The organism is Streptomyces sp. NPDC057694 (assembly GCF_042799415.1).
Classification (GTDB): domain Bacteria; phylum Actinomycetota; class Actinomycetes; order Streptomycetales; family Streptomycetaceae; genus Streptomyces.
In genome coordinates, this window is record NZ_JBHVIX010000032.1 from 6,024 (window position 1) to 47,221 (window position 41,198).

The following is a 41,198-nucleotide window of genomic DNA, read 5'->3' on the forward strand; positions in this document are numbered from 1 at the left end:
CCTGGCGTTACCACCAACACCCCTACTCCTCCACTCCCGTTCCTCCCCCGTTCCTCCGTACGGCCCCAACCGGCCCCCCTGTCGACCATGTTTCCCCTCCCCCGTCCCCCCCCCCCCCCCCCCCCGCGGTGCCGGTCGCTCGGGCGGCGCGGGCCGCTCGGGCCGTTCAGGCGGCCGCGCGGCCCGCCTTGAGCGCCGCCGCCGTCTCGACGACGCGCCGGGCCTGGTGACGGGCCGACTCCAGGGTGTCCTCGCCGGGCGCGCCCAGCGCGGCGACGTGCGAAGTCCCGTACGGATTGCCCGTCTTGAACTGGATCGGGTCGGTGTAGCCGGGGGGCACGATGATTCCGCCCCAGTGGTAGAACGTGTTGGACAGCGCCAGGATCGTCGACTCCTGTCCGCCGTGGGCGGTGTTGGAGGCGGTGAAGGCCGAGCACACCTTGCCCGCGAGCTGGCCCTGCGCCCACAGCGGACCGGTCGTCTCCAGGAACGCCCGCAGCTGGCTGGCGGGGTTGCCGAAGCGGGTCGGCGTGCCGAGCAGGACCGCGTCGGCCCAGCCGAGGTCATCCAGGGCGGCCTCGGCGATGTCGGCGCTGTCCTGGATGTGCTGCGCCCAGGCCGGGTTGGAGTTGATCGCCTCGGGCGGGGCCAGTTCACGGACCTTGCGCAGCCGCACGGTGGCGCCGGCCTTCTCCGCGCCCTCGGCGGCGGCCTGCGCCAGGGCGTGCACGCTGCCGGTCGCGCTGTAGTAGATGACGGCGACGTTCACGGGTGACATATTCCGTTTACCTCTTCCCTCTTCAGCTGTTGTCGGAGACCAGCAGGATGTTCTCCACCCGCGACTGCCACTTGTAGTACGACTGGAGCTTGTGGTACTCGCCCTTGGGCGACGACGTGATCGCGTAGACGAACTGACGGTCGTCGGTGCTGTAGGGCGCCTCGTTCACGAAATGCTCGATCTTGGGCTCGATGCGCACCGGCAGCGTCGTCGGATCGGGCGTCATGGCCGCGATGGTGATCCGCTCGACGTTGGGCGAGTCCCAGGTCAAGGTGGCGTAGATGCCGAACGCCTGCTCGCCGAGGCGCAGCAGCCGCTCGCTCGGCTCGGCGAGTCCCGCGTCCCGCAGGATCGAGCGGATCCCGTCGGCCTGGAAGGTCTCCTCGGGGGCCGCGCCGAAGTACAGGTTCACCGACCTGTTCGGGTAGTCGATCCCCACCAGACTGACCCGGTCGGCCAGTCGGTAGCTGGTGAAGAACTCGAGGTTGCCCGCCACGCTGGGCGGCAGCGACTCCAGGCGGACCAGGTCGGACAGCGACTGGAGGTCGTCGGTCGGGAAGAAGGACCAGGTCTTCTTGAAGCCGCCGACGACCCCGAAGTCGATTCCGCTGCTGGTGACGGGGAATTCGCGGTGCAGCTCCCCGAGCAGACTCCCGACGGGATGGTCGGTCTTCGGGCTCAGGCCGCTCTCCAGAGCGACCGCGTACGGGTCCATGTCCATGGGCAGCATGGTGAAACGGCAGTCGAAGTCACCGTCGTTGCGCTCCCCGGTCGCCACCCGGAAGGCCACCACGGCCTGCGCCAGGGTGTCCCCGTAGGCGGTCAGGATCGGCCAGACCGTCTCGCGCGAGCAGGTCACGTCCACCAGCCGGGCGGATTCCTCGATGACCGAGTAGAGCCCTGTCAGCTCATGGTTGTTCGACATACATCCCCACGTTCGGTTGACGGGCGCGGTTGTGACGGCCCGTGAGGGCGGTTACGCGTGGTCCGGTGCGCCGAACCAGCGGTCGAGCGCGGCCGTCAGACCGGCCGCGTCGTCGCCCACCCAGGCGATGTATCCGTCGGGGCGGACCAGCAGCGCGGGGACCTTGTCGAAGGCCCCGTCCGCGGGCAGCGTGCCGGTGACCGTGGTGACCCGGTCCTTGTGACCGGCCGCGGCGTACCGCAGCTCGGCGGAGTCGGACAGGTCGAGCAGCACGCCGAGGGCCGGGTGCAGCAGTTCCGGCGTGGCGACCGGGCCGTTCGCGGTGTCGAGCGTGCGCGCGGGCAGCCGGCGGCCGACGAGCGGGTGGCCCTCCGGGTCGATGTCGTAGCGGATGTCGACGTGGCTGACCATGCCGGCCAGGTGACGCTTGACCTCGTCGAGGGCGATCAGCTCCGCGTACAGGTCGCGCAGTCCCTGCGACTCGTCCCCGCCGAAGATGGACATGGCCTGCGCCCGGGTATTGGCGAGCAGCCGCCGGCCCACCGGGTGGCGTTCGCCGTGGTAGGTGTCCAGCAGGCCCTCGGGGGCCCGGCCGCGGACGGTGGCGGCGAGCTTCCAGCCCAGGTTGACCGCGTCCTGCACACCGGCGCTCATGCCCTGGCCGCCGACCGGCAGATGGATGTGCGCGGCGTCGCCCGCGAGCAGCACGCGGCCCTTGCGGTACTCGGCCGCCTGGCGGGTGGCGTCGGTGAAGGAGCTGACCCACAGCGGCTTGCCCGCCGAGATGTCCTCACCGGTCACGCGCAGCCACGCCTCGGCGACCTCCGCGTACTCGGGGGTCTCGTCGTGGTTGTCGACCGGGGCGTCGTACTCGGTCATGATGACGCGGTCGATGTCGCCGCCGGGGAAGACCTGCACCAGGCCGAGCGGGAGGCGCTCGCCGAAGGGGCGCGGGCGGACCCCGGAACCGGCCACGTCCGCCAGGTGCATGACCTGGGTCCCGGAGGTGCCGGGGAAGTCGATGTCGGCGGCCTTGCGCACCGCGCTGTGCGCGCCGTCGGCGCCCACCACGTACTGGGCGCGCAACTCCTCGCGGGTGCCGTCGGGGGTGGTCACGGTGACGGTGACGCCGTCCTCGTCCTGCTCCAGGGCGATCAGTTCGCGCCCTCGGCGGATGTCCGCGCCCAGTTCGCCGGCCCACGCCTCAAGGACCGCCTCCGACTGGGACTGCGGGATGCCGCGGGCGCCGAAGTTGGCGTCCTCCAGGACGGTGTAGTCGAAGGGGATGCCACCGAAGTGCCCCATCGGCATGGTCTCGACGGTGCCGAAGCGGGGCACGAGGCCACGCTGCTCGAACGACTCCAGGGCGCGGGTGGTGAAGCCGAGGGCACGCGACTGGCCGGTCGGCTGTTCGAGGGCCTCGGCGACGATGACGTCCGCACCGCCCAGGCGCAGCTCCCCGGCCAGCATCAGGCCGGTGGGACCGCCCCCGACGACGATGACATCGGTGTCCAACTTCCTGGCCATGTCAGTCCTTTCCTCGCGCGCGCCGACGCGTGGTGATGTTGTGGTGAGGGAACGCTCAGTGCGGTTTCTTGACGAAATGTCAGTTATGGGCCGTGCACCCGTTCAGACGGCCCCGGTCACCGCGGCGGGTTCGGGGCTGCGGGGCGCGGCCGGTGCGGGCCGCTTCCTGCCGCGGCTGAAGCGGTTCATCATCGGAACCTCGACCAGGCGGTACAGCAGCCAGCCGGCCAGCAGGTTCGTGAGCAGGAGCGCCAGCAGCATGCCGAGGGCGGGAACGACGGCGAAGGTATGGGACCCCAGCACCTTGGGGCGGCCGTAGAAGACGACCACGTCCTGAATGACGTAGAAGGCGAAGGAGACCTTGCCCAGCCAGACCATGGTCCTGCTGGCCAGCCAGCCGCCCTCGCCGCGCAGGTCACGTGCGGCCGCGGCACAGATGAGCATGCCGATCGGGATGATCGTGCCGACGTAGAACTTGTACGGGTAGGGCAGGGCGAACGTGAGCCAGTACCCGGCAGCGAAGGCGACGGCCGAGACGGTGAGTCCGATACGGGGCCACAGGCCCGCGGCGACGATCCTGGCCAGGACAACGCCGAGCCCGAACTCGAAGAGCCGCCCGGGCGGGAAGCCGTAGCTGAACCAGAGCTGGTTCATCCACAGGTCGTATCCCGGCACCCGGACACCGCCGGAGATGAACGCCTGCGTCACCGCCGGCACGGCCACGACGCCGGCCACCATCACACCGGCCCACAGCCACAGCCTGCTCTCCCTGATCCGTCGCGCCAGGACGAGGAACAGCGGGAACAGCGCGTAGGCGAACACCTCCACGCACAGCGACCAGGCCGGGAGGTTCACGCTGGAGATGACCTCCGGCTGGTTGCTCCAGGTGTGCACCAGGAAGAGGTTCGGCAGCCAGGCGTGCACCGGGGTGGACGAGGCGAACAGCCACATCGCCAGCGCGAACACCACGAGGTGGTTGGGGTAGATCTTCACGGCGCGCCGGCGCCAGAACGCCGTGACCCGCTCTCCGGGTTTCGACGACCACGTCAGCACGAAGCCGCTGAGCACGAAGAAGAAGGACACCCCGACGAAGCCGGGCGAGAAGAAGTCGGCCACCCCCTTCGCGATGTCCTGGTCCGCGAAGAAGCTGATCGGCAGGTCCGGTCTGACGGGACCGGAGAGCAGCGACGCGTGGGAGAGGAACACGAGCGTGGCCGCCCACCATCGCAGGCCGGTGAGCGACGGCAGCGCGGCCGCACGCTGCGGTGGACCGCTCAGGGTCGGTGCGGCGATTCGGTCTGCCATGGGCGTGCTGCCTTTCGGTCACCTGTACGGTCTGTTGAGGAGGTCGCGTGCGCGGCAAGAGGCGCGGGCAAGAAGTGCGAGCAGGAGGAACCGCCGCGCATTCACGTGCACGGCGTGGAGCGGTGATCGAAGGTCCGCCGAAGGCCCTGGAACGGACCTGTGAAGGGGCTTGAAGGGCCTAACCGACCAGATAGCGCTGAATGGTCGGGGCGATAAGCGTGACGAGTTCGTCGGACGATGCCGAGGAAATCGGTTCGAGGCGGAGAATGTAGCGCAGGATGACCATTCCCCATACCTGTGCCTGCGCCGCATTGATGTTCAGCGGCGGCACTTTGAGGATCTCCGCCACTTCATTGATGTCGAGGGTCTGCTCCAGTCCGAGCGCCTTGCCCAACTGGCTGAAGATCTGCGAGGACTGGGCGGACATGAAGGCGCGCATCTTCTCCGCGCCCGCCTCGTCGGTGATCGCGGCCGTCAGATCCGCGAGCAGCTGCGGCCGGACCGCGGGGTCCTCCCACTGCTTCAGAGAGGCCCGCAGCAGACCCTCGGCCAACTTCTCCCGCTGCCCGGAGATGGACTCCGCGCCGGCCTTGGCCAAGGCGTCCCCCAGTGCGCCGAGGGCGGTCTGACCTTCAGTGATCGTGTGTGCTTCGGGCATGTTTCCCTCCGTGGGGTACAGGAGATTTCCGTGAGCGACGAAACCCGGGACTGCAATCGTCGCTCACCCCCTCTAGAGCCCGGCTGGAGTTCTGCTGCGCCCTGGAATTACCCGTGATCACCGTCAGGAAGGATCACACCTCTTGTCCGGTGAGATTCCGCAGCAAGGTCCGCATCAGAGGTGAAACCCGGGTGTAGGGGCCGAGATTCAAATAGGGCCCGTCGGCGGTCCACTTGCAGGCCGCGATGACGATGGGATCTCCGCCATAGGTGCGTCGGGCGCCTCGCACGAACTTCTCGACCTCCGGCTCGATGCGCACCGGAAGTGCCGAGGGGTCCCAGTCACGCACCGGCGCGGGGGCGTAGCAGATGCGCTCGACCCGCGCGGAGTCCCAGCTGAGGGTGACGTACACCCGGAACGACCGTTGGGCGAAGGCGAGATGCTCCGCGTCGGGCCGTGGCAGGCCGAGCTCGCGCTGCAGCGACAGGATGTTCTCCGCCTCGCCGAACTCGGCGGGGAGCCCGGCGAAGTACAGATTGACCGTCCGGCGCCGGTAGTCGATCCCGATCATCGCGGCCTGGTGCAGATGGTGACGCGCGAAGAGGCCGACGTTCTCGGCCACGGCGCGCGGCATGGACGGTACGGCCGCGAGCTGCTCCAGGGTGAGCGGGTCGAAGGGGAAGTGGGCGTAGATCTTGCTGAAGCCGGCGCTCACCCCGCCGTCGATGAAGTACTCGCTGACGGGCACCCGCTCCCGGATGTCCGCGAGCAGGGTGGCCGCCGGGTGGTCGGCGACCTCGACGAAGCCGTGCCGCACGGCCGTGGTGTAGGGGTCGGGGCCCTGGGTGGGCACGGTGATGGTGTAGTCGAGCTCGGCCGTGGGGTGTTCGCCCGTCGACACGCTCAGTACGATCCCGGCGTCGGCGAGGGCGTCCCCGTACGCGGTCAGGACCGGTTCGATCCTCTCGCGCGAGCAGGGCACCCCCACCAGCCGGGCCGATTCCTCGATGGCCGAATAGACGTCCTCGACCTCGGTGGCTTGGGACACGGGTCCTCCAAATGTCTGCCGGTTCCGCCGGTGGCGGCGAAGGGCCGTCCCGCTAGCGGGCGACGACCAGGGTTGCGGGCGGGGCGGAGTGGAACGAGACGTCTCCGAAGCCGGCCTTGAGCAGCCAGTCGCGGTATTCGGAACGCCGCCAGGTGCCGCCCTGGTTGGACTTGAGGAGCATTTCCGAGGCGAACAGCAGCGGGAACGCCGGGCCACTGCGGTCGTCGTCGACGACGTAGTCGCAGACCACGAGGGCACCACCGGGCTTGAGGGACCGGCGCAGCCGCTCGAAGACCTCGGTGTTCTCCTCGGGGCCCTCCTGGTGGGCGATGTGCGAGTAGAGCGCGACGTCGTAGAGCCCCTCACCGAAGTCGGTGGAGTGGAAGTCGCCGTCGATGCAGGTGAACCGGTCGGACAGGCCCCGCTCCTCCAGGAGCCCGCGGGCGATCTTGTTGATCGGCTCCCAGTCCAGCTGGGTCGAGCGGGCCCGCGGGTTGGCCTCCAGCCACAGGGCCGAGTAGATGCCCGAGCCGCCGCCCACGTCGAGGATCGACACCTCGCCCGCCTCCGGCAGGTTCAGTACCTCCGCGGCGAGCGTGGCCGCGGGGACCGACTGCGCGGCGATGGCCGGGACGACCAGCGCCCAGTGCGGGTTGTCGGCGACCTCGGTCGTCGGATCCGTCACCGGCCCGCCGGTGCGCACCACTTCGGGCAGGGTGGACAGGCTGCCCATGTGGGTCAGCTTCAGCTGGGCGAAGCTGCTCAGGCACGCGGGCTTGCCCTCGACGAGGTACTCCGACGCCTCCGCGGTGTTGCGGTAGCGGCCCTCGCGCAGCTCGACCAGGCCCACGCTGACGAGTCCGTCGAGGAGCGTCTGGGCCCCGCGTTCGGAGATCTGCGCGCGGGTCGCGAGCTGGTCGGGGGTGTCGGCGCCGTTCTCCAGATGGGTGAACACCGCGTGCCCGGCTGCCGTGCCGACGATGCCGGTGGCCCAGTAGCCGTTGACGAGTCGCAGGACGGTGTCCGGTGTCGGCTGGTTGTTGGTCATGCTGCCCTTCCTGGGGCCCGGGTGGACGCCGAGTTGGCGCGCAGCGCGGTACGCACCGCGGCCACGACCCTCTCGACCTGGTGCGCGGTGAGCTCGGCGTGCATGGGAATGGCGAGGTTGCGCCGGAAGAGGTCGGCGGAGACGGGGCACGTCTGCTGTGCGGCGAACACGGGCTGCACATGGGACGCCCAGGTCCCGTGCCCGCAGCCGATCCCCTGTGCCCGCAGGTCGGTGGCGACCCCCGCGCGGTCCACGCCGGCATCCAGTGTCACCACGTAGGACTGCCAGGCGTGGGTGCGGTCCGCGGGCACGTGCGGCACCGTGAGCAGTTCCTCGTCGGCGAAGTGTTCGGCGTATTGCGCCGCGACGGCGCCGCGGCGTTCCAGCAGCTCGCCGATCCGGTCCAGTTGGACGCGCAGGATCGCCGCGGCGATGTCGGACAGCTTGAAGTTGTAGCCGATCTCGGTGAACTGCGAGATCGGCAGCCCGACGACCTGCGCCTGGTCGAAGATGCTGCCGATGCCGAAGGACGACCGCAGCCGGGCGTCCGCCGCGATCGCCGGGTCTGTGGCGATCAGGGCACCGCCCTCACCGCTGGTGGCTCCCTTGCGTCCGTGGAAGGACAGGCAGGCCACCTCGGCGAGCGTGCCCGCCTCCCGCCCCTGGTACGTCGCGCCCACCGCGCAGGCCGCGTCCTCGACGAGGAACAGCCCGTGCCGGTCGGCGATCGCCTGCAGCGGCGCGTAGTCGGCGGGCAGTCCTACGGTGTCGACGGCGATGATGCCGACGGTGCGCGGACCGACCAGCGCGGCGACGGCCTCCGGGTCGACGGTGCCGGTGTCCGCGCGCACGTCGGCGAAGACCGGGGTCGCACCGACGTAGCGCACCGCGTGGGCCGGGGCGGGGAAGGTGTAGTCGGCGACGATCACCTCGTCGCCCTGCTTGACGCCGAACGCGAGCATGGCGAGGTGCAGTGCGGCGCCGCAGTTGCTCACCGCAACCGCGCCCCCTGCGTGGTAGCGCTCCTTGAGCTGGGCCTCGAGGGCCTTGCCCTGCGGGCCCTGGCCGGCCGGCCAGCCCGAGGCGAACACCTCGGCGACGGCGGCCAGTTCCGCCTCGCCGAGGCTCGCGTGGACCAGGGTTATCTCCTCGGTCATCCTGCCGCCTCCGGTTCGAAGCGCATCGGCGTGATCTGACGGACGTCGTAGCGCCGGCGCATCTCCTCCACTGCCTCGGGATCCACCGCCCTGCCCGTCGACCAGATCTCGGTGATCTCCTCGAAGTAGTGCTCGTGCTCGGGAGACGGGTAACTCTGGAAGAGCATCGTCGTGGGCTTGTCGGTGGGGTTTCTGAACGCGTGCGGCGTCCCCGACGGAACGAACATGCAGCCGCCCGCCCCGACCCGTACCGCTCGCTCGCCGTCGGCCGATTCCCAGTGGTGCCAGGTGTCGTGGGTGCGCTCCTTCGGCTCGAAGCACAGGATCTCCAGCTCGCCCTCCAGGACGTAGAAGAACTCCTGCGACTCGCTGTGCACATGCGCGCCGACGTCGAAACCGGGCGGGACGACCACTTCGAAGATGGAGATCGAGGAGCCCTGCTCCTTGGTCGCCTTGAAAGTCACTTCCTGCGCCTTGGTCACCAGCTTTCGTCCCTGGCCCGCGGGAGTGATGAGGTTGCTCATGCCAATCCGCTTCCTTTGTCCGTACGGGATCCGGCTCGGGGTCAGTCGACGAGCTGCGGTGTGTCCACGGCCCAGCGGCCCAGTGCCATCTCGGCGGTGATGCCGGGACCGAATCCCGCGATCAGACCCGTGGCATCGGGGGCCGGGGCGTCTTCCTCGAAGAGCCTGCGTGCGGCGTCCAGGACGACGGCGCTGGCGATGTTGCCGTACTCGCTCAGCGTCGCCCAGCTGTGCCGGAACACCTTGCGGTCGACCTCGAGGAACTTGGCGAGGTCGTCCAGGATGCGCGGACCGCCCGCGTGCACGATGTAGAAGTCGAGGTTGCCCGCGTCCCAGCTGTGGTCCTTGGCGAACTCGCGCAGCACCGGGGCGAGCGGCTCCATCGTGCCCGGCACCCGGCGGTCCAGCTGGAAGTGGAAGCCGGTGTCCTTGACCGCGTAGGAGATCCAGTCCTCGGTGTTCGGGATGAGATAGGAGGCGTTGCGCTCCAGCTCGATGCCGACGCCACCGATGCCGCGCACCACGGCGGCCGCGACCGCGTCACCGAACAGGCCGTCGGACAGCAGGGATCCGATGTCGTCCGCGTCGGGCTGATAGCACAGCGAGCACAGCTCGCACGACACGATCAGGACGTTGCTGCCCGGGTGGGCCGCGCAGAAGTCGTGCGCGCGGTTGATGGCCGCGCCACCCGCCGCGCAGCCCAGCTGGGCGATGGGGATCTGCCGGGTGTCGGAGCGCAGCCCGAGCTTGTTGATGAGCCACGCGGTCAGCGAGGGCATGGAGAAGCCCGTGCAGGACACGTAGATGATCGCGTCGATGTCACGCACCGTCACATCGGCGTTCTTCAGCGCCTCTTCGATGACCTCGGGGCACCGCTTCTTCGACTCGAGCTCGTAGATGCGGTTGCGTTCCGTCAGGCCCGGGTGCTTGAGCGTCGCCTCGATGGGCTGGACGATATGCCGCTTCTGAACACCCGTGTTCCGGATCAGCCGCAGGGCCAGCGGCAGTTGTGGCTTTCCGCGATGGACTCTTTCGGCGAACGCCAGAGTCTCTTCCATGGTGATGACGTTTTCCGGCGCCCTCACCGCGGGCTTGCATAGCCTTGGCATACCTGGGGTCCACTTTCTCTAGAGTCCGCTTTCCGTACGTACATGAGCGATCCGCGCGCAGGGGCAGCGGCCGACCTGGCGGTACGGCGGACGGACGTGCTGACGCCGGCCCGCACGAGCGCGTCGGCGCATGCGAAAGCCCCCTGCCCCGCGGACGGCCGCGGACGACGGCGAGGGAGGGTGAAGGGAGGTGGAACGCGAGGGGGATCTGTGCCGATCACGGCACGGAAGCGGTCTGATCGGACGATGCGACCGGACCGTCTGGTGAAACGCCTGAATGCCTGCCGCTCATCAGCTTTTGGGCAGGCGTGGCGTGCCGAAATAGTGACATGCCTTTCATCGCTCCGCCAAGGGCGAGTGAAAGTGACGTAGGTCACGTTGCGGTGCGACGGTGCGCCGCACCGCCCGGACCGAGTCGCTCCCCACCGGTTCTGTAGCCCTCTGCTGCCACCATCGGTCAGCAGACCCAGTAGTCCCGCACCACACCGCACGACTGGACACGGAGGCGGCATGTCTCAACGCATCGAGGAATCCGGCGCCGACGGGCGGCCCCCAGGGCGGCGCGCACCGGCACGGACAGGGCACGATGCGGTCGGATCGGTACAGGGGCGGCGGCGTACCGGACTGCTGGTCACGCTCATACTCGGCGGGCTCGCCGCGGTGCCGCCGCTGTCGATGGACATGTATCTGCCGGCTCTGCCGGAGGTCACCCACTCGCTCGGCACCTCAGCCACCAATGGGCAGTTGACGATCAGCGCCTGCCTCACCGGGATGGCGCTCGGGCAGCTCGTGATCGGTCCGATGAGCGACAAGTGGGGGCGGCGCAGGCCGCTTCTGACCGGTCTCGTCGTCTATGTTCTCGCCGCCACGATGTGCGCCTTCGCGCCGAGCGCGGAACTGCTCATCGCCCTGCGGCTGTTGCAGGGACTGTCCGGCTCGGCCGGCATCGTCATCGCGCGCGCGGTGGTGCGCGACCTGTACGACGGCATGCGGATGGCCCGCTTCTTCTCGTCGCTGCTGCTGATATCCAGCGTCGCCCCGATCATCGCGCCCGTCCTGGGCGGGCAGATACTGCACTTCACCAACTGGCGCGGCATCTTCGCGCTGCTCGCCGCGATCGGCGTCGTGCTCATCGCGCTCGTGTGGCGCCGGCTGCCCGAGACCCTCGCCCCTCAGCGGCGGCAGAGCGGCGGCTTCCGCGAGGCGCTGTGGATCATGCGCGGGCTCTTCGCAGACCGGGTGTTCACCGGATACATGCTGGTCAACGGCTTCGCGTACGGCACGCTCTTCTCGTACATCGCCGCCTCGCCCTTCGTGGTCCAGGAGATCTACGGAGCGTCCCCGCAGATGTTCTCCCTGCTCTTCGGGCTCAACTCGCTCGGCCTGATGGTGGTCGGCCAGATCAACGGCAAGGTCCTCATCGGCCGGGTCGGCCTGGACAAGGCGCTCGGGTGCGGGCTCGCGGTGATCGCTCTCGCCGGATCGGTGCTGATGGCGGTGACGGCCGGCCTCTTCGGGGACGCGGGAGCGACTCCCGTCGCCGCCTGCCTCTTCGTCATGATCTCCGCGCTCGGCCTGGTCCTGCCCAACACCAACGCGCTCGCCATGATGCGCACCCCGCACGCCGCAGGTTCCGCCTCGGCGCTGGTGGGCATGTCCTGCTTCGTCATGGGGGCGATCACCTCGTCGCTCGTGGGCATCGCGGGCAAGGACACGGCGGTACCCATGGCCGCGGTCCAACTGGGCAGCGCGCTGACCGCGCTCGCCTGCTTCGTCGGCGTGTGCCGGCCCTGGCAGGGGGCGTCCGTGCCGCCGGGGACACCCGTCACATCCAAGTCCTGAACGGGCGGGTGCCCCTCCCCCGCTCACCCGTGCGACCGGACGACCTGTTCGTAGAGCCACCGGCGAAGCCGGTGGCTCAGCCTGGGCGCGTGCCGCTCGACGGCCACCGGCCGCGCGGGGAGCGGCCGGTGACACACCTGGTACGAGACGTCAGGGCGCACGGCGCGTCCCGGCGACGGTGCGGCCTGCGGGCGTGGCATCGGCGAGCGCCCGGTCGACCAGCGGGCCCGCGACACCGGTGTACCGGCCCGGTTCGAGCAGGGCAGCGGCCTCCTCACCGGTCAACACGCCCTTGAGCCGCGGGTGTTCGGCCAGCACCAGGTGCAGGGGCCGACCGGAGGCGGTGGCGGCGAGCGAGGCCTCGGTGAGCAGCGCCTTGGCGGCCGCCTTGCCCAGACGCGGGGCCAGGACGGCCGAGACACGTTCGGAGACGAGCTGTCCCCCGGTCGCCTCCAGGTTGGCGCGCATCCGGTCGGCGTCCACGGTCAGGCCGCGGGCGAGTTCGACGGCCGTGTGCGCGGCGCCGCCGGTGAGCCGCAGGCACTCGCGCAGCGGCTGCCACTCGGCGTGCCACACTCCGGCGGAGCGTTCGTCCTCGGCGCTCAGGCACTGGTGCAACACGGCGGCGAGAGCGGGGACCTGGAGGGCCGCCGAACGGATCAGGCAGGCCAGCACCGGATTGCGTTTGTGCGGCATCGCCGATGAGGCGCCCCGTCCCGCCACCGCGGGCTCGGCGGCCTCGGCCACCTCGGTGCGGACGAGTACCAGTACGTCCGCGGCGATCTTGCCGAGTGCGCCGGCCGTGTGCGCGAGCCCGGCCGCCAGATCGGCGATCGGGGTGCGCAGCGCGTGCCAGGGAAGTACGGGCACGGCGAGTCCCGTCTCGGCGGCGAAGGCGGCCACCAGTTCGTCGAGGACGCGGGCGGGGTCGGCGTCCTCGCCCGCGTACTGGAGGTAGCCGGCCAGTGTTCCCGCGGCGCCGCCGAGCGCCACCGGAAGCCCGTCGCGAGCGATGCGTTCCAGGCGTTCGGCCGCGTCCAGGACCAGCTCGCGCCAGCCGGCCGCCTTGAGCCCGAACGTCGTGGGCACGGCATGCAGGGCGAGCGTCCGGCCCGCCATCACCGTGTCCCGGTGAGCGGCCGCGAGTTCGCCGAGGGCGGCTGCGACCTCCCGCAGATCGGCGACGATCAGACGCAGCGTCCGCGCGGCGACCAGCATGGCGCCCGTGTCGAAGACGTCCTGGCTGGTCGAGCCGCGGTGCACGAACTCCGCGGCCTGCGGGGAGCGTTCGGCGACCAGCGCGGTGAACGCCTTGACCAGTCCCACGACCGGGTTGGCGGTCTCCCGTGCGGCCAGCGCCAGCTCCCGTGCGTCGAGCAGCTCGGCGCGCGCCGCGGCCGTGATGGCCTCGGCCGCGGCGGCGGGCACGGTGCCGCAGCGGGCCTGGGCGCGGGCCAGGGCCGCCTCCGCGTCGAGCATGGCCTGCAACCAGGCGCTGTCGCCGACGGCGGCCTCGGCGGGGGTGCCCGCCCTGACCGGCGAGAGCAGTCCTGCGTCCAGATGTGCGGGGAAGGGGTTCATGTGCTCGCCTTCGCGTTCGGTACCGGGCGGGGAGCGGAAGCGACCCGGCCCGTCGGCACCCCGCCCGGTCCCGCGGGGACGAAGGGCAGCCGGGGCAGCGCGAGGACCGCCGCCGCGATGGCGTCGGAGTCCTCCAGGGTGACGGAGCCGACGCCGGGTCTGATGCCGGCCGCGGTGACCCAGTGCACCGACTCGGTGGGCACCCCGTAGGCGAAGCGCCTCGCATGCGGTACGCCCTGGGCGTCGATGACGTGGAAGGGGCGCTCGGTCACCGCCAGGCCCCCGGTCTCGTACGGGATGCCGTCGGCGCCGGGGATGCGGTACGTGCGGCACTGTCCGGTGCGCAGCAGCTGGTCCAGCAACGGGTCGGCGGTGCGCCGCAGATCGATCTCGGGCAGCCGGGCCTCGACGAGCGCCGAGGCCCGCACCCGGGTGTCCGCGATCTCGCTCGACGTGGCGGTGAAACACGGGCCGAGCGGGTCGCGGGCGTCGGCGGTGATCCGCAGACCGGGTCCGGTCACGTCCAGGACGCCGGCCTCGATGAGCGCGGACATCTCCTCGATGCGGGAGGCCGGCGGGCCGATGGACAGATAGGCGTTCAGCGGCGTGTACCAGCGGTCGAGGTCATCCCGGTGGGACGCGGCGGTCAGGCCCGCGTGGTCGATGGCGAGCCGCAGTTCGTTGCGCAGGTCGCGCAGGACGTCGAGGGCAGCCTTGACCGGCCCGCTGACGTTGCCCTGCCGGGCGAGGCGGACGTCGTCGTCGAGATGGCCGCGCAGCCAGTCGCGGAAGGTGGCCCGGTCGCGCAGGGCGCGGGTGCCGTAGGGGCGGGCGATGCGCTCCCAGTCCCAGTGCTCGGCGGGCGCGACACCGGTGGCGTCAAGGAGCGCGTCCTCCTCCGCGCCCGGCTCGGCGTACAGATAGCTTTCGATGAACTCCTCGACCGTTTCGGGGAGTTCGCCCCGGGCCGTGAGCAGAGCCGCGTAGTAGACGGCGCACACCTCCTTGGAGATGAGCGGCCACAGGTCGGCGGCGAAGTCGATGCCGCCGCGGCCCGGCTGCCTCGCACGCAATCGGGTGATGTAGCCGGCGGTCAGCAGCCGGGGCAGGTGACGGCCGTGTGCGCCCTTCTGGTTCTCGCCGCGCGAGTGGTAGGGCACCCCGCGCCGGGATCCGGCGTGCAGGCGCGGCTCGCGGCCCGACGGCCGGTAGACGAGTCTGCCGTCGACGCGGGTGAAGACACCGCCGCGGCCCTGGGTGAACAGGGCCAGATAGTCGAAGAAGTTGAGCCCGAGCCCGCGTACCAGCACGTCCTCGTCGGGCCCGATGTCCGACAGGTCCACATCGGCCGGATTGGCGGGCGGCAGATAGACCAGCCCGTGCCGGGCCGCGAACTCGGTCATCTCCCGCTCCGTCCGGGTGAGGTGCACCGGAACGTGCCCCTGGGCGAGGACGACCGCGCCGAGTCCGGTCAGCCGGGCGCCGTCCTCGAGCACGACGGTCTGCGTGCGTGCGGGCCCCTTGCCGTGATCCTCCAGCGCGACGGCCCGCACCGGGTGGGTCCGCACCGTCACATGCGCCGGTGCACCCGTGACGACCTGCTGGAACGCCCAGGTCAGATAGGAGCCGTAGAGCGCGCGGGTCGGATAGCAGTCAGGGCCGAGACGGCGTGCCTCGGAGAGGATCTCCGGGGCGAGGGCGGCCCCGGAGCCGGGTTCGAGCGCCCGTGCCCGCAGCGTCTTGGCCCACTGGTACAGACTCGGCCCCTCCGCCAGTGGCCCCTCGATGCGCACACTGGCGTCGGTGTAGACCGTGACCTGGGACGCGACGGTGTTCATGAGCAGATGACGGGACTGCGTGGGCCGCCACACCCGTCCCGAACCGGGTGGGTCCGGGTCGACGACGTGCACCGTGACGGCGTCCCAGCGAGGGGACTTTCGCTCCTGCGCACAGAGCCGTTCCAGGACGGACAGACCCCGGGGACCGGCGCCGACCAAACACACCTCCAAGTGGGGATCCGGCTCGCTCGAGGACAACTGAACGGCCGCCGCCAGGGGCAGCCCTGCGGTAAGCGCGACACCGATCGGACGTTCGCCTCCGTGTGTTCCAGACACAGCGCCTCCTTGTCGCCGTAACCGTCGGCGCAGACGCTCAAACAGGGCTCGGATTCGCCTGGAACACGGCTTGAGGGGAGTCGCCGAGCGATTCCCGAACAAGGCTTGAGAGGGACTCCACTGCTCGTCCGTACGTTCTCATCGGCAGTCCGGAATCGGCCAGGTGGAATGTCCTTGCGGATCTGAGATGAAGGAGACCCGATGCAGGTTCACTCGTGCCCCAGATGCCACACCGAGGGAATCCGCATCGGTGCCGGCCCGCTGCTTTGCGTCGGCTGCGTCAGGCATGTCGAGCGTCAGCTGCGCGCATTGCCTTATCTGCACCAGGAATGCCTGAACCACGTGTCGCCCACTTCTCGGCGGACGAATCCGACCAAGGTCTCCGGAAGTCGCAGGAACGACTTCGTCGACATCTCCGTGCTCGACAGCCGGCACAACACTCTGGCAGTGCTCGAATCGTGGTCCGGGATCGTCCTGGAGCAGCTTCGGTGTGCCGCACCCGAGCGCACCGTGCCGGGCCTGGCGCGCTTTCTGATCCGCCACCTGACCTGGCTCGCCTCGCAGGCCCCCGCCGTGGAGTTCGCGGACGAGGTCGACGGCCTCAGCGGCGAGCTGCGCCGCATCGTCGACCCCGACCCCGGCAATCTGCAGGCGCTCATCAGGCAGTGCGTCGTGGAGGGCTGCGGCGGGACGATCAGCACTCCCACACAGCACCAGAAAGGCGGGAACTCATCGGTGAGCAGCGTCAGTTGCTCGGCCGGACATTCCTGGAAGATGCACGAGCTGCTCATTCTGGGGCGGCTCATGGAGCGGCAGCGAAAGGGCGTCGACGCATGATCAAGCCACCCCGTCACCGACTCGTTCCCACGAATGTGGCGGCACTCGCCGTGGGAGTGAAGGAAGCGACCATCCGAAAGTGGGTGAGCCGCGGAAAGATCACACGGTACGGCACACCCGGATGCCGCTCCGAGTTCGACATCGAAGAACTCACCCGGATCGCTCTGCAGCGTCAGCTCTGACGTTTTCCGAATATCCGAATCTCCACGGGAGAACGCGCCGGACAGGCGCGCGCTCCCTCATGACGATTTCCGTTCTCGATGCACAAACGACAAGGGGAGCTGAGTGCGTTGACTCTTCCGGCCTCAGTGGAGGGGGCACCGGGAACAGCGAAAGCGCCGGGTGCGCACCCGGCCGGCGGTGTGGTCGGCATCGGCCGCGCCCACGCCAAGGCCATCGTGCTCGGCGAGCACGCGGTCGTCTACGGAGCTCCGGCGCTCGCTCTTCCGGTATCCCGGCTCACGGTCACGGCGCGGGCCGCGCACTCGGGGGGCGACGGCACCGGTGACGACCTGTCGTTCACGATGCCGGGATCCGCCTCACCGGCGGTGGTGGCCCAGGCCTCGCTCAGCCTGCGCCGCCTCATCGACGCGTTCATGGCGCGGGCGGGGGTGCGCGGCGGCCCGCCCTTGGAGGTGAGCCTCGACGGCGCGATCCCGCCCGGCCGCGGTCTCGGTTCGAGCGCGGCCAACTCGCGCGCCGTCGTCCTGGCCCTCGCCGAGCTGTTCGGGCGTGAGCTGACCGAGGACACGGCGTTCGATCTGGTGCAGACGGCCGAGACGATGACGCACGGCCGGGCCAGCGGAGTCGACGCCATGACCGTGGGCGCGAAGGCCCCGTTGCGGTTCCGGGCGGGCCGGGCCCGTCCCGCGGCCGTCGGCTGCGACGACGTGTTCATCGTCGCGGACAGTGGCACCGCGGGCAGCACCAAGGAAGCGGTCGAGCTGCTGCGCGGCGGGTTCGAGCGGCGGGCGGGCGCGCAGGAGAAGTTCGTCGGACGGGCGACCCTGCTGGTCGACCGGGCCTGCCGGTACCTCGCCGAGGGGCGGCCCGCGGAGCTCGGCGGATGTCTGACGGGCTATCACGAGCTCATGCACGACGCCGGTCTGAGCACCGATCGCATCGACACACTGGTGCGGGCCGCGCTCGCGGCGGGCAGCCACGGCGCGAAGATCACCGGGGGCGGCCTGGGCGGCTGTGTCCTCGCGCTGGCCTCCCCGCAGTCGGCCGACCGGGTCACCTCGCACCTGCTCGAAGCCGGTGCCGTGCAGGCCTGGACCGTACCGCTCAAGGGGGCCGCCGGACATGAGCGGTGACCTCATGGCCTCCGGACGGCGGCCGGGCGGTCGGGCCCCGGACGAGGGCGCCACCGCCGTCGCACACCCGAACATCGCGTTGATCAAGTACTGGGGCAAGCGTGACGAACGGCTGTTCCTGCCCTGGACCGACAGCCTGTCGATGACGCTGGACATCTTTCCCACCACGACCTCGGTCCGGCTCGACGCCGCGGCCGGCGCGGACGTGGTCACGCTCAACGGGGCGCCCGCGCACGGCGAGGCGCTGCGTCGCGTCTCCGCCTTCCTCGACCTCGTACGCGAGCGTGCGGGGCTGCGGCAGCGGGCCGTCGTGCACAGCGAGAACACCGTCCCCACCGGGGCCGGTCTCGCCTCCTCCGCCAGTGGGTTCGCCGCCCTCGCCGTCGCCGCGGCCAGGGCGTACGGACTCGGCCTCGACGCCACCGGCCTGACCCGGCTGGCCCGGCGTGGATCGGGGTCGGCGTCACGCTCCGTCTTCGGCGGCTTCGTCGTGTGGCACGCGGGAACCACCGCGGGCACGGACACCGAGGCCGACCTGTCCTCCTATGCCGAGCCGGTGCCCGTGTCCCACGACGCGCTGGACCCTGCGCTGGTCGTCGCCGTGCTCGACGCGGGCCCCAAGGAGGTGTCCAGCCGCGGCGCCATGCGCCGCACCGTCGACACCTCCCCGCTGTACCGGCCATGGGCCCGCTCCAGCGCCGACGATCTGACCGAGATGCGCGACGCGCTGCTGCGCGGTGACCTCGCGGCGGTCGGCGAGATCGCGGAACGCAACGCGCTCGGCATGCATGCCACGATGCTGGCTGCGCGCCCCGCGGTGCGCTATCTGTCACCGGCCACGCTGACGGTCCTCGACAGCGTGCTGCAGCTGCGACGCGACGGGGTGGCGGCCTACGCAACCATGGACGCCGGACCGAACGTGAAGGTCCTGTGCGCCCGCGCGGACGCGCAGCGGGTGGCCGGCGCGGTGCGCGCCGCCGTTCCCGGCCGTGCCGTGCACGTCGCGGGCCCCGGCCCCGGCGCCCGGCTGACCGGTGAGGACGAGTGATGCGCCCCTCGGCCCGCCGCCCGGCCGTGGTCCGGCGCGCGCCGGGCAAACTGTTCGTGGCCGGCGAGTACGCGGTCGTGGACAGCGGCAATCCGGCGGTCCTGGTGGCCGTCGACCGGTACGTCACCGTCACCGTGTCCGGCGCGAGGACACCCGGCGTGGAGATCCGCTCCGATCTCGCCACGCACCCGGTGCACCGCCACTGGCACCAGGGGCGGCTCACGCCGGACGGCACCCGAGGTGGCGGCGACGGTCCGGTGCACGTGCTGTCGGCGATCGAGACAGTGGCCGGACTGCTCGCCGAACGCGGCCTGCCCGCACCGGATGTGGAGCTGTCCGTCACCAGCACGCTGCACGAACACGGCCGCAAGTTCGGGCTCGGTTCGAGCGGCGCTGTGACCGTGGCGAGCGTCGCGGCCGTGGCGGCGTACTGCGGCCTCGAACTGTCGCACACGGACGTGTACCGCCTCTCGCTGCTCGCCTCGGCCCGGATCGACCCCAAGGGCTCCGGCGGCGATCTCGCCGCCAGCACCTGGGGTGGCTGGCTCGCCTACCGGGCACCCGACCGCGGCTTCGTCCTCGACCTGGCCCGCGACCGGGGCGTCGAGGCGGCGCTGGCCGAGCCCTGGCCCGGGTTCGGTGTGCGCAGGCTGCCGCCGCCCGGGGACCTGTGCCTGGAGGTCGGCTGGACCGGGCGTCCGGCCTCCACCACCGCCCTCGTCTCCGATCTGCACCGGCGCGACTGGCGCGGCACGGCCGCGCACCGGAGGTTCGTCGCCGCCACCGTCGACGTCGTGCACGCCATGACGGACGCGCTGCGCGACGGTGACGGCCCAGGGGTGCTGCACCAGATCCGGCGCGCACGCGGGGAGCTGGCCCGTCTGGACGACGAGGTCGGCCTCGGTGTCTTCACCGACGAGCTGCGCGCGCTGTGCGACGCGGCCGAGGGCGCGGGCGGCGCGGCCAAGCCGTCCGGTGCGGGCGGCGGCGACTGCGGCATCGCCCTGCTGGACGCCGCGAGCCCGCAGGGCGTCTCGAACGTTCGCCAACGGTGGTCGGCGGCCGGGGTGCTGCCCCTGCCCGTCCGCGTCGTCATGGAAGGAATCCAGCAATGAGCGCATCGCGCAAGGACGACCACGTCCGGCTCGCCATGGAACAGCAGCACGCGCACAGCGGGCGCAACCAGTTCGACGAGGTGTCGTTCGTGCACCACGCCCTGGCCGGCATCGACCGGCCGGACGTGTCGTCGGCGACGGCCTTCGCCGGCATCACCTGGCAGGCACCGCTCTACATCAACGCGATGACCGGCGGCAGCGCCAGAACCGGTGTCATCAACCGGGATCTGGCGATCGCCGCGCGAGAGACGAAGGTGGCCATCGCGTCGGGCTCCATGCACGCCTACTTCAAGGACCCCTCGTGCGCGCAGACGTTCAGCGTGCTGCGCCGGGAGAACCCGGACGGGTTCGTGCTGGCGAACGTCAACGCGACGGCCTCGGTCGACAACGCGCGGCGCGCCGTCGACCTGCTGCGCGCCGACGCCCTGCAGATCCACCTCAACACGGCGCAGGAGACGCCCATGCCGGAGGGCGACCGCTCCTTCGGGTCCTGGGGTCCGCAGATCGGCAAGATCGTGTCGGCCGTCGGCGTCCCGGTGATCGTCAAGGAGGTCGGCAACGGGCTGAGCCGGCAGACCGTCCTGGCGCTGCGGGACCTCGGGGTGCAGGCGGCCGACCTCAGCGGCCGTGGCGGCACCGACTTCGCCCGCATCGAGAACGGCCGCCGCGAACTGGGCGACTACGCCTTCCTGCACGACTGGGGGCAGTCCACCGCCGCCTGTCTGCTGGACGCACAGGACGTCGGCCTGCCCGTGCTCGCCTCCGGCGGCGTCCGCCACCCGCTCGACGTCACCCGCGCGCTCGCGCTCGGCGCCCGCGCCGTCGGCTCGTCCGGTGGCTTCCTTCGCACCCTCCTGGACGGCGGGGTGCCTGCGCTGGTGGCGCGCATCACGACCTGGCTCGACCAACTGGCGGCACTGCAGACCATGCTCGGCGCGCGCACCCCCGCCGACCTCACGCGCTGCGACCTGCTGATCCAGGGCACCCTCCGTTCCTTCTGCGCCGACCGGGGCATCGACACACGTCGTCTCGCCCAGCGTTCGAGTTCCGGCGGCGCCCTTCACGAGATGACGGGAAGCACACGATGACTGAGACACACGCGACGGCCGCGGTCCCGATGAAGTGGGTGGGCCCCCTTCGCATATCGGGAAACGTCGCCACGACCGAGGCCCAGGTGCCGCTGGCCACGTACGAGACGCCGCTGTGGCCGTCGGTGGGCCGCGGCGCGAAGGTCTCCAGGCTGGCCGAGCGAGGCATCGTCGCCACCCTGGTCGACGAGCGGATGACGCGTTCGGTGCTCGTCGAGGCGACGGACGCGGGCACCGCGCTCGCGGCCGCGCGGATCATCGAGGCGCGGATCGACGAACTGCGCGACGTGGTGCGCACCTGCAGCCGGTTCGCCGAACTGATCGGGATACGGCACGAGATCAACGCCAATCTGCTGTTCCTCCGGTTCGAGTTCAGCACCGGCGACGCTTCCGGGCACAACATGGCGACGCTCGCCTCCGACGCGCTGCTCGGCCATCTCCTCCAGACGGTGCCCGGCATCTCCTACGGATCGATCTCGGGGAACTACTGCACCGACAAGAAGGCCACCGCGATCAACGGCATCCTCGGCCGCGGCAAGAACGTGGTCACCGAGTTGCTCGTCCCGCGCGACGTGGTCGAGGGCGTCCTGCACACGACGGCCGCCAGGGTCGTCCAGCTGAATCTGCGCAAGAACCTGCTGGGCACGCTGCTCGCCGGCGGCGTCCGCTCGGCCAACGCCCACTACGCGAACATGCTGCTCGCCTTCTACCTGGCCACCGGTCAGGACGCGGCCAACATCGTCGAGGGGTCCCAGGGCGTCACGATGGCCGAGGACCGCGACGGCGACCTGTACTTCGCCTGCACGCTGCCGAACCTCATCGTGGGCACGGTCGGCAACGGCAAGGGTCTGCCCTTCGTGGAGACCAATCTGACCCGGCTCGGCTGCCGGGCGGAACGTGTACCGGGTGAGAACGCGCGGCGGCTCGCCGTCCTCGCGGCGGCGACCGTGCTGTGCGGTGAACTCTCGCTGCTCGCGGCGCAGACCAACCCGGGTGAACTCATGCGCGCGCACGTCCAACTGGAACGCGACAACACAACCGCAAAGGTGGGTGCATAGGCCATGTCCCTGTCCATCGGAATCCACGATCTGTCGTTCGCGACCACCGAGTTCGTCCTGCCGCACACGGCACTCGCCGCGCACAACGGCACCGCGATCGGCAAGTACCACGTGGGCATCGGCCAGGAGTCGATGAGTGTCCCCGCCGCCGACGAGGACATCGTGACCCTGGGGGCCTCGGCCGCCGCGCCCATCGTCGCCCGGCACGGCAGCGACCTGATCCGCACGGTCGTGTTCGCCACGGAGTCGTCGATCGACCAGGCCAAGTCGGCCGGGGTGTACGTCCATTCGCTGCTCGGGCTGCCGTCGGCGACCCGGGTCGTCGAGCTGAAGCAGGCCTGCTACGGGGCGACGGCCGGCCTGCAGTTCGCCATCGGCCTGGTGCGTCGCGATCCGGGACAGCAGGTCCTCGTCATCGCCAGCGACGTCTCCAAGTACGACCTCGACAGTCCGGGCGAGGCGACCCAGGGCGCGGCAGCGGTGGCCATCCTGGTCTCGGCCGATCCCGCCCTGGTCCGGATCGACGACCCCTCCGGACTCTTCACCGCCGACGTCATGGACTTCTGGCGGCCCAACTACCGCGACACCGCGCTGGTCGACGGACAGGAGTCGATCGCCGCGTACCTGCAGGCGGTCGAAGGTGTCTGGAAGGACTACACGGAGCAGGGCGGCCACGCGCTGGAGGACTTCGCCGCGTTCTGCTACCACCAGCCGTTCACGAAGATGGCCCACAAGGCGCACCGCCATCTGCTGGAGTACTGCGGCCAGGACGCCGACAAGGACGACATCGCCCGCGCCATCGCGCCGACCACGGCCTACAACACCGTGGTCGGCAACAGCTACACCGCCTCGATGTACCTGGGTCTTGCCGCACTGCTCGACCAGGCGGACGACCTGTCCGGGCGGCTCGTCGGTTTCCTCAGCTACGGCTCCGGCAGCGTCGCCGAGTTCTTCGCCGGGACCGTGGTCGCCGGGTACCGGGAGCGCCTGCGCACCCAGGGGCACCGCGAGGCGATCGGCCGGCGCCGGCCCGTCGACTACGCGGGCTACCGCGCCCTGCACGAGCGCGCGTTCCCCACGGACGGCGGCGACCACTCGACCCCGGAGCAGACGACCGGGTCCTTCCGGCTGGCCGGGATCAGCGGCCACAAGCGCATCTACCAGGCGCGCTGAAGCCGTTCGCGGTTCTCGACGGTGGGCAGCCCGCGCGGGCTGCCCACCGTCGAGAACGCCGGGGCCGCACACCGGCACGCCCCGGCACCAGCACGCACAGCTCATTCCAACCACGGAAGGGGAGGGCAGTCGCATGACCGACGTCAGGATCATCGGCACGGGTGCCTACGTACCGGACCGGATCGTCTCCAACGACGAAGTCGGTGCGCCTGCGGGGGTCGACGCGGCCTGGATCACCCGCAAGACCGCGATCCGGGAGCGTCGCTGGGCGGCCCCCGGCCAGGCCACATCGGACCTGGCCACGGCGGCGGGGCGGGCCGCGCTGAAGTCGGCCGGCATCACCGCCGAGCAGTTGTCCGTGATCGCGGTCGCCACGTCCACGCCGGACCGGCCACAGCCGCCCACGGCAGCCTACGTACAGCATCACCTCGGTGCCCCCGGCACCGCGGCCTTCGACGTCAACGCGGTGTGCTCCGGCACGGTGTTCGCGCTCTCCGCGGTCGGCGGAACCCTGGAGCACCGGGGCGGTCACGCGCTGATCATCGGCGCTGATGTGTACTCGCGCATCCTGGACCCGGCCGACCGCAGGACGGTCGTCCTGTTCGGAGACGGAGCCGGCGCGATCGTGCTCGGCACGACCGGCCGCGGCCCTCGCGTGCGGCATGTCGCACTGCATACGTTCGGCGAACTGTCGGGCCTGATCCAGGTGCCCGCGGGCGGCAGCCGACTGCCGCTGGAGGCCGACGGGCTCGACGCCGGGCTGCAGTACTTCGCGATGGACGGACGGGCGGTGCGCCGTTTCGTCGTCGAGCAACTGCCGCATCTGGTCAAAAGGTTCCTGCACGAGGCGGGTGTCGGCCCGGAGGACATCAGCCACTTCATCCCGCACCAGGCCAACGGCGTCATGCTGGACGAGGTCGTCGAGGACCTGGCCATGCCCCGCGCCACCACGCACCGGACGCTGACGCACTACGGCAACACGGGGGCCGCCTCCATCCCGATCACCCTGGACGCGGCCGCCCGGGCAGGCGCCTTCCGGCCGGGACAACTTCTGTTGCTGGCCGGTTTCGGCGGCGGCATGGCGGCGAGTTTCGCGCTGGTCGAGTGGTGAGCCGGCCCGCCGCGCGGGTCAAGGCCCCTCGTCAGGAGGCCGTACGCCGTCGTGGGCGGGCCACAGCTCCCGGTCGAGGCTGCTCTCCTCCTCGGTGAGTGGAAGGTCGGGGCGCAGGCGCTCCGGATGTCCGGGCGGCGGCCCGAAGTGCGCGGACGGGGCGAGGGGCCCCGGCTCCGGCGTGCTGGCGGACGTCACGAAGTGGTACATCCACGGTCCGGTCTGGACGGCGCCCGTGATCTTCAGGGACCGCCAGGCCGAGCGCAGGAAGCGGCACGTCAACAGCGCGCGGCCCGCCCGCAACCACCGTCTCATGTCCGCCCTCTCGCCGGTCCGCTCGGATCTGTCCGCACAGACTGGCAAGATCCACTCGCGAGGCGGTCGAGGATCGCCCCCGGCCGGGGCCGAGGCGGTGGGTCAGTTCCGCGGCGCGCAGGCGGCGGCCAGCGCCCCCGACAGGCTGTGGGCCCGGTGCCACTCGTCGTCGACCGCACCCGCGAGCACCACCTTGGGCGGACGCCCACCGACGGTCGCGATGCGCCGCGCAAGGTCGCAGGCGAACACACCGGCTCCGGAGAACCCACCGAGCAGCAGCAAGGGATCGTCGCCGAGCGCGGCCAAGGCGGCCTCGGTGCCGTCGGCGACGGTGGTCAGCACCAACAGTTTCTGAGGCCCCTGATAGGTGTAGGCCATCAGGTCGTAGCAGTGCGCGGGCGTGCCCGACGGCGGGATCAGGCAGATGGTGCCCGCCCCCTCCTCGCGCGCCGCACGCAGCGTCACCAGCAGGTCGGTGCCGCCCGCGGAGCCGGTCTCGGGCACCTGTGCCATGTGCGGCACGGCGGTGCTCTCCAGCAGGCGGATGGCCTCGGCCACCGTCGTGGACTCGCCCGCCATCAGGGGCAGTTCGCACAGCAACAGGGCGCTCTGGGCCAGCAGTTCGGCTGCCGCCTCCTCCCCCAGCACAGCCCGGTCGTGCACACCCGTGAGAACGAGTGCGCCCGAGCTGTCGTGGTGGGCGAGCAGTCCGACGGGCAGCACGGAACGGGCGGGCAGCGTGCCGGTGAACTCGGCCTGGATGCCCTGGGCTGCCAGCTGGTCCTCCAGGCCCTGCACCGGATGCGGCGGGTCCTCGAACACCAGGACTGTATCGGCGGGATGGGTGTGCCGGGCGCCGGTCCAGTCACGGATCAACTCCGCGGGCACCCACTCGTAGGCGGCCATGTCCAGGGCCCGGTCACGCAGATGCCGCAGCAACTGCGGCACCGACCCCGCCGGGTCCACCTCGACGGTCATCGGCAGCGCGTTGCGCAGCGGGCCGGGCATCCGGGCCGCGCCGTCCAGCGAGATGCCGCGCCCGGACACGGTCACCGCGAAACAGACCTGGGCCGGTCCCTGCGCGCCGCTGGCCCGGTACAGGAGCATCGACCACACGGCTTGCAGCACGCTGCTCTCGGCGGTGCCCCAGATACCCGCCCAGTGTGCGAGCCGGGTGGTGGCCTCGGGATCGAGGCGCAGCCGGGACCGGCCGATGCCGGTCAGGCCGGTGGGCCCCGCGGCCCTGCCGGGCCGGGATGCGGCGCCGTCGGGCGCGGGCAGGCTCCGCCAGAACCCCCGGGCGGGCTCGAGGTCCTGGGCCGCGACCCAGGTGGTGTAGTCGCGCAGATCGGGACGGCGCTCGCCGCCGGGCAGGCTTCCCCCGGTCAAGTAGGCACGGTAGAACTCGCGTACCAGCAGGTGTGCGCTCCAGTTGTCGATCAGGGCCCGGTGGTAGGTCAGCAGGATCCGCGTGGGGGCGACGCGGCCGTCGGGCGCGGCCGTCGGCCCGGTCTCCAGAAGCGTCACACGCAGCGCTCCGGGGCGGCTCAGGTCGAATCCGCGCAGCCGGTCGTGTTCCAGGAACGGGGACCAGCCGGCGTCGTCACAGACCTGACGGTTGATCTCGGGCACCACCCGCTGGTGCAGCGCGAGCAACAGTTCGCCACCGCCGGTGAACGCGGTGCGCAGCACCGTCTCGCAGTCGAAGACCGACTGCCAGGCCGCCGCGAAGCGCTCCGCGTCGAGGGGGCCGTGCCACACCCACACCAGTTGCTCGACGTGGCGGCCGGTGCCGGGCTCCGCCTCGCCGCCCGTGCAGAGAGCCGTCTGCTGGGCGGTGGGCCGGAAGGTGATGCCGGCCGGCGCGGCGGGCAGCGCGGCCAGCTCCTCCAACTGCTCGCGCAAGAGCCGCTCCAGCTCGTGGACCCGGGCGTCGCCGAGCCGCGCGTCGGCGACCCAGTCGAGGTCGATGTGCAGCCTGCCGCCGATGACCCGGGCCCGTACCTCGACCGGTCGGCCGGGCCTCGCTTGGGCGGCGCCGGCCGCGGTCCGCGCGCGGACGCGCAACGGCTCCCCCGCGCCGTGCAGGATCAGACAGGCCTGGGAAGGCGGCAGTTCGGTCAGGGCGTCCCGCAGCAGCGGGTCGGGACTCCATGCGCGGCAGGCCCCGAAGCCCGCGCCGCCCGCGGCCCGCCCCGCGCAGGCCGTGAGCGCGCCGGCCAGGGCGTCCAGCCGGCGCAGGGGGTCGGGCCCGCGGCCGGGGGCGAGGTGCACCGGATAGGGATCGGTGAGCCTGCCGACCTGCCGCAGCAGCCCCGGGCGGTCCGGCCGGGGGTCGCCCCAGACGTCGAAGTCGACCTCGTCGCGGTCGTACCAGTGGGCGAGGGCCAGGGCGAACACCCCGGTCAGCACCTGCCCAGCGGTCAGCGCGAGCCGCCGGGCCAGGCCGCCGGTGATCCGCTCGGTCGCTCCCTCGGACAGCACGAAGGCGCTGCGCCGCGCGACACCGGACGGAGCCGGCCGGTGCCCTGCCGCCCGCGTCCCCCGGCGGGCGGCCACGGCGCCCCAGTGCCGCGCCTCATCGGTGTCACGGGCCACCGCCCGCAGTTCGGCGACCCAGTCGGCCAGACCGTCCGGCAGGCGGCTCGGCCTCGGCGGGTCCCCGTCGGCGGTCGCGTCGAGGGCGGCCGTCACATCGTCGATCAGGATGCGCCAGGACTCGGCGTCCGCGGCGAGTTCGTGGAGGATGAGCGCGAACCGGTCCCGGCGCGGCCCGTCCGGCCTGCGGTCCCGGGCGAGGAGGGCCCGCAGCTGCACACCGGTACGCGCGTCGACGCTACGGCCTGCGCGGGTCAGCTCCTCGGCGAAGGAGTCCTCGTCGGTGAACTCTCCCTCCACCAGTGGATCCGGCCCTGGGTCGGCGGACGCGACCGCGTCGCTGCGCCAGGTGCCCCTGCCGTCGAGGCGGGAGCGCAACTGGGGGTGGGCGGCGACGACGGCGCGCAGTGCCTCCCGCAGCACGCTCGCCTCCGGCGGGGACTGCGGCTCGATGACGACGGCCTCGTACCGCTGCTCTCCCCCGGGTCTTCGGACGGCGTGCTGGGCGGCGGTCAGCGGGCGCCTGGCGACGGGCGGCTCGGTGAGCAGATCGGCGACACAGCCGGAGACACGGGCCCCGGAGACGCCGCGCGCCGCGGACAACCGCAGGGTGTGGTGGTCGGGGCCGTGCCGCGACAGCCGGTAGCGCACGGCCCGGTGGTCCGGTCCGTCGGTGGCGAGTTCGCCCAGTTTCTTCTCCAGGGCGACGACGTCGAGCGTTCCGTGCAGTTCGAGGGGCCACGGCGTCGGGTAGGGAGCGGACCCGGGTTCCACCACCACACAGATCGACGCGTTCGAGGAGGGGTGAACAGTCATGATGTCCGGGGTGCGCGGTCCGCTGCGCGCGGCCGGGCACTCCAAGCTCCTCTCTGTCCACCGTGTGGAAACTGCCTCTCTTCCCTGGCGGCCCTCGATGTGCCGGATCGACAAGGGTCGGACTTGCACGCTAGCGCCCCGGCGCGACGGCGTCCGATCTCCCGAGCGGGTGTGCAGCGGCGTCCGAGCGACGCCCGAGGGCGGGCCCGCGGTCGAGACCCGGCAGCCCCTCCTGCCGCAGCATGCGCACAGCGCTCTCCGCGTGCTGCTTGGCGAGGGCGAGCAGGGTCCGGCTCGCCTCGGACAGCGAACGGTGCACCTGCCGCCGCACGTCGGCCAGGCCCGCGCGCCCGTCCGGACCCGCGGTGCCGCCGTGCCCGTCGCGCAGCGCGACCCGGTGCCGCATGCTCACGCTCACGCCTGTCTCGTCGGGGGCGACGGACCATTCACCGATGTGCGCCGCCAGCGGGGCCGCGGGCGCCGTCTCCTTGTAGACGATGCGACCCGCGTGCGGGAAACAGATCCGCACCGACTCCGTGGTCTGCGCGCCGTGTTCGGTATGCGTGTCGAGGATCAGGTGTTGCACCCCGGGCACGTCCTCGACGAGAGCGGCGCGGGCGACGTGAGGCACCCGGCCGGGCCAGTCGGCAGCCCGGTAGAGGAAGTCGTAGACCAGCTCCGGGGAGCCGTTGACACGAGTCGATACCTCGAAGGCCAGCGTCAGTTCGTCCAGTCGCGTCCATCGCTCGGCCAGCCCCTTGAGGTCGGCGAGGTGGATACGGCTGTTGCGGTCGACAGCGTCACGCGCCCACGCCAGATCCGCGGGCCGGTCGTCGACGACGCCGAGGGTGTGCCGCACGTGCGCCGCGCTGGTGCGCGGTCCCTCGGCACGCACGCTCAAGGCGCCGGTCATGAAGTCGAGCGGGGCGGCCGGCTGCTCGTGCCACCAGTCGATGCGGCGCTCCACCGGATCGAGGCGCCGGTGCATGATGCACGATTCCAGCCGGCCTCCCATGAGGGCCCACATGCGCAGCCGCTCGTGTTCGCCGTCGAATTCCAGGCGCTCCACGTGGACGTTCTCAGAAAAGTACAGAGGCCAGTTCTCGGCGTCGGCCATGAGTGTGTAGACCACCCCCGCCGGCGCGTCCACCTGTACGTCGTGTGTCGTCCAGTCCGCATGCTCAGCAGACATCTGCACACCTTTCTCTTCGCACCACGCCGTCGCTTTCCAAAGGGAATCCGGACAGCGGGAATTCGGGGACATGCGCCGCGGGGCTCAGGCGGCCGACGTGGTCCGGCGGGTGAGACGTCCGGTGATCCGGCAGGCCCGTCCCAGGAGCCGCGGCAGTTCGCGACCGCGCACGAAGTAGTGCCGCCCCGGGACGGTCCGCAGCCAGGTGGGCCCCTCGGTCCATCGGCGCCAGTCGTCGGCGATCGCGGGCGGTGCCAGCGCGTTGCCTTCGGAGGCGACGACGAGCAGCGGAGTGGCGAGTGGGCCGGCCGTCATCGGCTCACGGACCGCTTCCTGCAGGGAGCGGGCGAGTCGGAGGTCTGCGTGCGACACGGGCAGTGCGGCCCGCTGCCACACCCCCTCCTCGCTGTGCGGCGGCGGCCAGGCGCCCACGGCGAGGAGCGCGGGGCCGGGCAGACCCGCCTCGTGCAGGGCCCGCGTCGCGGCGAGGGCGACGAGCGCCCCGAGGCCGTGCCCGTACAGGACGAACACCCCCCGCCGCGGGTCGGCGAGGCGGGGCAGTATCTCGGCGAGCAGCTCCTCGCAGGTGTGCACCCGCGACGCGCGGCGCCGCCGGCCGTGACCCGGCAGGGACACCTGGACCGGCTCCACACCGGCGCCGACGTTCGCCGCCCAGTGGTCGAAGGTCCCGCCGGAGTGCGCGAAACCGTAGAGCCGCACCGGCGGTTCGTCCGACATGGCGTCCTCCTCCCCTGCGCCTCTGATCGCGCGGAGGGCAGACTCCGAGGATCGCCGAACGCTCTCGAACGGCGGTTGAGAACGGCCGGAGCCGTCAGGCCGCGTACCGGTCGAAGGTGGAGCCGCGCCGCGGGCCGGCCACCACGTCGAGTTCGGGGTCGACCGAGAGGATGGCCTGGTGCAGACGCTGCAGCTGCGGCGAGGGCTCCACACCCAGGTCCTCCGTCAGCCGCCGCCACATCTTGCGGTACACCTCCAGCGCGGCTGCCTGCCGGCCGGACCGGTACAGGGCCACCATCGCCTGGGCGTGCAGGCCCTCGTGCTGCGGGTGGCGTGCGATCAGATCGACGAGTTCGGCGAGCAGTTCGGCGTGCCGCCCCAGCCGCAGATCCGCGTCGATCCGCCGCTCGACGGTGACCAGGCGGGACTCCTCCAGGCGCATGACCTCTATCTCGAGGACCGGTCCGAGCCGTACGTCCACCAGCGCGGTCCCCTGCCAGAGGGCGAGCGCCTGCCGGAAGCGCTGGGCGGCCTTTTCGTCCTCGCCCTCCTCGAAGGCCTCCTGACCCGAGGCGACCAGGCGTTCATAGGCGTGCACGTCCACCGAATCCTGCGGGATCTGCAGCAGGTAGCCGCCGTGCCGGGTGGCCAGCACGTTCTTCGCGTCCTTCGGCTCGTCCGGTCCCATCGCCGTACCGAGGCATCTGCGCAACTGCATGATGTACGTCTGCAACGTGGTCATCGCGCTCTGCGGGGGCTCCGTACCCCATATCTCCTCCATGAGCGTGGCCACGGGCAGCACACGGCTGGGATAGAGCGCGAGCAGGGCGAGTACCTGCCGGGGTTTACCGGCGGTGGGGACGATCGACCCGCCGTTCACGGTGGCACACAGCGGACCCAGAACCCGAATCTCCATGGCTTCCTCCGTTCGTCGCGGGCTCTCCCGCATGGCGGAAAGTCGTCGGCGAATTGGCAGGCTAGCCCCACCCGCTACCGAAGTGCCGACTTCTTCAGTGGAGTTCGAGCAAACCTCGAAGGACGGACCACCAGAACAAGGCGCACGGAGAGAAAACGAATGCACGGATAAAGATCCACTGGTCGTGAGCACCGGTCCGGCAGAAGGTTTTCACCGGAATGCGGTCGATCGCCTACGACCCCGCGAACTCGCGCCTCGGTTCGGGAAATTCGTGCGCCCTCAGTTGCTCCGCACCAGTCGCTCGCCGCCACCGTTCGAGGCGGAGTCGAGCGCGCTGTCGGGGGCGGCCATGAGGATCAGCCGCTGCATTCTGCGCAGGTCGGCCGACGGCTCAAGTCCCAGCTCCCGTACGAGGGTGGTGCGCACCCGCTGATAGGCCGCCAGCGCCTCGCTGCGCCGCCCGGAGCGATGCAGGGCCAGCATGTACTGGCCGTGCAGGTTCTCATGCGTCGGATAGCGATTGACCAGGACGGTGAGCTCGGCGAGCAGATCGCGGTGGCGGCCCAGCCGCAGATCCGCCTCGATGCGCTGGTCGAGGGCGCACAGCCGGGTCTCGTCGAGGCGCTTGGCCTCCATCTGGAGCACCTCGCCGAGCTGTACGTCGGCGAAGGCGGGGCCGGTCCACAGTTCGAGCCCCTTCCTCAACTGCCGTACCGCGCCCTGGAAGTCACCCGCGTCGATCGCCCGGTAGCCCACGCCCGCCAGCCGCTCGAACTCCCTGATGTCGCTCGTGCCGTCACCGCTGTCGAGCAGATATCCGCCCGGCAAGGTGGCCAGCACGTCCTTGGCCGTGCGCCGCTTTCCCTCCTCGGGCCGGCCGTGCTCCAGGGCGGCTGTGATGAGTTCGCGCAGTTGAAGCACGTAGGTCTGCAGTGTGGTCCGGGCGCTGCGCGGGGGTACACCGCCCCACAGCTCCTCGGTCAGTGCCGCGACGGAGACCACTTGATCCGCGTGGAGGGCCAGCAGGGCGAGAACCTGCCGCGGCTTCGGCGCGGTGGGCGTGATGGAGACGCCGTTCTCCCTGACGTCCAGAGTGCCCAGTAGCTCGATGTTCACGCGCTCTCCCTAATCTCATGTCCTCGATCGAGTACTCCGGGTTTTCCAGGGCCGTCGCCGATGGCTGTCCAGCGCGCATCACAATAAAAACAGCACGACCGGTCTGTCAATACAAAACGGCGCGTGCTGTTTTTTTCTGAGACCAGAGAGCCTCGGTAGGGTCAACACAGCGTCAACAGTGCCTGGTTGTAGGGCAGTTGCAGTGCCTCGCGAGCCGGCCTCCGTGCCCTCTTGAGCAACGGCTCTCAAGACCGGAAGCGCCGAATCGAGATCAATTAACAGACCTCACGGACTGTTTACGTGTCGGTCTGCTCGGCCTGTTGCGATCCCACGCACACCAGCGCCTCCAGATCCCGCCGGTCGACGAGACGGGGCAGCAGCAGCTCCCAGAAGCGGGTGACCGTCTGCCGGGAGAGCCAGCTGGCGTCCGTGCCCCCCAGCACCTCGAAGCCCGTGGTCGCGGCGACGATGACAGACGCGCCCGCCGTCCACGACACCCCGTCGGCGAGCACGCCGTTGCGCTCGGCCCCCCGCAGCGCGTCCTCGACCCAACTCTGCCACTGGCGGCGCAGCGGGGATTCCGCGTGCCGGGCAAGGTCGGCGGCGAGCTCGAAGCCACTGCGCATCACCACGTCCCGGGCCAGCAGACCCATCAGATCGTGCGTGGCATCCACCAACCGCTGAAGGGAGTTGTCCCCCGGGACCCGCGCCCTCTCAAGGACCCGCAGCAGTGTCGCGGCGGCCTCCGCCTCCACCGCTTCGGCGAGCGCCCGCTTGCTGGCGAAGTGGAAGTGCAGCGCGCCGTTGCTGACACCGGCGCGTTTGCTGATGGTACTGAGCGACGCAGCAACGAAGCCTTCCTCCGCGAACACCTCGGCCGCCGCCCTGATCAGCGCACACCGGGTCCGGGCGGCTCGTTCCTGCTTGACCATGCTGCGCCTCCTGGAGGGCGTGGGGACGCCGATAGCCAGGAGGACAGCGACGTCAACAGACTACTTTCATAGCGCACTTATTGTGGCGGGTTGCCGTGTTTGCGGGACGGCAGGTCGGCATGCTTGGAACGCAGCATCGCCAGTGACCGGATGAGCACCTCGCGGGTCTCGGCGGGGTCGATCACGTCGTCCACCAGGCCACGCTCGGCCGCGTAGTAAGGGTGCATCAACTCGGCCTTGTACTCCTTGACCATCCGCGCTCGCGTGGCCTCGGGGTCGACGGCCTCGGCGATCTGACGACGGAAGATCACATTCGCGGCGCCCTCGGCGCCCATCACCGCGATCTCGTTCGTCGGCCATGCGTAGGTGAGATCCGCACCGATCGACTGCGAATCCATGACGATGTACGCCCCACCATAGGCCTTGCGAAGGATCAAGGAAATCCGGGGCACCGTGGCATTGCAGTACGCATAGAGCAACTTTGCACCGCGCCGGATGATGCCGCCGTGCTCCTGGCCGACGCCCGGCAGGAAGCCCGGCACATCGAGCAGAGTGACGATCGGGATGTTGAAGGCGTCGCACATCTGGACGAAGCGCGCGGCCTTCTCCGATGCCTCGATGTCCAGGACGCCCGCGAGCGACTGCGGCTGGTTGGCGACGATGCCCACGACCTGGCCGTCGAGCCGGGCGAGGGCGCAGATGATGTTGCGCGCCCAGCGCTCGTGGACCTCCAGGTAGTCGCCGTCGTCGACCAGTTCCCCGATCACACCGGCCATGTCGTAGGGACGGCTGCCGTCCACGGGCACCAGGTCGAGCAGCTTGTCGCCGCGGCGTTCCACCGGATCGTCGCAGCGCACGCGCGGCGCGCTCTCCCGGTTGTTCTGCGGGAGCATCGACAGGAGGTAGCGGACCTCGGAGATGCAGGTCTCCTCGTCGTCGTAGGCGAAGTGCGCGACGCCCGACGTCTCGGCGTGCACATCCGCGCCGCCCAGGCCGTTCTGAGTGATCTCCTCCCCGGTCACGGTCTTGACGACGTCCGGGCCCGTGATGAACATCTGCGAGGTCCCGCGGACCATGAACACGAAGTCCGTGAGGGCCGGCGAGTACGCCGCGCCGCCCGCGCACGGGCCGAGCATCACGGAGATCTGCGGGATGACACCGGAGGCCTTGGAGTTGCGCTGGAAGATGCCGCCGTAGCCGGCGAGCGCGGAGACGCCCTCCTGGATGCGGGCGCCCGCGCCGTCGTTCAGCGAGACCAGCGGGGCACCGGCCGCGATGGCCATGTCCATGATCTTGTGGATCTTCGTGGCATGGGCCTCGCCCAGGGCGCCGCCGAAGATCCGGAAGTCGTGCGCGTAGACGAAGACCGTACGGCCCTCGACCGTGCCCCACCCGGTGATCACTCCGTCGGTGTACGGCTTCTTGACCTCCAGGCCGAAGCCGACCGCCCGGTGCCGGCGCAGCTGCTCGATCTCGCTGAACGAGCCCTCGTCCAGCAGTAGTTCAATGCGCTCGCGCGCGGTCAGCTTGCCCTTGGCATGCTGCGCCTCGGTCGCCTTCTCGCTCGGACCGGACACGGCCCGTCCCTTGATCTCGCGCAGCTCCGCGATGCGCCCACCGACGAGAGTCGGCCCGGCCTCGACCGGGTCCACAGCAGTCCTCGCCACCATGACAGGTCCCTTCCTTGGGTGTGCCGAGTCGCCTCGGGACCCCATCGAGAGATTATGAAACCGCATATGCGGTTTGTAAAGCTGAGATGCGCCTCCCCTGTCCGCCTCTCCCCCGTTCGCCCCTCCCCGGTCCGGAGTACGTCACCGCCAGCTGTCCGGGGCGCGATATGCGTCGCCCCGGTGCCACCAGGGGGTGCCCGCGGTCGCGCGGGTGTCGTCGCCCTCGGCGGGTGCGTCCGCGTCCCTCCGGGCCAGCAACAGCACGGTGAGAGCTGCGAGTTCCTCTGCGGTGGCCCGCCCGCGCTCCACGCGGATCAATGACGGCAGCACGTTGTCGTGTCTCATGCCCCTCCTCAGCCTGCCGTCACCGTCCCGGACCTCGGTCGACGCCTGCTCAACAGCGGCTGTGGCCCCACTGGAGGATCGGTGCGGGCGCGACAAAGATCCCCGTGGCCCTGAGCGGGCCACGGGGACATGTGCCGGACGGGCTCAGCCGAGAACGACGGGCAACTCCCGGTAGCCGTTGATGATGAACGACCCCAGCGGCTCCAACTCGTCGCCGCCGACGGCCAGGGAGATGCCGGGGAACCGCTCGAAAAGGGATCGCAGAGCGATCGTGGCCTCCAGCTTGGCCAGCGGCGCGCCCAGGCAGCGATGGACACCGTGCCCGAAGGACAAACCGTCCTGACGGTCCGCTTTGAGCACGTCGAACGTCGCCGCGTCGGGCCCGTGCGTCTCACGGTCACGGCCGGCGGCGGCGAAGGAGAGCAGGATCGGGTCGCCCTTCTTGATGAGGACGCCGTCCAGGTCGATGTCCTCCACGGCGAAGCGCATCGGCGAGTAGGCGGCGGGGGCGTGCACCCGCAGGGTCTCGGCGATCACATCGTCCCAGTCGGCCCGGCCCGCCCTGACGTGTTCGAGCTGCTCGGGGTCGGACAGGAGCGCCGCGACCGCGTTGACGAGGAGTGTGCTGGTGGTCTCCTGACCGCCGGCGATCATCAGATTCAGCGTGCCGAGGAGCTCCCCCTCCGTGAGCCGGTCACCGTCGTCTCTGGCCTCGACCAGGGCGGAGGTCAGGTCGGTGCCCGGCCGGGCCCGCTTGCTCGCCACGAGGTCGGCGAGGAGACCGAGGACCCTGCCCTGCGCCGCGGCCATCTCCTCTCCTGTGACAGAGGTGCTGAACACGGTGTGCATCGCCCTGCACACCGTGCTCTGGTCCTGCGGGGCCACTCCGAACAGGTCGCAGATCACGCGCATGGGCAGCTCGTCCGCGTACCGCGCACGCAGGTCGATCCGCTCCCCCGGCGGTGTCGCGGCGAGTGCGTCCAGCAGCTCCCGCGTGTTCTCCTCGACACGCGCCCGCATGGTCTCGGTGCGCCTGGCGGTGAAGGCGCCCGCCACCAGGCGCCGCAGTCTCGTGTGCGCCGTGCCGTAGGAGAAGAGCATGTTCTCGTTGGCCACCCACGGGTAGAGCGGCCACGCCTCGGTGATCCGTCCGTCGATGAAGGCCGGCCAGTGCAACCGGGCGTCCTTGGAGACGCGCTCGTCCAGGACCAGTTGCCTGACATGCTGAGGACGCACCACTGCCCAGGCGATGACATTGCCCGGAAGTTCGACCTCGACCGCCGCGCCCTTCTCGCGCAGCAGCTCGGCCTCACCAGCGAGATCACGTCCCGTGACGTCCAACGCGTACGGGCAGACAGTTGTTTCCATCCGTGCACTCCGATCAGTCGGTGTTCACCACAGGTCCAACTCATGCGCGTGCACGGGAGATCAAACCGCATCCCGGTGGGATCAGGCAGGTGGTTCGGTCAACCCGCCACTTCGGCGGCGGCCTCGTCCCGCTTCTGCTGCATGACCGCCAGCAGCTTCGCTCCACGGGCCGGGTCGAAGTCCATCCGGGCCAGCACGCTCGGCATCGCGACCGACGGGATCAGTTGCTGATACAGGTCGGTGACCCGCTCGGTCATGTCCGTCCGGCCGGTCAGGATGTTCGACAGAACCTGTACGCCGGTGAACGCGCCGACCAGCAGCACCGCGAGGGACTTCAGGTCCACGTGCGGGAGGACTTCGCCCCGCTCGGCCGCCTCCTGGAGCAGGTCCAGCGTGTGCGCCACCCATGCCTCCATCGGGACCCGGCGGTCGATCCCGTCCTTCGACGATCCCTGGTCCACGATCAGACGCACCCCGCCCTGGACGAGCGGGTCACCGGTGTCCGGCTTCAGCAGAACGGCGAGAAGCAGCGCCTGGTCCAGCGACTGCTGAAGCTTCAGGTCCTGCGGCGGAACCGCGGGGAGGGCGTGGACCTGCTCCGCGAGGACGCCCTGGGCGAGCTCCTCCTTGGACGCGAAGTGAAAGTAGAGAGCGCCCTTCGTCACACCCGCCCGCTTCAACACCTCGGCGATGGTCGCGGCCTCGTACCCGAGTTCATCGAAAACCTCGGCCGCCGCCACCAAGATCGCCTGTCGCGTCCGGACGGCTCGCTCCTGCCTTGCCACAATCCACCTCCACGCCCCCCGCTCAGCTTTCCGGTCACAACAAACCGGCATGCCGGATCTTAGTGGGACGGCCCCCGCGGACGGAATGGCGGATTCCGGCCAGCCGGCGCACCTGAACCCGGACCTCACATCGGCCCACGCTCCCGAGCAGAATAAAACCTCGCAGCCGGTTTTTCAATGGACCGGGATGACTGACCTGCGCCAGGTGCCTCAACCGGGCCTCTACCTGCAACTCCCTTAGTTTCCAACGGACTTGATCAACAAGGCAAGCAGGTCAACTGTTGCCAAAGACCGTTGCAAAAGAAACCGGTTAGTACGTACTTTACGTGCGTCCGGATCCACCGCCCCATCCCAGTCGTCGTCCTTCCCACAGTGGAGATCGCTATGAACCTGCTGACGCAACCGCCGCAGGCTCCTGGCACCATCGGAGCAGCAGACGAGTACCGCCTCGCGGAGCCGACCCTCCGAGAGTTGACGTACATCCTGTTCGACCGCCACGACCGGAGCCGGCTGCACAGCGGCTGGCGTGCCCTCATCGCCGACGAGAGCTTCCATCAGCAGCCCGGACTCACCGCGCAGGAACGCACCGCCCTGTCCTACGCACGACTGAGAAAGATCAATTCGGCCGTCGCCGATCCTCGGGACCTGGCCCGGGACCCGAGGAAGCTGGCCGGTCTGCATGAATGGACGGGCTTCCTGGACGGCGGTCTGTGCACGCTGGAGAGCATCCACTACAACCTGTTCCTGGGCAGTCTTCTCGACCATCAGACCCCCGCCGACGGCCGGGACCTGAGCGATTACACGACTCTCAGACGGACCGGAACGTTTTTGTGCACCGAGCTGGAGCACGGCAACGACGCCGCCCAGCTGGAGACCACCGCCACGTACGATCACGTCACCGGTGGGTTCGACCTGCACACCCCGAACCCCGGGGCCCAGAAGTTCATGCCCAACACCAGTACGACGGGTGGACCCAAGAGCGCCCTGGTGGCCGCACGTCTGGTGGTGGACGGTCAGGACGAGGGTGCCTTCCTGTTCCTCACCCCTCTCAGCGACGATTTCGGTCATCTGCCCGGGATCCACGTACGCCGGCTGCCCGCCCGCCACGGCACACCGGTCGACCACTGCGTCACCGCCTTCGAGCACGTACGGCTGCCGCGCGAGGCGCTGTTGGAAGGCATGCACGGACATCTCGACCCCGAGGGCGGGTTCGTCAGTGCCCTCGGCAACCCGCGCAAGCGATTCCTGAAGACGATCAGCCGGGTCACCACCGGCAAGCTCTGCATGAGCGCCGGCACACTCGGCATGGCGCGGGCCGCGCTCACCATCGCCGTACGCCACTCCCACACCCGGCTCATCGCCGGCGCGAAGGCCGGCCGGCGCATCCCGATCGCGGACCACCGAAGCCACCACGGACGGCTGCTCAGCTGCCTCGCGACCGCCTACGCCATGACGTTCCTGCACCGCAGCGTGCTCGACCGCTGGGTGGCGCACACCCCCGAGGAGCAGGAGGAGACCGAACGCCTCGTCGCCATATCCAAGGGCTGGATCACCTGGCAGGCCCGTGGGATCGCCATCGAGTGCCGCGAGCGATGCGGCGCCCACGGTCTCTTCTCGCACAACGGGCTGTCCGAACTCCCCTCGAACATCGAGGGCGGTATCACCGCCGAGGGCGACAACCTTGTCGTCTGGGTGAAGGCCGCCTCAGAGATGATCTTCGGGCACGTCGTGGACCGCACCGGCCACGACGACCGCGCACCCGAGGACCGCTCGCTGGACGATCTGTCGTACCTGCGCGAACTGCACGGCCGGGTCGAGGCCATCTGGCAGGACCGGGCCCGTGCGGCGATGCGCCGGGGCCGCAGGGGCGACCCGCTGGGCCGCTGGAACTCCGCCTCCGCCAGCGGCCTCGAAATGGTCTCGGCGCACGCCCGGCTCCAGGCCGCGGACGCGTTCCTCGCGGCGATCGCCATCACGACGGACCCGACGGCCCGCGCCCTGCTGGAGGACCTGTGCCGACTTTTCCTGCTGGAGGAACTCGCCAGGCACACCGGCGATCTGCTCAGCGAAGGGCGGCTGACACCCGGTCATGTCCGCGAACTGCCGACCAACGTCGAGCGGATCATCGAGCGTCTGGCTCCCCGGCTCGCCCTTCTCGCCGAGGCATTCGACCTGCCGGAGGAGTATCTGAAGAGCGTGCCCATCGCCCAGGGGCAGCACGTGATGGGCCTCGACAAGTTCCTCACGCTCGACGCGGTGACCTTCCCCAGCCCCACCCCCGGTGCCGAGCAGCACCTGCGCGGCCCGGTGCCCACCGTGCTCGCCTAGGGCCCGTCCTGCCGCCGTGGCCCGGGGCCGCACCGCCGTCCGGTGACGGTGCGACCCCGGTCCGGCTTGTCCGTGGGCTAGATCTCCTCGACCTCGATGGCCTGCACGGGGCAGGCGCGCACGGCCTCATGCACCAGGGGCTCGCCCGCCCCGTCCTCCCGCCCGGGCAGCACCTCGCTGAGGCCGTCGTCGTCCTGTGTGAAGACGCCGGGCACGGTCAGTGCGCACATGCCCGCGCCCATGCAGCGGTCCTTGTCGATCTCGATCCGTATGCTCATCGCCCTACCACCTGACCGGGAGTCGGATCATGCCCTGCAGTGTGGTGCCCGGTTTGAAGGGGATCTCCTCCGACGGCGCGGCGAGTTTCAGACCGGGCAGGCGGTCGAACAGGCTGCCCAGCCCGATCTCGATCTCCGCGCGGGCCAGGTTCTGCCCCAGGCACTGATGGATGCCGAAACCGAACGCGAGGTGGTGGCGGTCCTCGCGGTGCCAGTCCAGCTCGTCGGGCGCGGGGTGCAGCGCGGGGTCACGGTTGATGAGGGACGTCGACATCATGACGCCGTCGCCCGCGCGGATCGTGCGGCCCTGGTACTCGATGTCCTCCGTCGCCACTCGCATGCCGCCCTCGGCGACCGAGAGGAAACGCAGCAGTTCCTCCACGGCCGCCGGGAGCAGCTCCGGGTGCGCCCGCAGTTCGCCGAGGCGTTCGGGGTGCTCGATCAGCGTGAACGCCCCGAGAGAAAGCATGTTGGTGGTGGTCTCGTGCCCGGCGACGACCAGCAGAGCCGCGAGCGCGATCAGCTCGTCGCGCCTGATGTCGCCCCGGGCGTACGGCTCGTGAATCAGCTCGTCGAGCAGGGCGTCACCGGGTTCGCGCTGCTTCAGCTCGATCAACTCCCCCAGGTAGGCGTCGAGTTGCTCTCCGGCCTCCTGGGTGTCCTGGACCGTCGGTCCGGCCAGCAGACGACGCGACTGCTCCTCGAAGAACTCGTGGTCGGAGTAGGGCACACCGAGCATGAGGCACATCACCTGCGACGAGACCGGCAGCGCGAACGCGCTGACCAGCTCGGCGGGCGGGCCCTGAGCGATGATGTCGTCGATGAGCCGGTCGACGATCTCCTGGATACGAGGACGCAGCGCGGAGATGCGTTTGGCCGTGAAGGTGGGAATCACCGTCCGGCGCAGCGCCTTGTGCTCCGGGTCGTCCATGCCCAGCAGCGAAAGACGGCGCCCGCGGACGCGGTTCTTGAAGCCCTCCGTGGGCGAGGGGAACGCCTCGTTGTCCTGGTCCGCGGACAGGCGCTGGTCACTGAGCAGGTCCCTGGCCGCCGCGAACCCGGTCACAAGCCACACGGCGCGGTCGTCGTAGAGCTTGACCTGGGTCAGCGGCCGGGCCGCACGCAGCGGGTCGTACCCGGCCGGCGGGTGATAGGGGCACGTGCGGTCCTGGGGAAAGGGGACGAGCGGGTGCGGGACAGCTTCTTCCGACATGGATGCCTCGCATCTGTAGCTGCAGGTGAACCGGATCAGGCGGTCCGCTGACGGCCAGGCCCGTGGGCGCAGCGCAGGCGACCGGCGTCACCATAGACGCGGGGTGGGGCACGAACGCACGGTGTGGGAACAGAAAAACCCCCCGATCGCCCCCCCACCCGAAAAAACAAAACAAAAACCCCACCAACAGTTTTTTTTTTGTCCTCCCCACAAATGGCAACGGGAC

35 protein-coding genes are annotated in these 41,198 nt (G+C 70.5%); 10 read left to right on the forward strand and 25 right to left on the reverse strand.

Translation table 11 applies throughout. From position 1 onward, the window contains the following. Positions 1–166 precede the first annotated feature (166 nt). The 10 genes from wrbA to ACFVDP_RS39355 all read right to left on the reverse strand — a co-directional run bounded on the left by wrbA (position 167) and on the right by ACFVDP_RS39355 (position 10,028). Positions 167–778, reverse strand: a complete 612-nt coding sequence (wrbA, locus tag ACFVDP_RS39310) for an NAD(P)H:quinone oxidoreductase (protein ID WP_383501058.1) — start codon at positions 776–778, stop codon at positions 167–169. 22 nt (positions 779–800) lie between these two features. Further along, positions 801–1,703: an aromatic prenyltransferase gene (locus ACFVDP_RS39315; RefSeq protein WP_383501061.1), complete on the reverse strand. Its 903-nt coding sequence runs from the start codon at positions 1,701–1,703 to the stop codon at positions 801–803. A gap of 51 nt (positions 1,704–1,754) precedes the next feature. Then, complete coding sequence (locus ACFVDP_RS39320; RefSeq protein WP_383501064.1) at positions 1,755–3,230, reverse strand: FAD-dependent monooxygenase; 1,476 nt, start codon at positions 3,228–3,230, stop codon at positions 1,755–1,757. 102 nt (positions 3,231–3,332) lie between these two features. Further along, positions 3,333–4,535, reverse strand: coding sequence for an acyltransferase family protein (locus tag ACFVDP_RS39325; RefSeq protein ID WP_383501067.1), 1,203 nt, complete (start codon positions 4,533–4,535; stop codon positions 3,333–3,335). Between the two features lie 178 nt (positions 4,536–4,713). Beyond that, positions 4,714–5,193 carry a hypothetical protein gene (locus tag ACFVDP_RS39330; protein WP_383501070.1) on the reverse strand — a complete coding sequence of 160 codons (480 nt, stop codon included), beginning with the start codon at positions 5,191–5,193 and terminating at the stop codon, positions 4,714–4,716. Between the two features lie 133 nt (positions 5,194–5,326). Beyond that, entirely contained in the window at positions 5,327–6,241 is a 915-nt protein-coding gene (locus tag ACFVDP_RS39335) for an aromatic prenyltransferase (protein ID WP_383501073.1), read from the reverse strand. A gap of 52 nt (positions 6,242–6,293) precedes the next feature. Then, complete coding sequence (locus ACFVDP_RS39340; protein ID WP_383501076.1) at positions 6,294–7,289, reverse strand: class I SAM-dependent methyltransferase; 996 nt, start codon at positions 7,287–7,289, stop codon at positions 6,294–6,296. Next, complete coding sequence (locus ACFVDP_RS39345) at positions 7,286–8,446, reverse strand: DegT/DnrJ/EryC1/StrS family aminotransferase (RefSeq protein ID WP_383501079.1); 1,161 nt, start codon at positions 8,444–8,446, stop codon at positions 7,286–7,288. The genes ACFVDP_RS39340 and ACFVDP_RS39345 overlap by 4 nt, the downstream gene beginning before the upstream one ends. After that, on the reverse strand, positions 8,443–8,970 hold the full coding sequence (locus ACFVDP_RS39350) for a cupin domain-containing protein (protein ID WP_383501082.1): 528 nt from the start codon (positions 8,968–8,970) through the stop codon (positions 8,443–8,445). The genes ACFVDP_RS39345 and ACFVDP_RS39350 overlap by 4 nt, the downstream gene beginning before the upstream one ends. Positions 8,971–9,011: 41 nt before the next feature. After that, positions 9,012–10,028 carry a type III polyketide synthase gene (locus ACFVDP_RS39355; RefSeq protein ID WP_383501085.1) on the reverse strand — a complete coding sequence of 339 codons (1,017 nt, stop codon included), beginning with the start codon at positions 10,026–10,028 and terminating at the stop codon, positions 9,012–9,014. 561 nt (positions 10,029–10,589) lie between these two features. Here ACFVDP_RS39355 and ACFVDP_RS39360 point away from each other — a divergent pair. Continuing rightward, complete coding sequence (locus ACFVDP_RS39360) at positions 10,590–11,921, forward strand: multidrug effflux MFS transporter (protein ID WP_383501088.1); 1,332 nt, start codon at positions 10,590–10,592, stop codon at positions 11,919–11,921. Positions 11,922–12,071: 150 nt separating this feature from the next. On the opposite strand, the gene pcaB is transcribed toward ACFVDP_RS39360, so the two are convergent. Further along, positions 12,072–13,502 (reverse strand): 3-carboxy-cis,cis-muconate cycloisomerase, encoded by a 1,431-nt coding sequence (gene pcaB / locus ACFVDP_RS39365; RefSeq protein WP_383501091.1) that lies wholly within the window; start codon positions 13,500–13,502, stop codon positions 12,072–12,074. Continuing rightward, positions 13,499–15,499, reverse strand: coding sequence for an FAD/NAD(P)-binding protein (locus ACFVDP_RS39370; protein ID WP_383501094.1), 2,001 nt, complete (start codon positions 15,497–15,499; stop codon positions 13,499–13,501). Before ACFVDP_RS39370 ends, pcaB begins: the two co-directional genes overlap by 4 nt. Before the next feature lie 459 nt (positions 15,500–15,958). Between ACFVDP_RS39370 and ACFVDP_RS39375 the strand changes: the two genes are divergently transcribed. The 8 genes from ACFVDP_RS39375 to ACFVDP_RS39410 all read left to right on the forward strand — a co-directional run bounded on the left by ACFVDP_RS39375 (position 15,959) and on the right by ACFVDP_RS39410 (position 24,362). After that, positions 15,959–16,453 (forward strand): hypothetical protein, encoded by a 495-nt coding sequence (locus tag ACFVDP_RS39375; protein ID WP_383501097.1) that lies wholly within the window; start codon positions 15,959–15,961, stop codon positions 16,451–16,453. A 308-nt stretch (positions 16,454–16,761) separates the two neighbouring features. After that, on the forward strand, positions 16,762–17,769 hold the full coding sequence (mvk, locus tag ACFVDP_RS39380; protein WP_383501100.1) for a mevalonate kinase: 1,008 nt from the start codon (positions 16,762–16,764) through the stop codon (positions 17,767–17,769). Then, entirely contained in the window at positions 17,759–18,817 is a 1,059-nt protein-coding gene (gene mvaD, locus ACFVDP_RS39385) for a diphosphomevalonate decarboxylase (protein WP_383501103.1), read from the forward strand. Before mvk ends, mvaD begins: the two co-directional genes overlap by 11 nt. Continuing rightward, on the forward strand, positions 18,817–19,932 hold the full coding sequence (locus tag ACFVDP_RS39390) for a phosphomevalonate kinase (RefSeq protein WP_383501106.1): 1,116 nt from the start codon (positions 18,817–18,819) through the stop codon (positions 19,930–19,932). Before mvaD ends, ACFVDP_RS39390 begins: the two co-directional genes overlap by 1 nt. Next, positions 19,929–21,020, forward strand: coding sequence for a type 2 isopentenyl-diphosphate Delta-isomerase (gene fni / locus ACFVDP_RS39395; RefSeq protein WP_383501109.1), 1,092 nt, complete (start codon positions 19,929–19,931; stop codon positions 21,018–21,020). Before ACFVDP_RS39390 ends, fni begins: the two co-directional genes overlap by 4 nt. Beyond that, complete coding sequence (locus tag ACFVDP_RS39400; RefSeq protein WP_383501112.1) at positions 21,017–22,078, forward strand: hydroxymethylglutaryl-CoA reductase; 1,062 nt, start codon at positions 21,017–21,019, stop codon at positions 22,076–22,078. Before fni ends, ACFVDP_RS39400 begins: the two co-directional genes overlap by 4 nt. 3 nt (positions 22,079–22,081) lie before the next feature. Beyond that, a complete protein-coding gene (locus tag ACFVDP_RS39405; RefSeq protein WP_383501115.1) occupies positions 22,082–23,251 on the forward strand; it encodes a hydroxymethylglutaryl-CoA synthase in 1,170 nt (389 codons plus the stop codon). A gap of 133 nt (positions 23,252–23,384) precedes the next feature. Next, positions 23,385–24,362: a 3-oxoacyl-ACP synthase III family protein gene (locus ACFVDP_RS39410; protein WP_383501118.1), complete on the forward strand. Its 978-nt coding sequence runs from the start codon at positions 23,385–23,387 to the stop codon at positions 24,360–24,362. Positions 24,363–24,380: 18 nt separating this feature from the next. Here the strand turns inward: ACFVDP_RS39410 and ACFVDP_RS39415 are convergent, their stop codons facing one another. The 11 genes from ACFVDP_RS39415 to ACFVDP_RS39465 all read right to left on the reverse strand — a co-directional run bounded on the left by ACFVDP_RS39415 (position 24,381) and on the right by ACFVDP_RS39465 (position 37,153). After that, entirely contained in the window at positions 24,381–24,677 is a 297-nt protein-coding gene (locus ACFVDP_RS39415) for a DUF6059 family protein (RefSeq protein WP_383501121.1), read from the reverse strand. Positions 24,678–24,779: 102 nt separating this feature from the next. Further along, positions 24,780–28,091: a condensation domain-containing protein gene (locus ACFVDP_RS39420; RefSeq protein ID WP_383501124.1), complete on the reverse strand. Its 3,312-nt coding sequence runs from the start codon at positions 28,089–28,091 to the stop codon at positions 24,780–24,782. A 130-nt stretch (positions 28,092–28,221) separates the two neighbouring features. Continuing rightward, the gene (locus ACFVDP_RS39425) at positions 28,222–29,283 is read right to left on the reverse strand and encodes an SRPBCC family protein (RefSeq protein ID WP_383501128.1); all 1,062 of its coding nucleotides are present in this window, start codon (positions 29,281–29,283) and stop codon (positions 28,222–28,224) included. 84 nt (positions 29,284–29,367) lie between these two features. After that, positions 29,368–30,021: a thioesterase II family protein gene (locus ACFVDP_RS39430; RefSeq protein ID WP_383501131.1), complete on the reverse strand. Its 654-nt coding sequence runs from the start codon at positions 30,019–30,021 to the stop codon at positions 29,368–29,370. 94 nt (positions 30,022–30,115) lie between these two features. Then, positions 30,116–30,937: a BTAD domain-containing putative transcriptional regulator gene (locus ACFVDP_RS39435; protein ID WP_383501134.1), complete on the reverse strand. Its 822-nt coding sequence runs from the start codon at positions 30,935–30,937 to the stop codon at positions 30,116–30,118. Between the two features lie 279 nt (positions 30,938–31,216). Continuing rightward, positions 31,217–32,053: a BTAD domain-containing putative transcriptional regulator gene (locus ACFVDP_RS39440; RefSeq protein ID WP_383501137.1), complete on the reverse strand. Its 837-nt coding sequence runs from the start codon at positions 32,051–32,053 to the stop codon at positions 31,217–31,219. Positions 32,054–32,349: 296 nt separating this feature from the next. Beyond that, positions 32,350–32,985 carry a ScbR family autoregulator-binding transcription factor gene (locus ACFVDP_RS39445; RefSeq protein WP_383501140.1) on the reverse strand — a complete coding sequence of 212 codons (636 nt, stop codon included), beginning with the start codon at positions 32,983–32,985 and terminating at the stop codon, positions 32,350–32,352. Positions 32,986–33,062: 77 nt separating this feature from the next. Beyond that, positions 33,063–34,655, reverse strand: a complete 1,593-nt coding sequence (locus ACFVDP_RS39450; protein ID WP_383501143.1) for an acyl-CoA carboxylase subunit beta — start codon at positions 34,653–34,655, stop codon at positions 33,063–33,065. Between the two features lie 141 nt (positions 34,656–34,796). Next, entirely contained in the window at positions 34,797–35,000 is a 204-nt protein-coding gene (locus ACFVDP_RS39455) for an acyl-CoA carboxylase epsilon subunit (protein WP_383501146.1), read from the reverse strand. Positions 35,001–35,144: 144 nt separating this feature from the next. Next, the gene (locus ACFVDP_RS39460) at positions 35,145–36,368 is read right to left on the reverse strand and encodes a cytochrome P450 (RefSeq protein ID WP_383501149.1); all 1,224 of its coding nucleotides are present in this window, start codon (positions 36,366–36,368) and stop codon (positions 35,145–35,147) included. A 98-nt stretch (positions 36,369–36,466) separates the two neighbouring features. Then, positions 36,467–37,153 carry a ScbR family autoregulator-binding transcription factor gene (locus tag ACFVDP_RS39465; protein ID WP_383501151.1) on the reverse strand — a complete coding sequence of 229 codons (687 nt, stop codon included), beginning with the start codon at positions 37,151–37,153 and terminating at the stop codon, positions 36,467–36,469. A gap of 384 nt (positions 37,154–37,537) precedes the next feature. Between ACFVDP_RS39465 and ACFVDP_RS39470 the strand changes: the two genes are divergently transcribed. Next, entirely contained in the window at positions 37,538–39,481 is a 1,944-nt protein-coding gene (locus tag ACFVDP_RS39470) for an acyl-CoA dehydrogenase (protein WP_383501154.1), read from the forward strand. A 77-nt stretch (positions 39,482–39,558) separates the two neighbouring features. Here ACFVDP_RS39470 and ACFVDP_RS39475 read toward each other — a convergent pair whose 3' ends face one another. Both ACFVDP_RS39475 and ACFVDP_RS39480 read right to left on the reverse strand, forming a co-directional pair. Further along, positions 39,559–39,753 (reverse strand): ferredoxin, encoded by a 195-nt coding sequence (locus ACFVDP_RS39475; protein ID WP_383501229.1) that lies wholly within the window; start codon positions 39,751–39,753, stop codon positions 39,559–39,561. A 10-nt stretch (positions 39,754–39,763) separates the two neighbouring features. Continuing rightward, positions 39,764–40,972 (reverse strand): cytochrome P450, encoded by a 1,209-nt coding sequence (locus tag ACFVDP_RS39480; RefSeq protein WP_383501157.1) that lies wholly within the window; start codon positions 40,970–40,972, stop codon positions 39,764–39,766. Between the last annotated feature and the right edge of the window lie 226 nt (positions 40,973–41,198).

Bases quoted from the DNA above. Each gene is read 5' to 3' on its own strand.
- pcaB (WP_383501091.1), bottom strand. From the start codon at position 13,502: ATGAACCCCTTCCCCGCACATCTGGACGCAGGACTGCTCTCGCCGGTC.
- ACFVDP_RS39400 (WP_383501112.1), top strand. From the start codon at position 21,017: ATGACTGAGACACACGCGACGGCCGCGGTCCCGATGAAGTGGGTGGGC.
- ACFVDP_RS39325 (WP_383501067.1), bottom strand. From the start codon at position 4,535: ATGGCAGACCGAATCGCCGCACCGACCCTGAGCGGTCCACCGCAGCGT.
- ACFVDP_RS39425 (WP_383501128.1), bottom strand. From the start codon at position 29,283: ATGTCTGCTGAGCATGCGGACTGGACGACACACGACGTACAGGTGGAC.
- ACFVDP_RS39460 (WP_383501149.1), bottom strand. From the start codon at position 36,368: ATGGAAACAACTGTCTGCCCGTACGCGTTGGACGTCACGGGACGTGAT.
- ACFVDP_RS39420 (WP_383501124.1), bottom strand. From the start codon at position 28,091: ATGACTGTTCACCCCTCCTCGAACGCGTCGATCTGTGTGGTGGTGGAA.
- ACFVDP_RS39320 (WP_383501064.1), bottom strand. From the start codon at position 3,230: ATGGCCAGGAAGTTGGACACCGATGTCATCGTCGTCGGGGGCGGTCCC.
- mvaD (WP_383501103.1), top strand. From the start codon at position 17,759: ATGAGCGGTGACCTCATGGCCTCCGGACGGCGGCCGGGCGGTCGGGCC.
- ACFVDP_RS39405 (WP_383501115.1), top strand. From the start codon at position 22,082: ATGTCCCTGTCCATCGGAATCCACGATCTGTCGTTCGCGACCACCGAG.
- ACFVDP_RS39415 (WP_383501121.1), bottom strand. From the start codon at position 24,677: ATGAGACGGTGGTTGCGGGCGGGCCGCGCGCTGTTGACGTGCCGCTTC.
- wrbA (WP_383501058.1), bottom strand. From the start codon at position 778: ATGTCACCCGTGAACGTCGCCGTCATCTACTACAGCGCGACCGGCAGC.
- ACFVDP_RS39435 (WP_383501134.1), bottom strand. From the start codon at position 30,937: ATGGAGATTCGGGTTCTGGGTCCGCTGTGTGCCACCGTGAACGGCGGG.
- ACFVDP_RS39445 (WP_383501140.1), bottom strand. From the start codon at position 32,985: ATGGTCAAGCAGGAACGAGCCGCCCGGACCCGGTGTGCGCTGATCAGG.
- ACFVDP_RS39455 (WP_383501146.1), bottom strand. From the start codon at position 35,000: ATGAGACACGACAACGTGCTGCCGTCATTGATCCGCGTGGAGCGCGGG.
- ACFVDP_RS39360 (WP_383501088.1), top strand. From the start codon at position 10,590: ATGTCTCAACGCATCGAGGAATCCGGCGCCGACGGGCGGCCCCCAGGG.
- ACFVDP_RS39315 (WP_383501061.1), bottom strand. From the start codon at position 1,703: ATGTCGAACAACCATGAGCTGACAGGGCTCTACTCGGTCATCGAGGAA.
- ACFVDP_RS39430 (WP_383501131.1), bottom strand. From the start codon at position 30,021: ATGTCGGACGAACCGCCGGTGCGGCTCTACGGTTTCGCGCACTCCGGC.
- ACFVDP_RS39410 (WP_383501118.1), top strand. From the start codon at position 23,385: ATGACCGACGTCAGGATCATCGGCACGGGTGCCTACGTACCGGACCGG.
- ACFVDP_RS39390 (WP_383501106.1), top strand. From the start codon at position 18,817: ATGCGCCCCTCGGCCCGCCGCCCGGCCGTGGTCCGGCGCGCGCCGGGC.
- ACFVDP_RS39470 (WP_383501154.1), top strand. From the start codon at position 37,538: ATGAACCTGCTGACGCAACCGCCGCAGGCTCCTGGCACCATCGGAGCA.
- ACFVDP_RS39480 (WP_383501157.1), bottom strand. From the start codon at position 40,972: ATGTCGGAAGAAGCTGTCCCGCACCCGCTCGTCCCCTTTCCCCAGGAC.
- ACFVDP_RS39355 (WP_383501085.1), bottom strand. From the start codon at position 10,028: ATGGAAGAGACTCTGGCGTTCGCCGAAAGAGTCCATCGCGGAAAGCCA.
- ACFVDP_RS39330 (WP_383501070.1), bottom strand. From the start codon at position 5,193: ATGCCCGAAGCACACACGATCACTGAAGGTCAGACCGCCCTCGGCGCA.
- ACFVDP_RS39340 (WP_383501076.1), bottom strand. From the start codon at position 7,289: ATGACCAACAACCAGCCGACACCGGACACCGTCCTGCGACTCGTCAAC.
- fni (WP_383501109.1), top strand. From the start codon at position 19,929: ATGAGCGCATCGCGCAAGGACGACCACGTCCGGCTCGCCATGGAACAG.
- ACFVDP_RS39350 (WP_383501082.1), bottom strand. From the start codon at position 8,970: ATGAGCAACCTCATCACTCCCGCGGGCCAGGGACGAAAGCTGGTGACC.
- ACFVDP_RS39345 (WP_383501079.1), bottom strand. From the start codon at position 8,446: ATGACCGAGGAGATAACCCTGGTCCACGCGAGCCTCGGCGAGGCGGAA.
- ACFVDP_RS39450 (WP_383501143.1), bottom strand. From the start codon at position 34,655: ATGGTGGCGAGGACTGCTGTGGACCCGGTCGAGGCCGGGCCGACTCTC.